This window comes from Streptomyces sp. NPDC047453, from assembly GCF_040643155.1.
Classification (GTDB): Bacteria; Actinomycetota; Actinomycetes; order Streptomycetales; family Streptomycetaceae; genus Streptomyces.
In genome coordinates this window covers 1-54116 of record NZ_JBEYTS010000040.1, presented here as the reverse complement: position 1 = coordinate 54116, position 54116 = coordinate 1, and the positions used below count along the sequence as shown (strand labels likewise).

General features: G+C 71.3%; 61 protein-coding genes and 2 pseudogenes (1 of these 63 running past the window's edge). 34 read left to right on the top strand and 29 right to left on the bottom strand.

The window, feature by feature from the left end; translation table 11 throughout:
• From pstC to pstB, 3 genes are all read left to right on the top strand, one after another.
• Window positions 1-467, top strand: partial view of a phosphate ABC transporter permease subunit PstC gene (gene pstC / locus ABZ818_RS28365; protein ID WP_361420432.1) — the end only. Its footprint begins 541 nt before the window's first position; the window shows 467 of its 1008 coding nt (coding positions 542-1008); the start codon falls outside the window, past its left edge; the stop codon is at window positions 465-467.
• Window positions 464-1516, top strand: a complete 1053-nt coding sequence (gene pstA, locus ABZ818_RS28360; RefSeq protein WP_361420429.1) for a phosphate ABC transporter permease PstA — start codon at window positions 464-466, stop codon at window positions 1514-1516. Before pstC ends, pstA begins: the two co-directional genes overlap by 4 nt.
• 65 nt (window positions 1517-1581) lie before the next feature.
• A complete protein-coding gene (gene pstB / locus ABZ818_RS28355) occupies window positions 1582-2358 on the top strand; it encodes a phosphate ABC transporter ATP-binding protein PstB (protein WP_225074491.1) in 777 nt (258 codons plus the stop codon).
• 130 nt (window positions 2359-2488) lie between these two features.
• On the opposite strand, the gene ABZ818_RS28350 is transcribed toward pstB, so the two are convergent.
• From ABZ818_RS28350 to ABZ818_RS28340, 3 genes are read right to left on the bottom strand one after another with little or no spacing between them, the layout of a single operon-like run.
• Window positions 2489-2689 (bottom strand): DUF5988 family protein, encoded by a 201-nt coding sequence (locus tag ABZ818_RS28350; RefSeq protein WP_361420425.1) that lies wholly within the window; start codon window positions 2687-2689, stop codon window positions 2489-2491.
• A 31-nt stretch (window positions 2690-2720) separates the two neighbouring features.
• Window positions 2721-3719: an inorganic phosphate transporter gene (locus tag ABZ818_RS28345; protein ID WP_361420422.1), complete on the bottom strand. Its 999-nt coding sequence runs from the start codon at window positions 3717-3719 to the stop codon at window positions 2721-2723.
• 7 nt (window positions 3720-3726) lie between these two features.
• Complete coding sequence (locus tag ABZ818_RS28340; RefSeq protein ID WP_361420419.1) at window positions 3727-4347, bottom strand: DUF47 family protein; 621 nt, start codon at window positions 4345-4347, stop codon at window positions 3727-3729.
• Between the two features lie 215 nt (window positions 4348-4562).
• On the opposite strand from ABZ818_RS28340, the gene ABZ818_RS28335 reads away from it, so the two are divergent.
• Window positions 4563-4916, top strand: a complete 354-nt coding sequence (locus tag ABZ818_RS28335) for a metal-sensitive transcriptional regulator (protein ID WP_361420416.1) — start codon at window positions 4563-4565, stop codon at window positions 4914-4916.
• Window positions 4917-4988: 72 nt separating this feature from the next.
• Here ABZ818_RS28335 and ABZ818_RS28330 read toward each other — a convergent pair whose 3' ends face one another.
• Both ABZ818_RS28330 and ABZ818_RS28325 read right to left on the bottom strand, forming a co-directional pair.
• A complete protein-coding gene (locus ABZ818_RS28330) occupies window positions 4989-5204 on the bottom strand; it encodes a hypothetical protein (RefSeq protein ID WP_361420413.1) in 216 nt (71 codons plus the stop codon).
• Between the two features lie 119 nt (window positions 5205-5323).
• Window positions 5324-6067, bottom strand: a complete 744-nt coding sequence (locus ABZ818_RS28325) for a hypothetical protein (RefSeq protein WP_361420410.1) — start codon at window positions 6065-6067, stop codon at window positions 5324-5326.
• Between the two features lie 281 nt (window positions 6068-6348).
• Here ABZ818_RS28325 and ABZ818_RS28320 point away from each other — a divergent pair, with 281 nt between their 5' ends.
• The gene (locus tag ABZ818_RS28320; RefSeq protein ID WP_361420477.1) at window positions 6349-6540 is read left to right on the top strand and encodes a hypothetical protein; all 192 of its coding nucleotides are present in this window, start codon (window positions 6349-6351) and stop codon (window positions 6538-6540) included.
• A gap of 14 nt (window positions 6541-6554) precedes the next feature.
• Here the strand turns inward: ABZ818_RS28320 and ABZ818_RS28315 are convergent, their stop codons facing one another.
• From ABZ818_RS28315 to ABZ818_RS28270, 10 genes are all read right to left on the bottom strand, one after another.
• Complete coding sequence (locus ABZ818_RS28315; protein WP_361420407.1) at window positions 6555-6983, bottom strand: NUDIX hydrolase; 429 nt, start codon at window positions 6981-6983, stop codon at window positions 6555-6557.
• Window positions 6984-7001: 18 nt separating this feature from the next.
• Window positions 7002-8078 carry a CHAD domain-containing protein gene (locus ABZ818_RS28310; protein ID WP_361420404.1) on the bottom strand — a complete coding sequence of 359 codons (1077 nt, stop codon included), beginning with the start codon at window positions 8076-8078 and terminating at the stop codon, window positions 7002-7004.
• Window positions 8059-10347 carry an RNA degradosome polyphosphate kinase gene (locus ABZ818_RS28305; protein WP_361420401.1) on the bottom strand — a complete coding sequence of 763 codons (2289 nt, stop codon included), beginning with the start codon at window positions 10345-10347 and terminating at the stop codon, window positions 8059-8061. Before ABZ818_RS28305 ends, ABZ818_RS28310 begins: the two co-directional genes overlap by 20 nt.
• Before the next feature lie 865 nt (window positions 10348-11212).
• Window positions 11213-12133 carry a mycothiol synthase gene (gene mshD, locus ABZ818_RS28300; RefSeq protein ID WP_361420398.1) on the bottom strand — a complete coding sequence of 307 codons (921 nt, stop codon included), beginning with the start codon at window positions 12131-12133 and terminating at the stop codon, window positions 11213-11215.
• A gap of 56 nt (window positions 12134-12189) precedes the next feature.
• Window positions 12190-13647, bottom strand: coding sequence for a HAMP domain-containing sensor histidine kinase (locus ABZ818_RS28295; RefSeq protein WP_361420395.1), 1458 nt, complete (start codon window positions 13645-13647; stop codon window positions 12190-12192).
• Window positions 13644-14375: a response regulator transcription factor gene (locus ABZ818_RS28290; RefSeq protein ID WP_361420392.1), complete on the bottom strand. Its 732-nt coding sequence runs from the start codon at window positions 14373-14375 to the stop codon at window positions 13644-13646. Before ABZ818_RS28290 ends, ABZ818_RS28295 begins: the two co-directional genes overlap by 4 nt.
• Before the next feature lie 116 nt (window positions 14376-14491).
• Window positions 14492-14710 (bottom strand): hypothetical protein, encoded by a 219-nt coding sequence (locus tag ABZ818_RS28285; protein WP_361420389.1) that lies wholly within the window; start codon window positions 14708-14710, stop codon window positions 14492-14494.
• Window positions 14711-14768: 58 nt separating this feature from the next.
• Window positions 14769-15899 carry a trypsin-like peptidase domain-containing protein gene (locus ABZ818_RS28280; RefSeq protein ID WP_361420386.1) on the bottom strand — a complete coding sequence of 377 codons (1131 nt, stop codon included), beginning with the start codon at window positions 15897-15899 and terminating at the stop codon, window positions 14769-14771.
• 135 nt (window positions 15900-16034) lie between these two features.
• Entirely contained in the window at window positions 16035-17057 is a 1023-nt protein-coding gene (locus ABZ818_RS28275; RefSeq protein ID WP_361420383.1) for a LacI family DNA-binding transcriptional regulator, read from the bottom strand.
• A gap of 87 nt (window positions 17058-17144) precedes the next feature.
• On the bottom strand, window positions 17145-17921 hold the full coding sequence (locus tag ABZ818_RS28270) for a response regulator transcription factor (protein WP_361420380.1): 777 nt from the start codon (window positions 17919-17921) through the stop codon (window positions 17145-17147).
• A gap of 240 nt (window positions 17922-18161) precedes the next feature.
• Here ABZ818_RS28270 and ABZ818_RS28265 point away from each other — a divergent pair, with 240 nt between their 5' ends.
• The 8 genes from ABZ818_RS28265 to ABZ818_RS28230 all read left to right on the top strand — a co-directional run bounded on the left by ABZ818_RS28265 (window position 18162) and on the right by ABZ818_RS28230 (window position 23561).
• Window positions 18162-19052 carry an alpha/beta fold hydrolase gene (locus ABZ818_RS28265; RefSeq protein WP_361420377.1) on the top strand — a complete coding sequence of 297 codons (891 nt, stop codon included), beginning with the start codon at window positions 18162-18164 and terminating at the stop codon, window positions 19050-19052.
• A gap of 37 nt (window positions 19053-19089) precedes the next feature.
• The gene (locus ABZ818_RS28260) at window positions 19090-19344 is read left to right on the top strand and encodes a MoaD/ThiS family protein (RefSeq protein WP_361420374.1); all 255 of its coding nucleotides are present in this window, start codon (window positions 19090-19092) and stop codon (window positions 19342-19344) included.
• Window positions 19345-19347: 3 nt separating this feature from the next.
• Window positions 19348-20688, top strand: a complete 1341-nt coding sequence (locus tag ABZ818_RS28255) for a hypothetical protein (protein ID WP_361420371.1) — start codon at window positions 19348-19350, stop codon at window positions 20686-20688.
• Between the two features lie 122 nt (window positions 20689-20810).
• Window positions 20811-21554: a DUF2993 domain-containing protein gene (locus tag ABZ818_RS28250; RefSeq protein WP_361420368.1), complete on the top strand. Its 744-nt coding sequence runs from the start codon at window positions 20811-20813 to the stop codon at window positions 21552-21554.
• 205 nt (window positions 21555-21759) lie between these two features.
• Window positions 21760-21840: a putative leader peptide gene (locus ABZ818_RS28245; RefSeq protein ID WP_355139345.1), complete on the top strand. Its 81-nt coding sequence runs from the start codon at window positions 21760-21762 to the stop codon at window positions 21838-21840.
• 137 nt (window positions 21841-21977) lie between these two features.
• A complete protein-coding gene (locus tag ABZ818_RS28240; protein WP_361420365.1) occupies window positions 21978-22823 on the top strand; it encodes a sulfurtransferase in 846 nt (281 codons plus the stop codon).
• Window positions 22824-22872: 49 nt separating this feature from the next.
• Window positions 22873-23160, top strand: a complete 288-nt coding sequence (locus tag ABZ818_RS28235) for a DUF1416 domain-containing protein (RefSeq protein WP_100569102.1) — start codon at window positions 22873-22875, stop codon at window positions 23158-23160.
• A 143-nt stretch (window positions 23161-23303) separates the two neighbouring features.
• On the top strand, window positions 23304-23561 hold the full coding sequence (locus ABZ818_RS28230; protein ID WP_361420361.1) for a DUF3099 domain-containing protein: 258 nt from the start codon (window positions 23304-23306) through the stop codon (window positions 23559-23561).
• A 26-nt stretch (window positions 23562-23587) separates the two neighbouring features.
• On the opposite strand, the gene ABZ818_RS28225 is transcribed toward ABZ818_RS28230, so the two are convergent.
• A complete protein-coding gene (locus ABZ818_RS28225) occupies window positions 23588-23950 on the bottom strand; it encodes a DsrE family protein (RefSeq protein WP_361420358.1) in 363 nt (120 codons plus the stop codon).
• 275 nt (window positions 23951-24225) lie between these two features.
• Here ABZ818_RS28225 and ABZ818_RS28220 point away from each other — a divergent pair, with 275 nt between their 5' ends.
• The 3 genes from ABZ818_RS28220 to ABZ818_RS28210 are packed head-to-tail and all read left to right on the top strand — an operon-like array spanning window position 24226 to window position 26280.
• Window positions 24226-24801 (top strand): FABP family protein, encoded by a 576-nt coding sequence (locus ABZ818_RS28220; RefSeq protein ID WP_361420355.1) that lies wholly within the window; start codon window positions 24226-24228, stop codon window positions 24799-24801.
• 32 nt (window positions 24802-24833) lie between these two features.
• Entirely contained in the window at window positions 24834-25304 is a 471-nt protein-coding gene (locus ABZ818_RS28215; RefSeq protein ID WP_361420352.1) for a Fur family transcriptional regulator, read from the top strand.
• 10 nt (window positions 25305-25314) lie between these two features.
• On the top strand, window positions 25315-26280 hold the full coding sequence (locus ABZ818_RS28210; protein WP_361420349.1) for a folate-binding protein: 966 nt from the start codon (window positions 25315-25317) through the stop codon (window positions 26278-26280).
• Window positions 26281-26306: 26 nt separating this feature from the next.
• Here ABZ818_RS28210 and dtd read toward each other — a convergent pair whose 3' ends face one another.
• The gene (gene dtd / locus ABZ818_RS28205; RefSeq protein WP_361420346.1) at window positions 26307-26732 is read right to left on the bottom strand and encodes a D-aminoacyl-tRNA deacylase; all 426 of its coding nucleotides are present in this window, start codon (window positions 26730-26732) and stop codon (window positions 26307-26309) included.
• Window positions 26733-26904: 172 nt separating this feature from the next.
• Between dtd and ABZ818_RS28200 the strand changes: the two genes are divergently transcribed.
• The 4 genes from ABZ818_RS28200 (at window position 26905) to ABZ818_RS28185 (ending at window position 31394) form a co-directional block, all read left to right on the top strand.
• Window positions 26905-27573, top strand: a complete 669-nt coding sequence (locus ABZ818_RS28200) for an AmfC protein (protein ID WP_361420343.1) — start codon at window positions 26905-26907, stop codon at window positions 27571-27573.
• Window positions 27574-27701: 128 nt separating this feature from the next.
• A complete protein-coding gene (locus ABZ818_RS28195) occupies window positions 27702-28712 on the top strand; it encodes an asparaginase (protein ID WP_361420340.1) in 1011 nt (336 codons plus the stop codon).
• A 108-nt stretch (window positions 28713-28820) separates the two neighbouring features.
• On the top strand, window positions 28821-30080 hold the full coding sequence (locus tag ABZ818_RS28190) for a GNAT family N-acetyltransferase (protein WP_361420337.1): 1260 nt from the start codon (window positions 28821-28823) through the stop codon (window positions 30078-30080).
• A 405-nt stretch (window positions 30081-30485) separates the two neighbouring features.
• Window positions 30486-31394 carry a winged helix-turn-helix domain-containing protein gene (locus ABZ818_RS28185; protein ID WP_361420334.1) on the top strand — a complete coding sequence of 303 codons (909 nt, stop codon included), beginning with the start codon at window positions 30486-30488 and terminating at the stop codon, window positions 31392-31394.
• 42 nt (window positions 31395-31436) lie between these two features.
• On the opposite strand, the gene ABZ818_RS28180 is transcribed toward ABZ818_RS28185, so the two are convergent.
• Window positions 31437-31625 carry a hypothetical protein gene (locus ABZ818_RS28180; RefSeq protein WP_361420331.1) on the bottom strand — a complete coding sequence of 63 codons (189 nt, stop codon included), beginning with the start codon at window positions 31623-31625 and terminating at the stop codon, window positions 31437-31439.
• Between the two features lie 182 nt (window positions 31626-31807).
• Between ABZ818_RS28180 and ABZ818_RS28175 the strand changes: the two genes are divergently transcribed.
• Together ABZ818_RS28175 and ABZ818_RS28170 are read left to right on the top strand one after the other, a co-directional pair.
• Window positions 31808-32686, top strand: coding sequence for a GntR family transcriptional regulator (locus tag ABZ818_RS28175; RefSeq protein ID WP_361420328.1), 879 nt, complete (start codon window positions 31808-31810; stop codon window positions 32684-32686).
• 29 nt (window positions 32687-32715) lie between these two features.
• Window positions 32716-33435, top strand: coding sequence for an HAD family hydrolase (locus tag ABZ818_RS28170; RefSeq protein ID WP_361420325.1), 720 nt, complete (start codon window positions 32716-32718; stop codon window positions 33433-33435).
• Between the two features lie 13 nt (window positions 33436-33448).
• Here ABZ818_RS28170 and ABZ818_RS28165 read toward each other — a convergent pair whose 3' ends face one another.
• A complete protein-coding gene (locus tag ABZ818_RS28165) occupies window positions 33449-33631 on the bottom strand; it encodes a hypothetical protein (protein WP_361420322.1) in 183 nt (60 codons plus the stop codon).
• 177 nt (window positions 33632-33808) lie between these two features.
• On the opposite strand from ABZ818_RS28165, the gene ABZ818_RS28160 reads away from it, so the two are divergent.
• Window positions 33809-34681: a winged helix-turn-helix domain-containing protein gene (locus tag ABZ818_RS28160; RefSeq protein ID WP_361420319.1), complete on the top strand. Its 873-nt coding sequence runs from the start codon at window positions 33809-33811 to the stop codon at window positions 34679-34681.
• 402 nt (window positions 34682-35083) lie between these two features.
• Window positions 35084-37126 carry an aminoglycoside phosphotransferase family protein gene (locus ABZ818_RS28155; protein WP_361420474.1) on the top strand — a complete coding sequence of 681 codons (2043 nt, stop codon included), beginning with the start codon at window positions 35084-35086 and terminating at the stop codon, window positions 37124-37126.
• 84 nt (window positions 37127-37210) lie between these two features.
• Here the strand turns inward: ABZ818_RS28155 and ABZ818_RS28150 are convergent.
• A pseudogene (locus tag ABZ818_RS28150) lies at window positions 37211-37763 on the bottom strand (histidine phosphatase family protein); the annotation flags it as partial.
• Window positions 37764-37881: 118 nt separating this feature from the next.
• Here ABZ818_RS28150 and ABZ818_RS28145 point away from each other — a divergent pair.
• From ABZ818_RS28145 to ABZ818_RS28135, 3 genes are all read left to right on the top strand, one after another.
• Entirely contained in the window at window positions 37882-38460 is a 579-nt protein-coding gene (locus ABZ818_RS28145) for a helix-turn-helix transcriptional regulator (protein ID WP_361420316.1), read from the top strand.
• A gap of 104 nt (window positions 38461-38564) precedes the next feature.
• Window positions 38565-39248 (top strand): hypothetical protein, encoded by a 684-nt coding sequence (locus tag ABZ818_RS28140; protein ID WP_361420314.1) that lies wholly within the window; start codon window positions 38565-38567, stop codon window positions 39246-39248.
• A 168-nt stretch (window positions 39249-39416) separates the two neighbouring features.
• A complete protein-coding gene (locus ABZ818_RS28135) occupies window positions 39417-39761 on the top strand; it encodes a DUF2516 family protein (RefSeq protein ID WP_361420471.1) in 345 nt (114 codons plus the stop codon).
• Between the two features lie 28 nt (window positions 39762-39789).
• Here the strand turns inward: ABZ818_RS28135 and ABZ818_RS28130 are convergent, their stop codons facing one another.
• The 3 genes from ABZ818_RS28130 to ABZ818_RS28120 form a co-directional block, all read right to left on the bottom strand.
• Complete coding sequence (locus tag ABZ818_RS28130) at window positions 39790-41118, bottom strand: fused response regulator/phosphatase (protein ID WP_361420311.1); 1329 nt, start codon at window positions 41116-41118, stop codon at window positions 39790-39792.
• A 280-nt stretch (window positions 41119-41398) separates the two neighbouring features.
• Window positions 41399-42499 carry an NlpC/P60 family protein gene (locus tag ABZ818_RS28125; protein ID WP_361420308.1) on the bottom strand — a complete coding sequence of 367 codons (1101 nt, stop codon included), beginning with the start codon at window positions 42497-42499 and terminating at the stop codon, window positions 41399-41401.
• Between the two features lie 212 nt (window positions 42500-42711).
• On the bottom strand, window positions 42712-43449 hold the full coding sequence (locus ABZ818_RS28120) for a class I SAM-dependent methyltransferase (RefSeq protein ID WP_361420468.1): 738 nt from the start codon (window positions 43447-43449) through the stop codon (window positions 42712-42714).
• A 469-nt stretch (window positions 43450-43918) separates the two neighbouring features.
• On the opposite strand from ABZ818_RS28120, the gene mshA reads away from it, so the two are divergent.
• Both mshA and ABZ818_RS28110 read left to right on the top strand, forming a co-directional pair.
• Window positions 43919-45256 (top strand): D-inositol-3-phosphate glycosyltransferase, encoded by a 1338-nt coding sequence (gene mshA, locus ABZ818_RS28115; protein ID WP_361420305.1) that lies wholly within the window; start codon window positions 43919-43921, stop codon window positions 45254-45256.
• The gene (locus ABZ818_RS28110) at window positions 45249-45776 is read left to right on the top strand and encodes a YbjN domain-containing protein (RefSeq protein ID WP_361420302.1); all 528 of its coding nucleotides are present in this window, start codon (window positions 45249-45251) and stop codon (window positions 45774-45776) included. The genes mshA and ABZ818_RS28110 overlap by 8 nt, the downstream gene beginning before the upstream one ends.
• A gap of 30 nt (window positions 45777-45806) precedes the next feature.
• Here ABZ818_RS28110 and ABZ818_RS28105 read toward each other — a convergent pair whose 3' ends face one another.
• Window positions 45807-46622, bottom strand: a complete 816-nt coding sequence (locus ABZ818_RS28105) for an AraC family transcriptional regulator (RefSeq protein ID WP_361420299.1) — start codon at window positions 46620-46622, stop codon at window positions 45807-45809.
• A 49-nt stretch (window positions 46623-46671) separates the two neighbouring features.
• On the opposite strand from ABZ818_RS28105, the gene ABZ818_RS28100 reads away from it, so the two are divergent.
• Entirely contained in the window at window positions 46672-47100 is a 429-nt protein-coding gene (locus ABZ818_RS28100) for a DUF2000 domain-containing protein (RefSeq protein WP_361420296.1), read from the top strand.
• A 22-nt stretch (window positions 47101-47122) separates the two neighbouring features.
• Here the strand turns inward: ABZ818_RS28100 and ABZ818_RS28095 are convergent, their stop codons facing one another.
• Window positions 47123-48388 (bottom strand): MFS transporter, encoded by a 1266-nt coding sequence (locus tag ABZ818_RS28095; protein ID WP_361420293.1) that lies wholly within the window; start codon window positions 48386-48388, stop codon window positions 47123-47125.
• Window positions 48389-48575: 187 nt separating this feature from the next.
• On the opposite strand from ABZ818_RS28095, the gene ABZ818_RS28090 reads away from it, so the two are divergent.
• Complete coding sequence (locus tag ABZ818_RS28090) at window positions 48576-49337, top strand: phosphoglyceromutase (RefSeq protein ID WP_361420290.1); 762 nt, start codon at window positions 48576-48578, stop codon at window positions 49335-49337.
• A 9-nt stretch (window positions 49338-49346) separates the two neighbouring features.
• Here ABZ818_RS28090 and ABZ818_RS28085 read toward each other — a convergent pair.
• Both ABZ818_RS28085 and ABZ818_RS28080 read right to left on the bottom strand, forming a co-directional pair.
• Window positions 49347-49550: pseudogene (locus ABZ818_RS28085) on the bottom strand (integrase); the annotation flags it as partial.
• Between the two features lie 207 nt (window positions 49551-49757).
• Window positions 49758-49964 (bottom strand): hypothetical protein, encoded by a 207-nt coding sequence (locus tag ABZ818_RS28080; protein ID WP_361420287.1) that lies wholly within the window; start codon window positions 49962-49964, stop codon window positions 49758-49760.
• Window positions 49965-50323: 359 nt separating this feature from the next.
• Here ABZ818_RS28080 and ABZ818_RS28075 point away from each other — a divergent pair, with 359 nt between their 5' ends.
• Window positions 50324-50467, top strand: a complete 144-nt coding sequence (locus ABZ818_RS28075; RefSeq protein ID WP_361420284.1) for a hypothetical protein — start codon at window positions 50324-50326, stop codon at window positions 50465-50467.
• 177 nt (window positions 50468-50644) lie between these two features.
• On the opposite strand, the gene snpA is transcribed toward ABZ818_RS28075, so the two are convergent.
• The gene (gene snpA / locus ABZ818_RS28070; protein WP_361420281.1) at window positions 50645-51409 is read right to left on the bottom strand and encodes a snapalysin; all 765 of its coding nucleotides are present in this window, start codon (window positions 51407-51409) and stop codon (window positions 50645-50647) included.
• Between the two features lie 706 nt (window positions 51410-52115).
• Between snpA and ABZ818_RS28065 the strand changes: the two genes are divergently transcribed.
• Window positions 52116-52703: a hypothetical protein gene (locus ABZ818_RS28065; protein ID WP_361420278.1), complete on the top strand. Its 588-nt coding sequence runs from the start codon at window positions 52116-52118 to the stop codon at window positions 52701-52703.
• Between the two features lie 41 nt (window positions 52704-52744).
• A complete protein-coding gene (locus tag ABZ818_RS28060) occupies window positions 52745-53266 on the top strand; it encodes a signal peptidase I (RefSeq protein WP_361420275.1) in 522 nt (173 codons plus the stop codon).
• Between the two features lie 542 nt (window positions 53267-53808).
• On the opposite strand, the gene ABZ818_RS28055 is transcribed toward ABZ818_RS28060, so the two are convergent.
• Window positions 53809-54116: DNA-directed RNA polymerase subunit alpha C-terminal domain-containing protein (locus tag ABZ818_RS28055; protein WP_358909748.1), on the bottom strand; the 308-nt coding region annotated here is incomplete at its 5' end.

The window sequence follows — 54116 nt, the reverse complement described above, 5'->3', positions numbered from 1 at the left end:
GCGCCCCCCGCTCGCTGCTCACCGTCGGCATCCTGCTGGCGATCATGATCCTGCCGATCATCACCAACGTCAGCCGCGAGGTGTTCCGCCAGGTCCCGCGGATGCACGAGGAGGCGGCTCTGGCCCTCGGCGCCACGCGCTGGGAGGTCATCCGCATGTCGGTGCTGCCCTTCGGGCGGTCCGGCGTGATCTCCGCCTCGATGCTGGGTCTGGGCCGCGCGCTCGGCGAGACGATGGCCGTCGCCACCGTGCTGTCGCCGACCTTCACCATCCGGGCCAGCCTGCTCGACCCGGGCGGCGGCACCTTCGCCCAGAACATCGCCAGCAAGTTCAGCGAGGCGACGGAGTACGGCCGTGACGCGCTGATCGCCTCCGGCCTGGTCCTGTTCGTCATCACTCTGCTGGTCAACGGCGCGGCCCGTCTGATCATCGCCCGCCGCAAGGACTACTCGGGGGCCAACGCATGAGCCACGCAGCCATCGCCGACAAGCGCTCCAGCAGTCTGCGCGGCGCCAGCCTGCCCAAGTGGTCCCCGTGGGCCATCGCCCTCGGCTCCCTGGTCGCCGCGGTCGCCATCGGCCTGGCCGGCGGCCTCCACAGCCGCGTCCAGTGGGGTCTGATCGCCGCGGTCCTCTTCGTCCTCGGCACTTACGGCGTGGCCGCCCGCGTCGAGGGCCGCCGCCAGGCCAAGGACCGCGTCGCCACCAGCCTCGTCTGGGTCGCCTTCCTGCTCGCCCTGGTGCCGCTGGTCTCCCTGGTCTGGACGACCGTCCAGCGCGGTGTGAAGGTCCTGGACGGCTACTTCCTGACCCACTCGATGGGCCTGGTCGCCGACACCGAGCCGGGCGGCGGCATCTACCACGCCATCATCGGCAGCCTGGAGCAGGTCGGCCTCGCCACCCTGATCGGCGCGCCGGTCGGCGTGCTCACCGCGATCTACCTGGTGGAGTACGGGCGCGGCAGCCTCGCCCGGGCCGTGACCTTCTTCGTCGACGTCATGACCGGTATCCCGTCGATCGTCGCGGGCCTGTTCATCCTCAGCCTGATGCTGATCTTCAAGATGCAGCCGTTCGGGTTCGCCGGTTCGCTGGCCCTGGCCATCCTGATGATGCCCGTCGTGGTCCGCTCCACGGAGGAGATGCTCAAGCTCGTTCCGAACGAGCTGCGTGAGGCGTCCCTCGCCCTGGGCGTGCCGAAGTGGCGCACCATCCTGCGGGTGGTCCTGCCGACCTCCATCGGCGGCATCACGACCGGCATCGTGCTGGCCATCGCCCGTATCGCCGGTGAGACCGCCCCCGTGCTGCTGCTGGTCTTCGGCAACCCCTTCATCAACACGAACCCCTTCGAGGGGGCGCAGTCCTCGCTGCCGCTGTACATCTACCAGCAGTACACGAACAGCGCGGGCTCCGGCGCGGCGTACGACCGTGCGTGGGCGGCCTCGCTCACCCTCATCGCCTTCGTGATGATCCTCAACCTCGCGGCCCGCGGCATCGCCCGCTGGAAGGCCCCCCGTTAACGATCTGCGGCTGCTGCCGCGCGGGGCCTGTCAGCGACCCCCGGACTTTTGGAAGTGAAGTAGTCATGGCCAAGCGAATCGATGTGAGCGGGCTCACCGCCTACTACGGCGCCCACAAGGCGATCGAGGACATCTCGATGACGATCGAGCCGCGCTCGGTGACGGCGTTCATCGGCCCCTCCGGCTGCGGCAAGTCGACGTTCCTGCGCACCCTCAACCGCATGCACGAGGTCACCCCGGGCGGCCGGGTCGAGGGCAAGGTGCTCCTGGACGAGGAAGACCTCTACGGCGCCGGGGTCGACCCGGTGGCCGTGCGCCGCGAGGTGGGCATGGTCTTCCAGCGCCCGAACCCGTTCCCCACCATGTCGATCTTCGACAACGTGGCGGCGGGACTGCGGCTGAACGGCAACTACCGCAAGAGCGAGCTGAGCGACATCGTCGAGAAGTCGCTCAAGGGCGCCAACCTCTGGAACGAGGTCAAGGACCGTCTGAACAAGCCCGGCTCGGGCCTCTCCGGCGGTCAGCAGCAGCGTCTGTGCATCGCCCGCGCCATCGCGGTCGAGCCGAAGGTGCTGCTCATGGACGAGCCCTGCTCCGCCCTCGACCCGATCTCCACGCTCGCCATCGAGGACCTGATCGGCGAGTTGAAGGAACGCTTCACGATCGTCATCGTGACGCACAACATGCAGCAGGCGGCGCGCGTCTCGGACCGTACGGCGTTCTTCAACCTGGCGGCCGTGGGCAAGCCGGGCCGGCTGATCGAGATCGACGAGACCGAGCGGATCTTCTCCAACCCGTCCGTGCAGGCGACCGAGGACTACATCTCCGGCCGCTTCGGCTAGACCGCCGGTCCTCTCCCAGATCCCTCGCGGTGCTGCATGGCGGTGCCACCGCGAGGTCGCAGAAGGGCCCGCCCCTGGCTCCCGGGGGCGGGCCCGCGCGTTTCACCGGCCGGGGTGCGCGCCCGGCCGCTCACTCGGCGACTTCGGTGCGCTCCCACCACTGGTAGACGGTGACCTGTCCTTCCTTGCTGTCCTCGTGGCGCGAGGTGACCTTGTAGTGCTCGTATCCCCCGAGGTGCGGGATCTTCAGTTCCTGTCCGGGAGGGACCACCGGCACCACGGTGCCCGCGAGGTCCTCCGGCCCGCCTTCGAGGAGTGCCTTGCTCGTCATGGTTCCAGTGTGACCACACCGGGCCCGGCTGCTACAGGAACGCCAGCCTGATCAGCCAGAAGGCGCAGGCCGCCACGATCGCCGCGGCCGGCATGGTGATGAACCAGCCCAGGACGATGTTCTTCGCCACGCCCCAGCGGACGGCGTTGACCCGCTTCGTCGCGCCCACACCCATGATCGCCGAGGTGATCACATGGGTGGTGGAGATCGGCGCCTTGAACAGGAACGCGGTGGCGAACATGATCGACGCGCCGGTGGTCTCGGCGGCGAAACCCTGCGGCGGGTCCAGTTCGATGATCTTGCGGCCCAGGGTGCGCATGATGCGCCAGCCGCCCGCGTAGGTGCCCAGGGACAGCATGAGCGCGGAGACCAGCTTCACCCATACCGGGATCGGGTCTCCGTAGTTCTCCACATCGGCGATGACCAGGGCCATCACTACGACACCCATGGTCTTCTGGGCGTCCTGGAGGCCGTGTCCGAGCGCCATGCCGGCCGCCGACACGGTCTGCGCTATGCGGAAGCCGCGCTTGGCCTTGTGCGGGTTGGTCCGGCGGAAGATCCACATGATCGCCGTCATGACCAGGTAGCCGACGATCAGGCCGACCACCGGGGACAGGAACATGGGGGTGACGATCTTGTCCAGCACGCCGGACCAGTACACGGTCGTACCGCCCGCCAGGGCCGCGCCCACCATGCCGCCGAACAGCGCGTGCGAGGAGGACGAGGGAAGGCCGAAGTACCAGGTGACCAGGTTCCAGACGATGGCCCCGAGGAGGGCGGAGAAGAGGATGCCCATCCCCTTGCCGCCGGTGGGCGTCTGGATCAGGCCCTCGCTGACGGTCTTGGCGACCCCGCTGCCGAGGAAGGCGCCGGCGAGGTTCATCACCGCGGCCATCGCCAGCGCGGCGCGCGGGGTGAGCGCCCGGGTCGACACGGAGGTCGCGATGGCGTTGGCGGAGTCGTGGAAGCCGTTGGTGTAGGCGAAGCCGAGAGCGACCAGGATGGTCAGGATCAGAGCGAAGGTGTCCATGGACGCCTCAGGACTCCTTGACCGCGATGGTCTCCACCGTGTTCGCCACGTGCTCGAAGGCGTCCGCGGCTTCCTCCAGCACGTCCACGATCTGCTTGAGCTTCAGCACCTCGATCGCGTCGTACTTTCCGTTGAACAGGTGGGCGAGCAGCTTGCGGTGGATCTGGTCCGCCTGGTTCTCCAGGCGGTTCACCTCGATCCAGTACTCGGTGAGGTTGTCCATGGTCCGCAGATGCGGCATGGCCTCGGCCGTCAGTTCCGCCGCCCTGGACAGAACCTCGATCTGCTGCTCGACGCCCTTGGGCAGTTCCTCGACGTTGTAGAGGACGACCAGGTCGACGGCCTCCTCCATGAAGTCCATGATGTCGTCGAGGGACGACGCGAGGGAGTAGATGTCCTCGCGGTCGAAGGGCGTGATGAACGAGGAGTTCAGCTGGTGGAAGATCGCATGCGTGGCGTCGTCACCTGCGTGTTCCGCGGCCCGCATACGCTCTGCGATCTCGGCCCGGGCGGAAGCGTCCGCCCCGAGCAGTTCCATCAGGAGTTTCGAGCCCGTGACGATGTTGTCCGCGGACGCGGCGAACATGTCGTAGAAGCTCGTCTCCCTGGGGGTCAGACGAAAGCGCACGTGGGGTCCTCGGGGTGCTTCGGTTCGGGTCAGGGTGATGTTAAGCGCATCATCCGGCCACGGCTAAGGGGCCGTCCCCCAGTGTCGCCCATGAGCCCTCGTGCTCGGCACGGGGGCATGCCAAGGCTGCCGCTGCCCGGCAGGATTCGTTACCATATACCCGCCAGGGGTATGTCTCCTCGGTGTGTGCCGAGAATTCCGAGAGCGAGGACGCGATGACGACCACCGAGGCCGGAGCGACGGCGCCCTCCGAGAACGTGAGCGGAATCACCGAGCACGAGCCCGTCACGCACGGTTACCACAAGCAGAAGGACGAGCACCTCAAGCGGCTCCGCCGGATCGAGGGCCAGATCCGCGGGCTGCAGCGGATGGTCGAGGAGGACGTCTACTGCATCGACATACTCACCCAGGTGTCCGCCTCCACGAAGGCCCTCCAGTCCTTCGCCCTGCAACTGCTGGAGGAGCACCTGCGGCACTGCGTCGCCGACGCGGCCCTCAAGGGCGGGTCGGAGATCGACGCGAAGGTGGAGGAGGCCACGAAGGCGATCGGTCGGCTGCTGCGCACCTGAGGCTCACCGGTCCGGCGGGCTGCGGGGGTGCGAGGCTCACCGGTCCGGGCCGGCTGCCGGGGTACGTGAGGCTCACCGGCCGGGGGGCTGCCGCCAGGCCCCCGGCGTTCTCCGGCACGTGCCGGCCTCGGGCTCCTCGGTCACCCGCAGCACCTCGTCGATGCTCTCCAGGCTGAGCCGCTCCTCGGCGGCCGAGGCCGCGATGATCAGCTCGCCGCACAGCTCTATCTCGGCGAGGGCCACGTGGTCCTGAACTGCCCTACCGCTGAGCGGAGCCACGCGCGTCACCTCTTCTCTGCCGTCTGCCGCTGCCGACTTCCTAGGGTAGGGAGCGGCCTACGCGCGGCGCATGGCACCAAAGGGCTAGTTCGCCGGTCATTTCTCGGCCCATTCGGGTCCGTCCCGGCTCACTGCTCGGCGATCCGCCCGGTGTAGATGTCCTGCGGCCGCGGCAGCGCCACGGTCACCGGCGTCCCGAAGGCGTACAGCAGCGTGGTGGAGAAGACGGCGACGGTGCGTCCCAGCTGCCCGTTGACGAAGGCGAAGCTCTGCCGGAGCTTGCGGATGCGGCCGTGGTCGTCGAGGTAGACGTCGAACGGGACCGCGCTCGTGGCGAACCCTTTCGCCGCCGCATTCAGCGCCGCCTCGTCGGCCGCCGTGGCGCTCTTCGCCGCCAGGGCGAGATCGGCGGTGCCCCGGTAGTGGCGGACCGGGACCCCCGCGACCTCGGTCCTCTCCACGAATGTTGCCGTGCGCGTGCCGCGCAGCACCTCGGCGGCGGCGAACGGGTCGGTGGCGCCGCCGGTGACCAGGTTGCCGTCGACGAGCGTGGCCGTGTCCACCCGCACCCACTTGTCGGCCGGCACGCCCGCTCCCCGGTTCTTCATGAACAGGGCGCCCGGTGCGAGGAGCTCGGTGATCGGCACGTGCTCGGCGGCCCCCGACGGGTCCTGCGGCAGCACCAGCGTCAGCCGCCCGCGCTGCCCGCGGAAGTCGTAGCCGCCCTCGCCGCGGATCGTCACACGGGTCCCGCCGGTGGCCATCTCCATCGACGTACGGGTCTGCGCGCTGCCCGCCTCCAGCAGCACGTCCGGCGCCTGGCGCAGGGTCTGCACCGGATCGGTCGCGGCGCGCGCGTCGTCGGCGGCCACGCCGCCGCCGGAGCATCCTGTGGCGCACGCGGCGGCCAGGACGGCCGCCGCGAGTACCGCGCCGCCCGTTCCTGCCCGCGCGCCCGGCCTCACCCGAGCACGAGCACGAGGGACACCCAGCCGCCGCCGCACCGCCATCGCCCTGCCTACCCCCAGCTGCTACGTCCGTCACGGGCCCCTGTCGTCCGGTCAACGACGAGTGGGTGGCCCCCGTCACGCACGCACCCGATCCACAGGACCCCGTAACGCCCCGTTCACCTGGCGTGGGTACGTTTGTCAGCGTGGTGCAGCATGAGGGCCTGAGCCCCGTCCAGGAGGACCGCAGGAGCCGGGACGCCGTGGGACACCGTGCGACGACCGTCGAACAAGGCCGTTTCTGCCTGGCCCGCTGCACCTGCGGCTGGCGTGGGCCGGCCCGCCGGGCCCGCAGCCTGGCCCGCACGGACGCGCTGGGACACGAGGGCGGCGCCTGACCGCACCGGCGTGCTCAGCCGGGCCGCAGGGCCGCCGGCAGTTCGTCCGCCAGGTCGCGGTCGCGGAACTGGGTCAGCCGGTTCCGGGCTTCGGCCGGGGACAGCCACAGGACGCGGTCCACCTCCTTGTTGGGGGTGAAGCGTCCCGCGACGGCCTCGGCGGCCCAGTAGCGGACCTGTTTGGGCCGGCCACCCGCCATGTAGGTCACGGTGCTCAGCTCGACGCCGGGAACGGCGACGTAGCCCGTCTCCTCCGCCACCTCGCGCACGGCGCCCGCCAGCGGGTCCTCACCGCGCTTGAGCTTGCCCTTGGGGTGGGACCAGTCGTCGTACTTCGGCCGGTGAACCAGGCACAGCTGGAGCGTGCCGTCCAGCGGCGAGCGGCGCCACAGCACGCAGCCGGCCGCCAGGACGGGCGTGTCGTTCAGGCCGAGGTCGGTCACCGCTGCTCACCCGTCCTGTCAGCCGGCGCCGACGGCCTGCTTCAGCCACGACTGCTGGAAGGCGAACCTGGCCGCCTCCACCTCGTGCCGCTGGTCCGCGTGCAGCACGCCGAGCGCGTACGCCGTCGCCGGGGCGATGCGCGGGGTGCGGGCCGCCGAGGCCGCGGCGGCCGCCGCCTCCGAGGCGTCGCGGTGCCGGTCGAGGGCCTGGCCGGCCGCCAGCAGCCGCGCGATCACGGGCGAGTCGGCCCCGTCGAGGACCTCGCGGGCGTACCGGTGCAGGCGCAGCAGCAGGCGGACCTGGTGCCAGGGGGCGTCCTGCGGGTGCGGGGACGGGTCCGGGGACAGGCCGTGGACCAGGGCCTCCGCGTTGTACGGGCTGCCGGCGGTGACGAGCGGGAGGGCGGCGACGGCGTCCGTCAGGCGCTCCCGGGCGGCGGCGGCCAGGGGAGTCAGGTCCGCGGTGGCGGCGGCCGGGGTGAGGGGGACGTCGCTGGCGAGTACGGCCACCTTGTCCGCGACGGCGTGGAAGCGCGCGGAGCCCAGCGCCTGGAGGGCGGTCGAGTGTGCCCTGGTCCGGGCCAGGGTGAGCTGGCGCTCCAGCAGGGCGCCCGCTTTCGCCGCGCCCACGGTGAGGTTGCCGCGGTCCACGGCGCGGCCGCCCGGGACCTCCTCGGTGGGCTGGGCCGGGAGGACCGCTGTTCCGGAGAGCCGGTGCAGGGCCAGCAGCAGCCGTTCCAGGCAGGCCTGGCAGGCGTGTTCCCGGGCCAGGGTGCCGGACAGCCAGGCCAGTTCCGGGCACAGCTCCGCCGACCAGGCCTCCTCGAGCAGGGGGCGGAAGGTGTGCACGCTGCCGCTGATGCGGCGGGCCGAGCGGCGCAGGGCGCGCGCGGCGTCGACGGACTCCTCCGTGCCGTGCCCCGAGCCGCCGGTCTCGCGGTGCAGGCGCAGTGCGCGGAGGAACTCCGTGGCCTGGGCCCGCAGATAGCACGCGAGAGCATCGGCGGTGGGGGCACCGCCCTGCTCCAGCGCGGTCGGCAACTCGGGGGAACCCCCGGCCGTGGAGTCCGTCGGGTCAAGGTGTTGCTGTGCCACGCCGGCGCCTCCGGGCGTCTATGAGCATCTCCTGGACGTTGCGCAGGGGCTGGCCGTCCGAGTCGGTCGCGTGCCGGGTCCACTCGCCGTCCGCGCCGAGGTGCCAGGACGAGGTGGTGTCGGACATGCCGGTCTCCAGCAGCCGGTTGAGGGCCGCCCGGTGGGCCGGGTCGGTGACCCGGACCAGGGCCTCGATACGGCGGTCGAGATTGCGGTGCATCATGTCGGCGCTGCCGATCCACACCTCGGGCTCGCCGCCGTTGCCGAAGACGAAGACCCGGGAGTGTTCGAGGAAGCGGCCGAGGATCGAGCGCACGCGGATGTTCTCCGACAGGCCGGGCACGCCGGGGCGCAGGGCGCAGATGCCGCGCACCCACACGTCGACCGGTACGCCGGCCTGGGAGGCACGGTAGAGCGCGTCGACGACCGCCTCGTCGACCATCGAGTTCACCTTGATGCGGATGGCGGCGGGGCGTCCGGAGCGGTGGTGCTGGGTCTCCTTGTTGATCCGGGAGATCAGCCCGTCGCGCAGGGACTTGGGGGCCACCAGGAGCCGGCGGTAGGTCTCTCGGCGGGAGTAGCCGGAGAGGCGGTTGAACAGGTCGGAGAGGTCCGCGCCGACCTGCGGGTCGGCGGTGAGCAGGCCGAGGTCCTCGTAGAGGCGGGCCGTCTTCGGGTGGTAGTTGCCGGTGCCGACGTGGCTGTAGCGCCGCAGGGTGTCGTCGCCTTCTTGGCGCACCACCAGGGACAGCTTGCAGTGGGTCTTCAGGCCGACCAGTCCGTAGACGACGTGGCAGCCGGCCTCCTCCAGCTTGCGCGCCCACTTGATGTTGGCCTGCTCGTCGAAGCGGGCCTTGATCTCGACCAGGACGAGGACCTGCTTGCCCGACTCGGCGGCGTCGATGAGCGCGTCGACTATGGGGGAGTCGCCCGAGGTCCGGTACAGGGTCTGCTTGATCGCAAGGACGTCCGGGTCGGCGGCGGCCTGCTCCAGGAAGGCCTGGACCGAGGTCGAGAAGGAGTCGTAGGGGTGGTGCAGGAGCACGTCCCGGCTGCGCAGCGCCGCGAAGATGTCGGGGGCCGAGGCGGACTCCACCTCCGCCAGTTCCCGGTTGATTCCGGCCACGAACTTGGGGTATTTCAGCTCGGGCCGGTCGAGGCCGTGGATGCGGAAGAGGCCGGTGAGGTCCAGGGGGCCGGGCAGCGGGTACACCTCGGCCTCGCTGATCTTCAGCTCGCGCACCAGCAGGTCGAGCACCTCGCGGTCGATGGACTCCTCGACCTCCAGGCGCACCGGCGGCCCGAAGCGGCGCCGCATGAGTTCCTTCTCCAGGGCCTGGAGCAGGTTCTCGGCGTCGTCCTCCTCGACCTCCAGGTCCTCGTTGCGGGTGAGCCGGAAGGCGTGGTGCTCCAGGATCTCCATGCCCGGGAACAGCTCCTCCAGGTGGGCCGCGATGACGTCCTCGAGAGGGACGTAGCGGCCCGGGGAGCTCTCCAGGAAGCGGGACAGCAGCGGCGGCACCTTGACGCGGGCGAAGTGGCGGTGGCCGGTTACCGGGTTGCGTACGACGACGGCCAGGTTCAGGGACAGGCCGGAGATGTACGGGAAGGGGTGCGCGGGGTCGACCGCCAACGGGGTCAGCACGGGGAAGATGCGGTGCCGGAACAGCGTGAACAGGCGGGCCTGCTCCTTCTCCGTGAGCTCGCTCCAGCGGACCAGGTGGATGCCCTCCTCCGCGAGTGCGGGGGCGACGTCCTCGTGGTAGCAGGCGGCGTGCCGGGCCATGAGCTCGCGCGAGCGGGCCCAGATCATCTCCAGCACCTCGCGCGGCTGCAGCCCGGAGGCGGACTGGGTGGCGACGCCGGTGGCGATACGGCGTTTCAGGCCGGCGACCCGGACCATGAAGAACTCGTCCAGGTTGCTGGCGAAGATCGCGAGGAAGTTCGCGCGCTCCAGCAGGGGTGTGTTGGGGTCCTCGGCGAGTTCGAGGACGCGCTCGTTGAAGGCGAGCCAGCTGCGCTCCCGGTCAAGGAAACGGCCCTGCGGCAGCTGCTCCCCCTCTGCCGGTGCCTCCACGTACCCGTCGAGGTCGGCGTCGATGTCCGGTTCCAGGTCGGAGACCGTGGCCGCCACGGTGTGCGGGCGGTGCGCGGCGATGGAGCCCACGGAGGGCTGCGGGTTCTGCGCGGTGGCGGGGCCCGCGGGGCCTCCCACGAGGGTGGTGGGAGCCTGTGAGGTCTGCGCTGCCTGGGTGTCTGGCTGGCTCATGACCCTATTCTTCCGCGCGTGCGGCGGGACAGGCGCGTCGAAAGGCACGCGCGGGAGCGCGACGGCGGTCCCCACACGGGGAGGCTCGGGCTCAGGCGCGGCGGGCTTCACCGCCCGAGCGTCGCAAGACCGTCTGAACCAACGGTTACGGACACATGACGTGCGGGACACTGTGGAGCGGCCCACCGGGAACAATGTAAGCCGGGGGACGCCGGAAACCGGCTCGGGGACGGCGGGTAACTGCGCGCAGGCGCACGGGTGGTGCGCCGGGCGCGCGGTTCCTCGGCGACGGGTGCACGGGTGTGCGTGGCGCGCCATGGGGGAGGTGGGTGGCCGGCCGATGGGAAGCGGGTGGCGGGTCACGGGCCGGGAGGACGGATACGGCGGGTGGCCCGTCGGCGGATGGCCCGTCGGCGGATGGCTGGGTGGCGGGCGCGCGGGTGGTGGTCGGTCCGCGGGTGGTTCGGGCCCGTGGCCGGCGGTGGCGTCCACGCGGGACCTGGGCTCACGGTCGGCGGGCGGCGGGGCCGCCTCGGCGGCGGGACGACGGGCGTGGTGCGCAGTGGGCCCGCAGGTGGTGGTGGCCCCGCCGGCCGGTGGATGCGGGCGCGTCAGCGGTCGGCGGTCGGTCCGTGAACGGTGGGTGGCAGCGTGTGCCGGGCCGCACGCAGATCGGGAGGACTCACCCGGCGGGTGCGGGGGCGCGCGGGTGGTGGTCGGCCGGTCCGTGGGTGGCGGCGCGCGGTTGCTCCGCGGCGGGTGCGGGGGCGGCGGGCCGCCCCCGGGCCGGAGGACGGACATGGTGGGCGGCGGGCCCGTGGGTGGCGGGCCGGCCATGGGGCGGGAGCCGCGGGGCCCGGGGCGGTCAGGTCTCCGTGCGGTACATGAGGTCGGTCTCGTATGTGGTGAAGCCGAGGCGTTCGTAGACGGAGACCGCCGCCTTGTTGTCGGCGTCGACGTACAGCATCGCCGTCGGGAGGCCCTGCGCGGCCAGGTGGCGCAGGCCGATCAGAGTGAGGGCCTTGCCGAGACCGCCGCCCTGGGCGCCGGGGCGGACGCCGAGGACGTACACCTCGCCGAGGTGTTCCTCCCGGTGCACCTTGGTCCAGTGGAAGCCGACCAGCCGGCCCTCGCGCTCGGCGAGGAAGAACCCCTGAGGGTCGAACCACGGCTGGGCCTCGCGGTCGTCGAGGTCGCGCTGGGTGAGGGAGCCCTGCTCGGGGTGGTGGGCGAACGCCTCCGCGTTCACGGCGAGCCATGCGGCGTCGTCCCGACCGGGCACGAAGGTCCGTACCGTCACGCCCTCCGGCAGCGCCGGCTCGGGCAGGTCGAGGTCCGTCAACGGCCGCCGCATCTGCCGCAGTTCGCGGAACAGGGTGAGCCCGAGGACCTGTGCCAGATGCCGCGCGGCGGACTGCCCCCCGTGCGCCCACACCCGCAGTCGCTTGCCGGACGTGGCCAGCAGCGCGGCCCCGAGCGCCCGCCCGTGCCCGTACCCGCGGTGCTCCGGATGGACGACCAGCTCGGCGGCGGGCGCCTCCACCGGATCGGTGTCCTCCAGTTGCGCGTAGCCGACGAGTTCGCCGTCGACGGCCAGCAGCAGATGGGACACCCCCTGGCGGGCCCCGCCCCGCAACTGGAGCCGGCCCTGCTCGGACACCGCCTGCCGTCCGTCGGCGCGGGCGGCCGCCTCCAGCAGTCCGAGCACGGCTTCGGCCTGGTCCGGGGTGAGCTCGGCGAGGGTCTCCAGGGAGCGGGCGGTCGGTGCGGTGTCGTCGCTGGTCATGGATATGAGGGTACGGGGTTCCCCCGCGGGGCGGCCGGGCCTTCCCGCACCGGGCCTCAGCCGACGCCAGGCGTCTCCGGCGGCGGAACGGGCGCCCCCGGCAGCCGTACCGTCGCCACCGTGCCGCCGGCCTCGGCCCGTGTCAGGGTGACCTCGCCGCCCGCCCGTTGGACGGTGCGGGCGACGATGGACAGGCCGAGTCCCGAGCCGGGCAGGGCACGGGCGCTCGGGGAGCGCCAGAAGCGGTCGAAGACGTGGGGGAGTTCGTCGGCGGGGATGCCGGGTCCGTGGTCGCGGACGGTGAGGACGCCCTGGTCCAGGACGACGTCGATCGTGCCGTCCTTGGGGCTGAACTTCACCGCGTTGTCGAGGATGTTGACGATCGCCCGCTCCAGCGCGGACGGCTCCGCCCGTACGTACCAGGGGTCCAGGGCCGCCTTTATGGTCAGTTCCGGGCCGCGCAGCCGGGCGCGGCGCAGCGCCGCCTCCACGGTGTCCTGGAAGGCGATCACCTGGACGCGTTCGCCCCGCTGCCCGTCCGAGCGCGACAGCTCCTGCAAGTCGCCGATCAGCGAGGCCAGTTCGGTCATCTGCGCCTTGACCGAGGCGAGCAGTGCCTTGCGGTCGGCCTCGGGGAGCGGGCGGCCCGTCTCCTCGCTGCGGGTGAGGAGTTCGATGTTCGTACGCAGTGAGGTCAGCGGGGTGCGCAGTTCGTGGCCGGCGTCCGCGATCAGCTGCTGCTGAAGGTCCCGGGAGCTGGCCAGGGCCGAGGTCATGGAGTTGAAGGAGTGGGACAGGCGGGCGATCTCGTCCTCGCTGTCGTCCTCCACGGGGATGCGGATCGTGAGGTCCTCGGTGCGCGCCACGTGCTCCACCGCCTCCGTGAGCTTGTCCACGGGGCGCAGCCCGGCGCGGGCGACGGCGAGGCCGGCGGCTCCGGCGCCGAAGACTCCCACGCCGGAGACGAAGAGGAGCAGCAGGGCCAGGTCGCTGAGGGTGTTCTCGGTGTCCTTCAAGGAGAGGCCGAGCATGAAGGCGATGCCCGGGTACGCCTCGGAGTTGGGGCCAGGGCCCGTGGGGACGGCGACGGTCATCACGCGGATGTTGTTGCCCTGGGTGTCGGTGGTGGTGTGGAAGGTGCGCTCGCGCACATCGGGGGTGGCGGCCACCCCTTTGTCCAGGGCCGTGACCTTGATGACGCCCGGGGACCGGGTGTCCACGCAGAACTTGCCCTGGGCCGTCACCAACTGCACGTAGAGGTACGAGCGCTGCATGTCGCCCGGCGAGTCGTCCGTCGTCTGCGTGCAGTTGGCGGCCATCGCCGAAGCCGTGGTGGCGGTCACCCTGCCGTAGCTCGCGAGCCGGCTGTCGACCTCGTCGTACAGCTTCCCCTGGACGATGAACCAGCAGGTGAGGGAGACCGCCGCCACCGCGAACGCCACCGCCGCCGCCACCAGCAGCGCCAGCCGGGAGCGGATCGGCAGCGCACGGAAACGGCGCAGCGCCCTCTTCACTCCGCGCCACCCTGCCGCAGTACGTAACCCACCCCGCGCACCGTGTGCACGAGGCGGGGCTCGCCGTCGGCCTCGGTCTTGCGTCGCAGGTACATGACGTAGACGTCGAGGGAGTTCGAGGAGGGTTCGAAGTCGAAGCCCCAGACCGCCTTGAGGATCTGCTCCCGGGTGAGCACCTGGCGCGGATGGGCCATGAACATCTCCAGCAGGGTGAACTCCGTCCGGGTCAGCTCCACCTGCCGGCTGCCGCGCGTGACCTCGCGGGTGGCGAGGTCCATGCGCAGGTCGGCGAAGGTGAGGGCCTCGTCCTCCTGGGCCGCGCCCGCCACGGCCGCGTAGGTGCTGCGGCGCAGCAGTGCCCGGATGCGGGCGAACAGCTCGTCCAGCTCGAAGGGCTTGACCAGGTAGTCGTCCGCCCCGGCGTCCAGGCCGGTGACCCGGTCGCCGACCGTGTCGCGGGCGGTCAGCATCAGGATGGGGGTGGTGTCGCCGGTGCCCCGGATGCGGCGGGCGGCGGTCAGGCCGTCCATCCGCGGCATCTGGATGTCGAGGACGACCAGGTCCGGCTGGTACGAGGCCGCCTTGCCCAGCGCGTCCGCGCCGTCCACGGCGACCTCGGTCTCGTACCCCTCGAAGGCGAGGCTGCGCTGGAGTGCTTCGCGTACCGCCGGCTCGTCGTCGACGATCAGGATGCGCTGGGGATCACGGTCGCCATCGGCGGGACTCATCGGTCGTCGTTCCTCGGGTCGCTGGGGCCGCGCGGACCGGTCGGTCCTGGGCTGAACGCTCTCAGCCTCGCATGTTCGTTGCGGCGGGGTGCGGCGCGCGGGTGGCGCGCCGCAGCTCAGGCCGCGATCGCGGCGATCCGGCGCAGCGGCACCTTGTGCCGGTGCGGGCGCTCGGCGGAGGTGCGCAGGCCCATCAGCTGGGGGACGACGGCGGCCTCGGGCACGCGGTTCGCCGGGCTGTGCGGTTCCTTCGCGGCGGTGCGGGCCAGGGTGAGGCCGGCGGGGGCGGTCAGGTCGATGGTGGCCGTCGTCTCGTGCACAACGTGCTGGATCATGTCGTACTCCTTGTCGAACGGTGCCGGACGCTGTCCGGGCGCCTGCCGGTGCCGCGCCTCAGCGCTGGGAGCCGGAGCGCAAGGTGGCCAGGTCGGACTTGACGATGTTGATCGGGATGGCGAAGCCGAGGCCGACGCTGCCGGCGCTGGACGAGTCCGACGCCTGCGTGGCCGAGTACATCGCCGAGTTGATGCCGACGACGTTGCCGCTCGCGTCGATCAGTGCGCCGCCGGAGTTGCCGGGGTTGAGGGACGCGTCGGTCTGTATTGCCTGGTAGGTGGTGGTGGAGGAGCCGGTGTCGCCGTTGAACTGGCGGCCGCCGAACTGGAAGGGCCAGCCGCCGCCGGCCTGCCCCTGGTTCTCGTTGGTGGAGACCGTCACGTCGCGGTGCAGGGCGGAGACGATGCCGCTGGTGACGGTGCCGGTCAGGCCCTCCGGGGAGCCGATCGCGACGACCTGGTCGCCGACCGCCAGTCCGTCGGAGTTGCCGAGGGCCGCCGTCCTGAGGCCGGAGGCGTTGCGCAGCTTGATCAGGGCGAGGTCCTTGGAGCTGTCGGTGCCCACGACCTGCGCGGTGTAGGAGGTGCCGTCGCTGGTGCGCACCTTGATCGAGGAGGCGCCTGCGACGACGTGGTTGTTGGTGACGACCTCGCCGTTGCTGCTGACGATCACGCCGGAGCCGGTGGAGGTGCCGTTGTCGAGGGTGGCGTTGATCTCGACGACGCTAGGGGTGACCGCCTTGGCGATCGCGGCGATGCTGCCGCGCTGGCTGGAGGCCACCACATTGGTGGTGGTGGTGCTGCTGGAGGCGACCGTGTCCGTGCCGGTCAGCTCCTGGAAGGCGAACGCGGTGCCGCCGCCCACCGCGGCCGAGGCGATCGCCACCGCAGCGAGCAGGGCGAGCGGTCCCCTGGCGCGCTTGCGCGACCCGGAGGCGTGCGTGGGTCCCGCCGGGACGGCCGGGAAGACGGCGGTGCCGCCGTCGTCCGCGCCGCCCTGACCGCCGTGGGCGCCCGGCCCGGCCGCGAACGGCTGTGCGGGGACGTACGGCGGCGGGGGCGGCCACTCCGGATTCACCGGGGCGGAGACCCGCCGCTGGTCCGCCGACTGCACGGAGTCGGCAGCCGGGGCCTGCCCGTCACCCTGGGGGTGTTCGTACTCGCCGGTGCGGCGGATGCTCTCGCTCATGACATTGAGAGTGTCCCGGGATCATGAGAGCTTCCTGAGTCCCCGCTGAGAAGCCCGACAGAACCTCGTATGCCCGATATAAGCAAGCCCCTCGGAGGGGTCTCCCGCGGCGGGGGGAGTCAAGGAGTGAGGGGGCTAGACGCAGCCGCAGGACGTGCGGACCACGAGGCGCGACGGGAAGAGCTTCAGCCGCTCCCGGCGCGAGCCGGCGACCCGCAGCCCGTCGTCCAGCACCAGGTCCACGGCCGCCCGGGCCATCGCCGACCGGTCCGAGGCGACCGTCGTCAGCGGCGGGTCCGTCAGCGCCGCCTCCTTGATGTCGTCGAAACCGGCCACGGCCAGCTCGCCGGGGACGTCGATGCGCAGTTCGCGCGCGGCCCGCAGCAGGCCGATCGCCTGGTCGTCGGTGGAGCAGAAGATCGCCGGCGGGCGGTTCGGGCCCGAGAGGATCTCCAGGCCGATCCGGTAGGCGTCGTAGCGGTTGTACGGCGCCTCGAACAGGCGTCCCTCCGTCGGGATGCCGGCCTCCGCCATGGCGCGCCGCCAGCCCTCGACGTGGTCGGACACGGGGTCGCCCACGGCGGGCGTCTCGGCGGTGCCGCCCACACAGGCCACGTAGTCGTAGCCGTGCTCCAGCAGGTGCCGTACGGCGAGCTGGGCGCCGCCGAGGTCGTCGGTGACCACGGCCACGTCGTCGATGGCCTCGGGCCGCTCGTGCAGCAGTACCACCCGGGCGTCCCAGGCATCGATCTCGGCGGCGGCGAGGTCGTTCAGCGCGTGGCTGACCAGGATCAGACCGGAGACGCGCATGCCGAGGAACGCCCGCAGATAGTGGACCTCGCGCTCGGCGACGTAGTCGGAGTTGCCGACGAGGACCATCTTCCCGCGCTCGGCGGCGGCCCACTCCACCGCGTGCGCCATCTCCCCGAAGAAGGGCTGGCGGGCGTCCGGGACGATCAGGCCTATGAGGTCGGTGCGCCGCGAGGCCATGGCCTGGGCGACCCGGTCGGGCCGGTACCCCAGCTCCTTGATCGCGGCGAGGACTCGCTCGCGGGTGGCCGGGGCGACCGGCCGGGGTCCGTTGTTGATCACATAGCTGACGACGGCAGTCGATGTCCCCGCCAGCCGCGCCACGTCATCCCGAGTCACCTTGGCCACGGCGCGGAGTCTACGCGGATGGACCCGCTCCCGGGCAGGGCGTACCGGAGCGTGGACGGGTATGCGACACGCCCGTGGGGGCGCGCCTCACCTCTCCGCGCGGGCCCGCCTCGCCGCGGTGTCCTGATTCTCCGCATTTGGCCGGGCGGTCCCGGCCTTCTTCTCGTCCGCGGCGTCCCCGGCACGGTCGGTCTTCTCGGGAGTAACGAATCGGTAACCGACATTGCGGACCGTCCCGATCAGCGATTCGTGCTCGGGGCCGAACTTGGCCCGCAGCCGCCGTACGTGGACGTCGACGGTCCGGGTGCCGCCGAAGTAGTCGTAGCCCCAGACCTCCTGGAGCAGCTGGGCGCGGGTGAACACGCGGCCCGGGTGCTGCGCGAGGTACTTCAGCAGCTCGAACTCCTTGAAGGTGAGGTCCAGCATCCGGCCCTTGAGCCGGGCGCTGTAGGTCGCCTCGTCCACGGACAGGTCGCCGCTGCGGATCTCCATGGGGGAGTCGTCGTTGGCGATCTGCCGGCGGCCCATGGCCAGCCGGAGGCGGGCCTCCACCTCGGCGGGACCCGCGGTGTCCAGGAGCACGTCGTCGATGCCCCAGTCGGCGGTGACGGCAGCGAGGCCGCCCTCGGTCACCACGAGGATCAGCGGGCAGCCGAGACCGGTGGAGCGCAGCAGCCGGCACAGGCCGCGCACCTGCGGCAGGTCGCGCCGCCCGTCGACCAGGACGACGTCGGCGCTCGGGGTGTCCACGAGTGCGGGCCCCTCCGCCGGGGCCACCCGCACGTTGTGCAGCAGCAGGCCGAGGGCGGGGAGCACCTCGGCCGATGGTTGGAGGGCGTTGGTCAGCAGCAGCAGGGAACTCATCGCGCGCCTCCCGCAAGCTCTCGGCCGCGCTCGAGCAGGGGGAACCCCCATGCCCGGGCTGTCGTATGTGCGTGCACCGTTCGCTCGTCCATGGCGTCTGGTTCCTCCTCGGTCCCTGCCCACTGCGCGATCAACGGGCCGTACACCTGCGGTTTCCCGCGCCGTATACAACGCTTCCGAAAGCACGAAAGGACCCGGGGGCTGCGCTGCCCGAGTCCTCTTCGCAGCAGAATAGCCGATATGAGGTCGGGATCGGCAGGTCGAGTGGCGCGTTCGACGGACGTTCCGGAGGGCGGGACACCACCCGGCGCGGGCGCCGGGGGCGTGGTCAGGACGTTCCTGCGCACGGCGGACGGGGTGGCGCTCGACGCCGCGTACGAGCCGGGCGCGGTCGCGCGGGACGGCTCCGGCGGCGGTCACGGCGACCTCGTGTTCGTGATCGCACACGGCTTCACCGGCGACCTGGACCGGCCGCACGTGCGCCGGGTGGCGCGGGTCCTGGCCCGCTACGGCGCCGTGGTCACCTTCTCCTTCCGCGGCCACGGGGCCTCCGGCGGGCGCTCGACCGTCGGCGACCGCGAGGTACTGGACCTGGCGGCGGCGGTGGCCTGGGCGCGCGGGTTCGGGCACGCGCGCGTGGCGACCGTCGGCTTCTCCATGGGCGGCTCGGTGGTGCTGCGGCACGCGGCCCTGCACGGTGGTCCCATGGACGCCGCACCGGGCGAGGGGCGCGCGGACACGCGTACGGACGCCGTGGTCTCCGTCAGCGCGCCCGCGCGCTGGTACTACCGGGGCACGGCCCCCATGCGCCGGTTGCACTGGCTGGTCACACGCCCCGAGGGCCGGCTGCTCGGCCGCTACGGGCTGCGCACCCGGATCCACCACCGCGACTGGGACCCCGTCCCGCTGCCGCCGTTCCGGGCGGCCTCGCGCATCGCACCCGTCCCCCTGCTGATCGTGCACGGCGACCGGGACGGCTACTTCCCCCTCGACCACCCCCGGATGCTGGCCGCGGCCGCCGGTGACCACGGGGAACTGTGGCTCGAGCCCGGCATGGGCCACGCCGAGAACGCCGCCGCCGACGAACTCCTGCACCGCATCGCGCGCTGGACCCTCGCACAGGCGGGCTAGCCTGACCCTGTTCATAGACGAGTGATCGAGGGACGGGATGGCAAAGGTCACGGTGCGCTACTGGGCGGCGGCGAAGGCCGCGGCCGGGGTCGCCGAGGAGCCGTACGAGGCGGAGACGCTCGCCGAGGCGCTCGACGCGGTGCGCGGGCGGCACCCCGGTGAGCTGGACCGCGTTCTGCGGCGGTGCTCTTTCCTCATCGACGGTGACCCGGTGGGGACGCGCGCACATGAGACGGTACGGCTGATTGAGGGCGGCACGGTCGAGGTGCTCCCCCCGTTCGCAGGAGGGTGAGCGATGACCGACCAGCCGTATGAGGGGTCTCCCGGGTCTCCGTACGACAACCCCTACAGCGGGTACGACCCGTACGCGGGGCAGTACCCCCAGCAGCCCGCCGCGCAGCAGCCGTACCCGCAGGTCCAGCCGCAGCAGCCCGCCGTGCAGCAGCCGTATCCGCCCGTCGACCAGCAGGCCTACCCGCCGGCCCAGCCGCAGGCGTGGCCCGCGCAGCAGCAGGCGTACGGGGACCCGCAGGCCGCCGGCCAATACACGCAGCAGTGGCAGGGGCAGACCTGGGACACCCAGACGCACGCCCGGCCGCCGGCCGCCGCCGCGGAGACGGGGTACCTGCCTCCGGTGGGGCACCAGGGACCGGTGGCGGCTCACGGGGTCCAGGGTGGCGAGGGGCACGGCGCGCAGGCGCCTTCCTACGCGCCGCAGCCGCAGCCGCAGGCTCCGGCCTCGGCCGCCGCAGCGGAGACGGCCTACCTGCCCCCGGTGGGGCATAACGCACCGCAGCCGCAGGCCGCCGCAGCGACGCCTGCCGATCCCGAGGGGGACGGGCCCGCCTACGGTCCCGCGACCGTCGCCGGAAACACCCGGGTCACCGACGCGCAGCGGGCCCGCGCCGAGGGACGCTCGCCGATCATCGAGCCCGGGATGCAGCCGGCCGCGCTCACGGCGCTGCTGGGGCTGCTGCTGGCCGGCACGGCGGAGCTCGGCGTCTACGGGCTGCTCGTGCCGCTGGTCGTGCTCCAGGGCGTGACGGCCGCGGGCTGGTTCCGGCTGAACGGCATGTGGCCCGCCCGGCAGGGCATCGCCCTCGGCTTCGCGGGCGCGCTCGCCGCGGACGTGGCGGTGCTCGCCGCGGGCCGCGAGCACGCGCCCGCGGCGATCCTGGGCACGCTCGGGGTGTGGGTGCTGCTCTCCCTCGTCCTCCAGCTGCGCTCCCACGCCGACCCGGACGAGCGGATGTACGGCCTGATGGCGAGCGTCGCCGCGGCGGCGCTGGCGATCGTGGCCACCGGCTACCTCGCCGCCCCGCCGGACGCGGTCGCGGTCGGCGCGGCGGCGGTCGCGGTGGCCGTCCTGGCGCGGGCGCTGCCGCTGCCCGCGGCGGCCTCGGTGGTTGTTGCGCTGCTCGCGGCGGCGGGCGCGGGCAGCGCGGTCGGAAGCATGACGGACCTGGGCGCCAAGGGCGCGCTGCTCGGCGCGGGCGCCGCGGTGTGCGCGCTGATCGGGCACCGCGCGGCCAGCTACGACTACCCCTCGCGTTTCGTGCACTTCACGGCCGGCGTCGCCCTGCCACTGTCGGCCGCGGCACCGGTGGTGTGGATGCTGGGACGGGCGCTGGGATGACCGCGCCCCGGACCGGGCCCGCTGTCACAGCTGCTCGACAAACCCCTGGCCCGGTCCCCGGGGAGGTTTACGCTCGCGCGTGACGGCCATCCGGTCGTGGAGGACCGCAGAGGGGGAACCGGTTGCGAGCGCTGAGAGTACTCCTGATCGTCGTCGTGGTCCTGGGCGTCCTGTTCGGGGTGGTCGACCGCGTCGCGGTGCACCTCGCGGAGGGCCAGGCCGCCGACCGGCTGAAGGCGACCGAGAACCTGGCGAGCACCCCCGACGTGTCGATCAAGGGCTTTCCCTTCCTGACCCAGCTGGCGAGCGGCGAGCTGGACGACGTCGAGGTCGGCATCAAGGGCTACGAGGCGACCACCGGCAACGGCGACCAGAAGATCCGTATCGACGACATCACGGCGGACATGAAGGGCGTGCGGTTCTCCGGCGACTACAGCTCCGCCACCGCCGCCACCGCCACCGGCACCGCGACGATCGCCTACGACCAGCTGCTCAAGGCCGCGAAGTCCGAGTCCGCCCAGGTCGCCCCCGGCGTCACCGCCCATGTGGTCGGCCTCTCCGACGGCGGCGACGGCAAGATCAAGGTCGACGTCGAGGTCCAGGCCGCGATACTCGGCATCAAGCAGCGCAAGACGCTCTCCCTGCTCAGCTCGGCCACCGTGCGGGGCGACAAGGTGGAGGTGCGCGCCGACGCCCTGCCCATGGTCGGTGGCGTGCGGCTCCCCGAGGGCCGGGTCAGGTCGGTCACGGACTTCCAGCAGGCGATCGACCGGCTCCCCGCCGGGGTCGGGCTGGACTCGGTCAGGGCGGCCGCGGACGGCGTCGAGATCACCCTGAAGGGTTCGGACGTCAAGCTGGCCGGGTAGACGTGCGGTGAACAAAAGGTTGTCCGACTGGCGAGACACCCTCGTCCGCACCGCAGATGCCTGCGCGACCGAGAACGGACACGAGCGCCCGAAGGTCGTACGGCGACGGTTCGGGCGCTCTTTCATTCCCACATCCCGGACGATCATGTCTCAGTATCCGACATGCCGGTGACACGCCCGCCTGTCCCTCCCTACGATCGACCCCATGCAGCGACAGGCGGATCTCACGAAGCGGCGGGCAGTGGACCTGTGCCGTGTTGCCGCCATGCTCTGTCGCACTTCCTGAGCGGGAGCTCTCTCCCGTATCCCCGCCCCGCGACGACCCGGGGCCCACCCGCGCGCCGTACGCCGGCATCGAACGCGTACCCGCGCGCCCCCTCGCACTCGCACACCCCGCCGTACCTGCCCCGGAGGAGATTGAGCATGAGCCGCAGCGACGTCCTGGTCGACGCCGACTGGGTCCAGGAACACCTGGACGACCCGAGCATCGCCATCGTCGAGGTGGACGAGGACACGTCCGCGTACGACAAGAACCACATCAAGAACGCCGTCCGGATCGACTGGACCCAGGACCTCCAGGACCCGGTGCGCCGTGACTTCATCGACCAGGCCGGCTTCGAGAAGCTCCTGTCGGAGAAGGGCATCGCCAACGACCACACGGTGATCCTCTACGGCGGCAACAACAACTGGTTCGCCTCGTACGCCTACTGGTACTTCAAGCTGTACGGCCACGAGAACGTCAAGCTCCTCGACGGCGGCCGCAAGAAGTGGGAGCTGGACGCCCGCGAGCTGGTCGACGGCACCGACGTGCCGGAGCGTCCGAAGACCGCGTACCAGGCCAAGCCGCAGGACACCTCCATCCGCGCCTTCCGCGACGAGGTCGTGGAAGCGATCGGCAAGCTGAACATCGTCGACGTCCGCTCCCCCGACGAGTTCTCCGGCAAGCTGCTCGCCCCGGCCCACCTGCCGCAGGAGCAGTCGCAGCGCCCCGGCCACGTGCCGACCTCCCGGAACATCCCGTGGTCGAAGAACGCCAACGACGACGGCACCTTCAAGTCGGACGACGAGCTCAAGGCCCTCTACGAGGACGAGCGAGTCGACCTGTCGAAGGACACCATCGCCCTGTGCCGCATCGGTGAGCGCTCCGCGCTGACCTGGTTCGTGCTGCACGAGCTGCTCGGCGTGCAGAACGTCAAGAACTACGACGGCTCCTGGACCGAGTACGGCTCCCTGGTGGGCGTGCCGATCGAGCTCGGCGCCGGCAAGTAAGCAAGACGGTTCAGACCGTTTCGACCTCATCGAACCTCTGGAGAAGCACATGTGTGGAGCGAAGGCCGGCGGCCCGGACGCCTCGACGATCAAGCCCGGTGAGACGACGATCCAGGGTCAGGTGACCCGCGACGGCGAGCCGGTGACGGGCTACGTCCGTCTGCTGGACTCGACCGGCGAGTTCACCGCGGAGGTCCCCACCTCCGCCACGGGCCAGTTCCGGTTCTACGCGGCCGAGGGCACCTGGACCGTCCGCGCCCTCGTCCCCGGCGCCAGCGCCGACCGCACGGTCGTCGCCCAGCAGGGCGGCCTCGCGGAGGTCGCGATCGCGGTCTGAGCGGTCGAGCGGCCGGGGCTGCCGGAGCAGGCTGAGCACGGTACGGCCGAAGGGCCGCACCCCACGGGTTGGACACCCGGGGTGCGGCCCTTCCGGCGTTCCCGTCCCGGCACGTCAGGCCCCCGCGGACCTACCCTGGAAGCATGTACGCACGACGTCGGCATGTGTACTTCGCCATGATGGGGATCTGCATCGGACTGTTCGTCCTGGCGTGGGGTGTCGTGCGCATCTGGTCGGTTCCCGCGGCCGTCGGCATGTGCCTGGTCGCCATGGTGATCCCGCCGTTCGCCGCGATGGTCGCCAACCGGCGCGGGCCCGAGGACCGCTGGTGGGACGACCCGTCCGGCGACCCCAAGTCCGACGAGTGGTGGGACGAGCTGGACGGAAAGAAGCGTCGGTAGCTCCCGGGGGGCGCCCCTCGGTCCGTTCAGTAGACGAGCGCCTGCGTCCCGTCCTCCAGGGCCTCCTGGACGAAGACCTGCGCGCCCGCGATCCGTACGCCCTCGATGACGTCCTTCTCCGTGATGTTCCGGCGGGCCGCGCACTGGGTGCACAGGGTGAGCCGGCCGGCCGCGAGGATCGACTCGATCAGGTCGGGCAGCGCAGCGGCGTGCGGCAGCTCGAACTCGGCGGCCCGGCCCGGCAGCGCGAACCAGGAGGACTCCCCGGTCAGCCACAGGGAGACGTCCACCCCGCTGGCCGCGGCCACCGCCGCCACCGTGAACGCCTGAGAACACCGCTCGGGAGCGTCCGCCCCCGCGGTCACCTTGATCACCAGCTTCTTCGCCATGCCCGAATCGTAATCAAGTCGCCTGCGGACGCGGAGCGGACCGCTCGCCCGAGGCCGGGGGCGCACCTCGCCAAGAGGGCCGGCTCCGGGCCGACTAAGCTGGGGGCCGGCCCTGCGTATGTACCGCACCTGCTCAACCGAGGAGCACCCCGTGGAGATCTTCTTCGAAACCCTGCTGGTCCTGGTCTGCGTCGGCGTTCTCGCCTTCGCCTACCTGACCGTGAAGAAGCTGTACCAGGGCCAGCGCTGACGACGACATCCAGGAACAGTTGCTCATGATCGAGATTCCGTCCGACCTCCACAAGGACCTGGTTCCCCTCGCCTTCCTGCTCGGCGACTGGGCCGGAGCCGGCGTGCACGACTTCCCGGGCGCCGAGAAGTGCAACTTCGGCCAGGAGGTCAGCTTCACCCACGACGGCCGGGACTTCCTCGAGTACCACTCCCGTACCTGGGTGCTGGACAACGACGGCAACAAGGTGAAGCCGCTGGAGACCGAGTCCGGCTTCTGGCGGATCGACGCCGACCGCAAGGTCGAGGTCACGATGACCCGCGACGACGGCGTCATCGAGATCTGGTACGGCGAGCTGGCCCACAAGAAGCCGCAGATCGAGCTGGCCACCGACGCGGTCGCCCGCACCGCCGCCTCCCGCCCCTACACCGGCGGCAAGCGGCTGTACGGCTACGTCAAGAGCGACCTGATGTGGGTCGGCGAGAAGCAGACCCCCGAGGTCGAGCTGCGCCCCTACATGTCCGCCCACCTGAAGAAGGTCGTCACCCCCGAGCAGGTCGAGCGCTGGGCCAAGGCCCTCCCGGACGACCTCCCGGACGACGGCATCGCCTTCTTCAAGTGAGCCCAGCCGGGTCGCAGCCCTAGACTTGAGTTGTGGTGAGCACCGACTGGAAGAGTGATCTGCGACAGCGTGGCTACCGGCTGACCCCGCAGCGGCAACTCGTGCTCGAAGCCGTCGACAGCCTGGAGCACGCGACACCCGACGCCATCCTCGGCGAGGTGCGGAAGACCGCGTCGGGGGTGAACATCTCCACGGTGTACCGGACCCTGGAGCTCCTGGAGGAGCTCGGGCTGGTCAGCCACGCCCATCTGGGGCACGGTGCGCCGACGTACCACCTGGCGGACCGGCACCACCACATCCACCTGGTCTGCCGGGACTGCACCAATGTCATCGAGGCGGACCTGTCGGTGGCGGCCGAGTTCACCGCGAAGCTGCGGCAGCAGTTCGGCTTCGACACGGACATGAAGCACTTCGCGATCTTCGGGCGGTGTGCGGACTGCGCGCGCAAGGCCGCGACGGCTTCGGGTGCCTCGGCCGGCAGGAGTCCAAGTACCGAGTCGTAGGCTTGTGTTCATGAAGAGCCCCCTGCTGTCCCTGCCCGGCGCCGTCCAGGCCGAGGGCGTGGACGAAGGCGTCGCCGCCCACTACGGCGACCTGTTCCGCGAGCAGCGCGCCCTCGCGGACGGTGCCGGATTCGTCGACCTCTCGCACCGCGGTGTCGTCACCGTCTCCGGCGAGGACCGGTTGAGCTGGCTGCACCTGCTGCTCACCCAGCACGTCAGCGAGCTGCCGGCCGGCCAGGCCACCGAGGCGCTGATCCTGTCCGCGCACGGCCACATCGAGCACGCGCTCTACCTGGTCGACGACGGCGAGACGGTCTGGGCCCATGTGGAGCCCGGCACCCAGGAGGCGCTGATCGCCTACCTGGAGTCGATGAAGTTCTTCTACCGGGTCGAGGTCGCCGACCGGACCGCCGACTTCGCCGTCGTGCACCTGCCGGCCGGTTCGATCGCCGACGCGCCCGAAGGTGCCGTCGTGCGGGAGACCGCCTACGGCCGCGACCTCTTCCTGCCCCGCGAGGACCTGGAGTCCTACGCGGGCCAGGCCGGCCCGCCGGCCGGGATCCTCGCCCACGAGGCCCTGCGCGTCGAGCAGCACCGGCCCCGGCTCGGCTTCGAGACCGACCACCGCACCATCCCGCACGAGCTGGGCTGGATCGGCACGGCGGTTCACCTCCAGAAGGGCTGCTACCGCGGTCAGGAGACCGTGGCCCGGGTGCAGAACCTGGGCAAGCCGCCGCGCCGCCTGGTCTTCCTGCACCTCGACGGCAGCGAGGTCCACCTGCCGGCGCACGGCACCGGGATCCACCTCGCCGACGAGGGCCCGGACGGCCGCAAGATCGGCTTCATCACCACGTCCGTACGGCACTACGAGCTCGGACCGGTCGCGCTCGCCCTGGTCAAGCGGAACGTGCCGGTGGACGCGCGGCTGATGGCGGGCGAGACGGCGGCGGCGCAGGAAGTGGTCGTGGAGCCGTAGCCTCCGCGAGGCTCACAGCTCCCGGCTCACACCTCCACCAGGACGGTGAACGGGCCGTCGTTCGTCAGCGACACCCGCATCGACGCGCCGAACCGGCCCGTCGCGACCGTCGCGCCCAGGGAGCGCAGCTGCGCGACCACCTCGTCCACCAGGGGCTCGGCGACCTCGCCGGGCGCGGCCGCGTTCCAGGTGGGGCGGCGGCCCTTGCGGGCGTCGCCGTACAGCGTGAACTGGCTGATGACCAGCAGCGGGGCGCCGGTGTCGCTGCACGACCTCTCGTCGTGCAGCATGCGGATCGACCAGAGCTTGCGGGCCAGCTGCGCCGCCTTCTCCTTGGTGTCCTCGTGGGTGACTCCGACGAGGACGCACAGCCCCTCGCCCTCGATGGCCCCCACCGTCTCGCCGTCCACCACGACGCTCGCGCCGTCCACCCTCTGCACCACTGCACGCATGCCGACCATGATGCCTCTCGGCCGTCCGGGTGCCGCGAGGGGTCCATATCGTGCTTCTTTCCGCTCCTTAACGCTCCATCCGGGGCTGATCGGGGGCACTCGGTCACATACTGGCCACTCAGGGTGGCACGATGCTGTCGTACGCGCCGGTCGAGGGGACGGTTGAGGCGCCATGAGCACATCGAGTACCGAGCGGCAGCCCGTGGCGGCCTCGCCCATCCTCGCGGATGTCACCGAGGCCCACCGGCCGCCCATGCAGCGCACCGACAGCCCCGGGCCGGCCGCTGTGGACCCCGAGCCCAGCTCGTCGAACACGGGGTACGCCCGGCATCCCGACCTGACCGTGCTGAGCCTGCCGGAACTGCGCGCCCTGCGCCGGCAGGCGCAGCGGGACGAGGCCGACCTGAGCTACGTGCGGCGGCTGCTTCAGGGGCGGATCGACATCCTGCGCGCGGAGCTGGCCCGACGCGGGCCGGAGTCCGTCCTGGGCGCCGGGCAGGTGCCCGCGCCCGAGCAGGGGTCAGTCGTCGAGCGCCTCGCGGAGATCCTCAAGGACGCGCCCGCCCGGCAGCGCTCCTCCGCCCGGCATGTGACGCTCGGCACACCGCACGGCGAGGAGTACCGGAAGCTGGCCGCCCAGATGCTCGCCGAGGTCGAACTGTCGGACCTCGGGGCGCGTACGGACCGGGAGTTGGGCGCGGCGATGGGGCGGCTCGTGCGGTACGAGCAGCAGGTGTCCGGGCGGCGGCAGCAGTTGCAGCGCACGGCCGACGGATGCGGCACGGAGATCGCCCGCAGGTACCGTGAAGGGGAAGCGCAAGTCGACGACCTGCTCATCTGACGCGACGGCCGCGGAGACGCCGGGGTCGGCGTGGGGAGCGGGTTTCTCTTGTTCTCGCCCCCTTGTTCTCGCCCCCGTTCTGCCTGTTTCCGCTTGTTTTCCGCCTGTCGCCCGGAAGGCCACCGCCGATGTCCGCGTCCACAGCCCCCTCCGCCGTGCCGTCCTCCGCCCCTGCGTCCGCGTCCGGCGCTTCGGACGCGGTGCCGCCCGTACTCGCCGAGGTGGTCCGCTCGGGGTTCGTGGAGGGGCGGCACCGGGGCAGCCTGGTGGTGCTGGCCGCGGACGGTTCGGTGGAGCGCGCGCTGGGGGACGTGAGCGCGCCGGTCTTCCCACGCTCGTCCAACAAGCCGATGCAGGCCGCGGGGGTGCTGCGCGCCGGGCTCGACCTGGCCGGTGAGCGCCTGGCGCTCGCGGCGGCCAGCCACTCCGGGGAGGTCTTCCACCGCGACCTGGTCCACAAGATGCTCGGCGAGCACGGGCTGACCCCGGCCCAGTTGCAGTGCCCGCCGGACCTGCCGCTGGACCCGGAGGAGAAGGAGACCTACCTGGCCGCCGGGTCGGTGCGCGACCGGGTGGTGATGAACTGCTCCGGCAAGCACACCGCGATGCTGGCGGCGTGCGCGCTGCGCGACTGGCCGCTGGAGTCGTATCTCGACCCCGAGCACCCGCTCCAGCGGATCGTCCACACCGTTGTGGAGGAGGCGGCGGGCGAGCCGGTGGCGGCGGTCGGCACGGACGGCTGCGGCGCGCCGCTGGCGGCGATCAGCCTGGCGGGCCTGGCCCGCGCCTACCGCGCCTTCGTCCTCGCCGCACCCGGCACCCCCGAGCGCCGTGTCGCGGACGCCATGCGCGCCCATCCCGAGTACGTCGCCGGCACCCGCCGCCCCGACACCTGGCTGATGCGCGAGGTCCCCGGTGCCCTGTCCAAGATGGGCGCGGAGGCCGTCCAGGCCGTCGCCCTCCCGGACGGCCGCGCCCTGGCCTTCAAGATCGACGACGGCGGCACGAGGACCCTCGGCCCGGTGCTGGCCCGCGCCCTGACCCTGATGGGCCTGGACGCCCCGGTGCTCGAACGCATCGGGCACGCCCCGCTGCTGGGCGGCGGCCGGCAGGTGGGGGAGATCCGGGCGGCCTTCTGACCCCGGCGAAGCAGCCCTTGCGGGACGGCACGGAGTCGGGACGAGGCCGGGGCGGCGGGGCGAGGAAAACATCGCGACACCCCGCCCCCGGCCCCCTACTGTCACCCCATGACTGCCGCCAGCCCCGATATCGACGTACGCCCCATCACCGACGCCGAGATCCCCGACTGGGTCCGCGCCCTGAACACCGGCTTCCTGCGTCCCCCCGGCGTCTCCGACGCCGAGATCGCCGACCGGCGCTCGTACATCGAGCCGTCCCGCACCCTCGGCGCCTTCGACGCGGGCCGGTGCGTGGCGACGTTCCGGTCCTTCCCGCAGGAGCTCACGGCCGTGGGCGGTGCAACCGTTCCCGCCGACGCCATATCCAATGTGACCGTCACCGCCACCCACCGCCGCCGCGGCCTGCTGACCCGGATGATGGCCCAGGACCTGGCGGCCGCGAAGGAGCGCGGTGACGTCGTGGCGACCCTGCTCGCCGCCGAGTACCCGATCTACGGCCGCTACGGCTTCGGGCCGGCCACCTGGATGACCGAGTGGACGATCGACGTGCCCCGGGCCGGACTCGACACGCGCCGGGCGGGTCCGGAGGACGGCGGCCGGGTCGATCTCGTGGACGTCGACGACGTGCGCAAGCTCGGCCCGGAGCTGCACGAGCGGCTGCGCCGCGTCCAGCCCGGCGCGATCGACCGCTCCGAGCGCTGGTGGCAGGTCACCACCGGCGCTCTGCGCCCGGACGGCCGCCCCTGGACCGAGCCCTTCCATGCCGTCTACCGCGCGGCGGACGGCACGGTCGAGGGGCTGGCGGTGTACCACTGCGACGAGACCTGGTCGGACGCCAAGCAGCCGCTGAACACGGCCACGGTGAAGAATCTGATCGCGGTGACCCCGGCCGCCGAGCGCGCGCTGTGGCTCCACCTGTGCTCGATCGACTGGATCATGAAGGTCAGGAGCGGCTGGCGGGCCCCTGACGACCTGCTCCCGCACTTCCTGCCGGACCCGCGCGCCGCCACCGCCACCACGCACGCGGACTGGCTGTGGGTGCGGATCCTCGACGTCGTACGGGCCCTGGAGGCGCGGGCGTACGAGGGCACGGGAACGCTGGTGCTGGAGGTCCTGGACCGGGCCGGAATGGCCGGCGGGCGCTGGCGGCTGGAGGCGTCGCCCGCCGGAGGGATCTGCACGCCGACGGCGGAGAGCGCCGATCTGACGCTGGACGTGGCTCAGTTGGCGGCCCTGTGGCTCGGCGACGAGTCGGCGGTGCGGCTCGCCGCGCTGGGTCGGGTCCGGGAAGAACGAGCGGGCGCCGCCCGAGGGGCGGACGCCCTGCTGCGTACGTCCAGGCGGCCTTGGTGCCCGGACATGTTCTGAGCGCTCCTTCCTGCCGGTGGCGGGTGACAGGTATGACGCATCCGTAGCCTGCTGTTCGGTTGTGGCTGTACGAGACGGTCTTCAGTTGTGGCTGTGCGGTTTGTTCGGTTGTGGCTGTGCCGACCGTGCCGGCTGTGCGCCGGCTGTTCAGTTGTGGCTGTGCCGTGCGGTGCCGGACTGCGGCTGCCGCTCCCCGTTGGCGTGCCGACCGACCGAGCTCCCGGCTCCCCTCCGGAAGGGAGCACGGTCGTACGTCCTCCAACCGTCACCCTGGTGGCCAACACTTGGAAAGTTTGGCCATGTCGCTCAAGTTGGCTACCAACTCCACTGCTGTTATCTCCGCTTGGAAGCGGCTCATAACCACCTTGCAGCGAACTGCCGGAAGATGGCGGGAAGTTGTACTGTTTGGCCGTGGACCCGGAACACGCCTCCGCCAATGGGCGGAAGAGGTCACAGCGGCCACAGAGGTCACACCGCGAGGTGGCCGACGAACTGCGGCACCGGATCAAGACCGGAGTGCTGCGGCCGGGCCAGCGCATGCCCACCCAGGCCAGGCTGGCCGACGAGTTCGGTGTCGAGCGCGGAGCCGTGCGCCAGGCCCTGCGCATCCTCCAGTCGGAGCACCTGCTCACCAACGTGTCCAAGGGGAGCCCGGCGACCGTCGCAGCCGGCCCGGTGGGGGCCCTGACCGGCCCCGCCGCCCCGCCGCTGCCCACCACGGCCGCCCTCGCGCCCCGTATCGCGGCCGCCTTCGGCGCCCCTCACGTCGAGATCGACGCCCTGTGCCTGACCGCGATCTCGCTCACCCTGGCGATCGGCGAGCCGCTGCGGCAGATCCACGCCGGGCGACTGAAACCGGCCAAGATCGACGTCCGTGTGCTGCTGCCCAGCCGGGACATCGACCTCGCCTTCCCTGCGCCGGTGGACGCCTCCGACGCCGGCCGGCTGCGCCGCCGGTGGCTGGCCCAGCGCAACGCCCAGGGCCAGGTGCTCAAGCACAACCTGCTGGCCCTGCGCGCCACCCACGGCATCGACGTGCGCGTGAGCTTCCGCGCCCTGCCCTTCACCCCGCCGGTCAAGCTGTACCTGCTCAACGACAGGGAGGCGCTGTTCGCGTACTACACGCTGCGGCGGCGTGAGCAGGAGATCGACCACGAACACCTGGAGTTGTACGACGCGGAGGGCACCCGGTCCATCCTCTTCGCCTTCGAGCAGGGCGCCGACCCGCGTGACACGACCTTCGTCGAGCAGTCCCATGTGTGGTTCAACGCACTGTGGGAGACGATCAGTTCGGAGCTGCTGCTCACGAGCTGACGCCTCCCACGGGGAGTGGCCCGGACGCTGGGGATCCGTGTGTCACAGGGCGGGCCCCGCGAGCAGCACCGCCAGCACCACGGCCCCCACGGAGCTGAGGGTCGGGTTCCTGGCCTTGATGCCGACGGTGAGCAGCAGCAGGCCGATGATGCCCATCGCGCCGTACTTCCACTGCACGAGTTCCTCGAAGCCGACGACGAAGATGGCTGACACAAGAGCGAGAGCAGGCATGGCGATTCCCCCTTCGGACGGTTGCGGTGCCGGGACGGGCGTGGGGGGTGTCGGGGAGAGGGTGAAAACTTCCACCAACTCCATCAAGTTGGTCACCAACTCTGCTTTAGTTGTCCCCACTTGGCAGCTATCTATAAACAAGTTTCAAACAACTGCCTTTAGATAGAGCAAAGTTGTACCGTTTGGTTGTGACCCAGGAGAGCGTGACCGTGAACGGCAGCAGGAGAAGCTCGCCCCAGGAGATCGCCGAGGCCCTGCGGGAACGGATCCGCACCGGCGAGCTCCGGCCGGGCGACCGCCTGCCCACCCAGGCCGAACTCGCCGAGGAGTTCGGAGTGGAGCGCGGCGCCGTGCGCCAGGCCCTGCGAGTGCTCCAGGGGGACGGCCTGCTCAGCAACGTGACCAAGGGCAGTCCGCCGCGCGTCGCCGTGCCCGTCGCCGGCCGCGTGGAGCCGCAGCCGACGATGGTCGGCCTCGCGCCCCGGCTCGTGGAGGCCTTCTCCGCCCGGCAGGTCAGGATCGATGCGGCCTGCCTCACGGCCGAGACCCTGATGGTCGCCGTCGGCGAGCCCCTGCGCCTCATCCACGAGGGCCGGCTGCGCCCCGAGTCGATCGACGTGCGCATCCTGCTGCCGTCCCGCAACATCGACCTGGCCTTCCCGATCTCGGTGGACCGGCCGAGCGAGGACGACCCGGTCCACCAGCGCTGGCTGGCCCAGCGCAACGCCCAGGGCCACGTCCTGAGCCACAACCTCAAGGCCCTGCGCGCCACCCACGGCATCGACGTCCGCGTCACCTTCCGCGCGCTGCCCTTCACGCCGCCGGTCAAGCTCTACCTGCTCAACGGCGCCGAGGCGCTGATCGCGTACTACATGGTCACCCGCCGCGAGGAGCGAGCGGACGACGGGACGCTGGACATGTACGACGTCCTCGGCACGGAGTCCCTGCTGTTCTCCTTCGAGAAGGCGACCGGGCAGCGCGACGCCGCGTTCGTGACGGAATCGCAGAAGTGGTTCGACGCCCTCTGGGAAACCATTACTTCGGATCTGACACTCTCCTAGTGACTTCTGATGCGACGCAGACCGAAGCGGTGACAGCTGAGACCGGAAATGAGACCGAGGAACTGCGAAACCTGATCGCGGATGCCCGTGTCGTGCTCTGGGACTTCGACGGGCCGATCTGCCGGCTGTTCGCCGGACACTCGGCGGAGGGGGTGGCGAATGAACTGGTGCGGTGGCTGGAGGGCCAGGGCGAGCACGGCCTGCTGACCGACTCCGAACGGCAGTCGCTGGACCCGCACGTAGTCCTGCGCGCCGTGGACCGCCGGCGCCCCGGCAGCGACCTCGTCACGGAGTTGGAGGAGCGGCTGACCGAGGAGGAACTGCGAGCCGTTGCCTCCGCGCTGCCCACTCCGTACGCCGACCCGCTGATCCGCACCTGGAAGGCCCTGGGCTCGCGCCTGGCCATCACCACGAACAACTCGCCCCTCGTGGTGCACGAGTACCTCGACGGCCGCGACCTCGGCGGCTGTTTCGCCCCCCACGTGTACGGACGCACCCGGGACCTGAAACCTCTCAAGCCCGACCCCCACTGCCTGAACCGCGCCCTCACCGCCACGGGCGCCTCGCCCGCGCAGGCCCTGATGATCGGCGACACCCCCACGGACCACGAGGCCTCCCTGCGGGCCGGCGTACCCTTCCTCGGCTACGCCCGCAACGGTCGCAAGGAGAAACTGCTCAGGGAGGCGGGCGCCACGGTGGTCGTGGACTCCCTGGAGCCGGTACTGCGGATCCTGCGGGATCGGGCCTGAGCGCCCCGCCGGTTCAGGCCTGAGTCATCAGCAAGGTGAAGGCGACGGCCGCACCGACCGCGAGCCGGGTGTCGCGGGCCCGTATGCCCACGGTGATCGCGACCAGTAGGGCCAGTCCCAGCACGCCAAGCCGGGCCCGCGCCTCGTTCGTCAGGAGGAACTCCCCCAGGATCCGGAGCATTTGCAGCAGGACCACGTTCCCCACCAACCCTTCCAGTTTCAGTGAGGCGGCCAACCAGCAGGCCAATTGGGCTGGTTGTCTTGGAATGGATGTCCCCTGTCCTGCTGATCGCTTAACGCGGCAGGCCGGATTGACTGCCGGCAAGGCCGAAAGGCCGGTTTGTTGGCGGGCTGCCGGCGGTACCGTCAGGTTGTGGGCGAGGAACGCGTGATCGACGGCGGGGGCAGGGAGTTCCGCCGGGTGTCCGACGAGTTGCGGGCTCGGATGGCGGGCGGCACGTACCCCGTGCGCTCCTTCCTGCCCTCCCAGCGCGATCTCGCGGAGGAGTTCGGCGTCTCCAGGGACACCGTCCAGCGAGTGCTGCGGGAACTGAGCAACGAGGGCTGGACGGAGTCCCGGCAGGGCAGCGGCACCCGCGTCATCAAGAACCAGCGCATACTGTCCTCGGCGGCCAAGGCCACCCGGTCGCCCCGTGGCGTCACACTGGGTCCGCTCATCAGCGAGGCGTTCGAACAGCCCGAAGTGCGGCTGGACGTCTACACGCTGACGTCCGAGTCGCTGGACGCGCACATCCGGCTCCAGGCGGAACGCATCAGGGGCGGCTTCATTCGGCCCCGGAGCATCGTTCTGCGCATGCTCCTGCCGGCCACGTCGCTGCCGCTGCCCTACCCGCGGGCCATGGACGACGAGAACGCCCCCCGCCTGCGCGACCGCCTGCTCGCCATCACGGAGCGGCACACGGACTCGCTGCGCAGTGTGCTGCGCGACCTGCGGACGGAACAACTGGTGCCCGCGGTCGACGTACAGATCCGGCATGCACCGTTGACCCCGGCCTTCAAGCTTTACGTCCTCAACGGCACGGAGGTCCTCTTCGGGCCGTACGAGGTGATCGAACGCCCCGTGGTGCTCGAGACCGGCGACGAGATCAGGGCGCTCGACGTCCTGGGGCTCGGGTCGACCCTCACCCACCACGTGCGCGACGCGAACGCCGATTCGCCGGGGTCGGTCTTCGTGACCTCGATGCAGTCGTGGTTCGAGTCCGTGTGGGTGCTGCTGTCGGAATGACGCGGGCGGCACAGCCGCCGCATGGCTGTGCTGTAGCATGCGCGCACCGCATGAGCAACAGCTCCGCTTCGCATGTATGGCACGCAAGAGGTGGGGTGCAAGGCGACCTCGAAGGTGCGACGCAGGCCGGAGACCACAGGCAGGGGCACACCACCCGTTGTGCCGACGTCGGGTGCGCTCCGATCGTGTCCTTTGTGGGGCGTGGCGTACCTTTTTTCACACCATCATTTCCTTCTGAGTGCTTGAGCAACTGGAGCGGCCGTGGGCGCACCTCCTCCGCGTCCCTTTCTCGGGGAACACGGCCTCCGCGACGTCAGGGCGTTCGTGCGGCTCGCGGCCACGCTGGGCCGGGCGAGCAGTGGCCATCACAACCAGAACCACGTGCTGCCGCTGACGGAACGCATGGCGCGGCTGCTGGGCAGGGAGGCCGGCGCGTCGGTGACCGTGCGCATCCGCCGGGCCCAGGTGCTGCCCGTGGTGATCAGGACCTGGAAGAACGAGGCCGACATCCTCGACACCGTCAGAGGCGTGCTGCCCAACGTTCCGGAGTGCCTGGTCAAGCAGGACTCCTTCGCGATCCACAGCTACGTCGAGGGTGTTCCGCTGTCCAGCGTCTGCGGCAACGGCAAGCCGGTCGACACGCTGCTGGTCAAGGCGCTGGCGGAACTGCTCGCCCGGATGACCCAGGTCCGCAGGGAGGTACTGCCTCCGCTGCCGCCCGAGTGGCCACGCAACGACAAGGACAGCCAGGCGTTCCTGCAGACGCTGGCGCGGCTCGCGGACCGGCAGATCAGGCAGGCCAATTGGCAGGACTTCGGTGGGCTGTTCGCGGCCCTCGGCATCCCCGAAGACGCTCTGATCCAACTGGCCGAGCGCGTGCCCGCCATGGCCAGGCGGCCGTACAGCCTGCTCCACGCGGACCTGCACCGCGACAACCTGATCATGTCGTACGACGGTGATCCGGCCCTCATCTGCGTCGACTGGGAGCTGGCGACCTACGGCGACCCGCTGCACGACCTCGCGACGCACCTGGTCCGCATGCAGTATCCGGGTCACCAGTGGCACGAGGTGATCGACGCCTGGGCCGAGGCCATGAACCGGATCCGTCCCGCCTCCGTCAACGGCCTGGGCAAGGACCTGCGGCACTACGTCGCCTTCGAGCGGGCGCAGTCCGTCTACCCGGACGTGATGCGGGCGGCGAGAGCCCTGGAGGACGCGCCCGACCAGAAGAGCCTGGACGAGGCGACGGCGTCCGTCCAGCGGGCGCTGGAGGCCGCCGCCGAACCGCTCGGACTCAGGAACGTTCCGGACACCGCGCAGATCGAACGCATCCTCTTCCGCTGGCGGGCCTCCCGGACGGCGGGGCGGACCGGCGGTGCCAGGCAGGCCGCGGAGACGGTCTCCTGGTCGTGGGACCCGCGCCTTCCGGAGCGGCCCGACTTCCCCGACTCCGCGATCCGCCACGCCCTGCTTGCCGAGGGGACGGCCCCGGCACGGTGGGTGCTCAAGGGCACCACCCACCTCAACTCGGTGGTCCGCGTGCCCGAGTTGGATGTTCCAGTGGTGGTACGCCGCAAGGTGGCGAACGTCTGCCGCCGCGAGCCCAGCTTCCTCAGCGAGCATGCCGTACTGCGGGCCATCGAGCAGTCCGGCGTCCCGGTGGCGGCGCCGAAGGTCCTCGCCCTGGGCCGCAGTCACCGGGGGGAGCCCTGTGCCATCCACACGTACGTCGGCCCCGAGGACCCCGACCGCCGGCCCAGCCATCCGGAGCATGGCCTGCGACCGTACGAGGCGGACGCGCTCGTCGACCAACTGTGCGCGCTGACCGGTGTGGACTACCGGGAACTCGACCCGGTCGCGGGCAAGGAGGCCTTTTTCACCTGGCTGTGCGACCAGCTGGTGATCCTGGTGGACAAGCTGCCCAAGGAGTCGCGGCAGCTGGCCCGGTTCCTCGGCCTGCCCGGCGCTTCCCGGCTCAGGCAGATCCTCTCCCGGTTCTGGGTGGTCAGCCCCCGCTGTCCGTCGCTCCTGCACGGCGACCTGAACCCGTGGAACCTCGTACGCCGCGAGGACCGCCTCGCTCTCACCGTCATCGACTGGGAGATGGCCCTGATCGGCGACCCGCTGTACGACCTGGTCCGGCACATGCACCTCACGCCGACCCGCCCGGAGATCCGCGAACGCATGTTCAGGCGCTGGGAACGTCGCCTGCCCGCCGAGTACACGGCCGGCTGGCGCCAGGACTGGCGCGTGTACCAGCGGCTGGAGACCGTCCGCTCCGCCTACGTGGACCTGGACCGCCTGGTGACCGGAGCGAGCCTGGACGCCCCCAACGTCCGCCGAGCCGTCGACTCCTACGCGATGACCCTCGCGGAGGCCACGGGCTTCCTCGGCCTGACCGTCCGCGCCACGGCGAACCCGTACCTTGCCCGGGCTCTGGCCTGAGGAGGCCATGACGGGGCCGGGAATCCGGTCTGCCGGCGGCCGCCATGCGGCGGCTCGCGAACGGCCCCCTTGGTCAGATGTGGAGTCGGGCGGGAAGCCGGCCCAGCGCAGTTCAACGGGCAGGTGCCGCATGTCGTTGTGGACGAGCACGGAGGACGGCCTGCCGGGTGCATAGCGGACGACCGACCGTCAGTGCCGCGTTGCCGTGGTCGAGGCCCATCCAGCGCAACTCGGGCGCGTCGAGGGCGGCTCGGACCAGCCAGCCGATGAGGAAGTTGTGCGTGACGACGAGCTCATGGCGGGGGCGATCGCCGTCGGCCGGCCCCGTGAATTCCGCGAGTGCTTCCCGGGCCGGCGCCGGACCGCGGTCGCGCTCCTCCTGCGGGACCCGGGCGAGGAAGCCCAGCATGGCGTCAGCCGCGTCCGGCGGCAGTTCCTCCTTCGCAGGGAGGTGGGGGACGTAGTCGCCGGCCGGCTCCGACGGATGCGGCGGGACGTCGCCGAGCTGTGCGCTGATCAGCTGGGTCGTCTGCCGCGCCCGGGGCAGCGGCCCGTGGTGGATCGCCGACAGCGGGGTGCTCCGGAGCCGTTCACCGAGCAGGGAGGCTTGGCGCCGGCCGCGCTCCGTCAGGGCCGACGTCAGGCCCTTCGCACATGGTTCCGTCGCACCCGGCGACCTCGTTCCCGACCGCCGGGACACACTCTTGCAAGCGGGTTGCTTGCAATTGTTAGCAGGGGTGGTGCAAGGTGGAGGCATGGCAACGCTCAACGTCGGCAATCTCGGTGAGTACCTGCGCGAGCAGCGGCGCAACGCGCAGTTGTCGTTGCGGCAGCTCGCCGACGCCGCCGGCGTGTCCAATCCGTACCTGAGCCAGATCGAGCGCGGGCTGCGCAAGCCGAGCGCGGAGGTGCTCCAGCAGGTCGCCAAGGCGCTGCGGATCTCGGCCGAGACGCTGTACGTGCGGGCCGGGATCCTCGACGCCGAGCGGGACCGGGACGACGTGGAGACGCGCGCCGTCATCCTGTCCGACCCGTCGCTGAACGAGCGGCAGAAGCAGGTGCTGCTCCAGATCTACGAGTCCTTCCGCAAGGAGAACGGGTTCGGGACCGCCGAGACGGACGGTTCCGGTGAGCGGGCGGCCCAGGACGGCGGCACCGGCGGCACTACAGCCCACGGCACCCGCGCGGCGGACGACGGCACCGGCGCCGACGGCGGCTCCATACCCTTCCGCCCCGCCGCCGAGGCGGACGGTGGCCGGCCCGCCCCCGACGGGCGGCGCCGTACCCGTACGTCCGGCGGCAGTGACGCCGATCCGCTGGAGGTGGCCGAGTGATCCCAGCGATCCCACGGTCACGGCCCGTACGGGCCGGGCGCCCGGCCCGACCACCGCGGAAACCCAAAACCCTCAGCCACATGCGATCCGGGAGAAGTATCACCATGGCCATCACCGACGACCTGCGCAAGACCCTCAGCGACCCCACGCCGCTCTACTTCGCCGCGGGCACCGCGGACCTGGCCCTCCAGCAGGCCAAGAAGGTGCCCGCCCTGGTGGACCAGCTGCGCGCCGAGGCCCCGGCCCGTATCGACGCGGTGCGCCACACCGACCCGAAGGCCGTCCAGGAGCGGGCCACCGCCCGTGCCAAGGAGGCCGGTGTCCGCGTCAAGGAGACGCAGGAGAACCTCCAGACCAAGGTCACCGACTTCCTGCACTACCTCGACACCGACCTGAAGAAGCTCGGCACCAACCTCGACGCCGATCTGAAGAAGTTCGGCGAGAGCGCCCAGGACCTCGCCCTGCGCGGCGTCGGCGTCGCCGCCGAGTACGCCGTCAAGGCCCGTGAGACCTACGAGAAGGTCGCCGAGCACGGCGAGCAGGCCGTGAAGACCTGGCGCGGCCAGGCCGCCGAGGGCATCGAGGACATCGCCGGGGGTGTCGAGGAGCTCGCCGTCGCCGTCGAGCCCCAGCCCGAGCCGAAGGCGGAGCCGGTCGTGGTCAAGGAGGAGGAGTCCGCCGAGACCGGGGCCACGCCGATCACGGCCAAGAAGAACCAGGCGAAGAAGGGTCCGGCCGAGCGCAAGACCCCGCCCACGGCGAAGAAGACCACCCCGCCCGCCAAGTAGGCGGCGATCCTGCCCGTCAAGCAGGCGGTGCCGGGCAGGCGGCGACACACCCGATCGCCTCACCCGTATGGGCGACGGGCACCCGGGCCGGGCACCCTTGGGGTGTCCGGCCCGTTCTACGGGTACGGTGGCCGCGTAGGAATCGGGAGAGAACGGGCGGTGGGCTACATGCTGATGCTGGGCTTCCAGGGGCTCCTGGGGATTTTGAAGATCGTCCTGATGGCCCTGGCCGCGTTCGGGCTGTTCGACGCCGCGTTCCGGCGCGAGGACGCCTTCCGCGCGGCCGACAAGCAGAACAAGATGTTCTGGCTGATCATCCTGGGTATCGCGCTCGCCGTGAGCTACCTGTTCTCGATCTTCTCGTTCCTGCCGATCATCGGCGTCATCGCGAGCATCGTCTACATCGTCGACGTACGGCCCGCGCTCAAGCAGGTCTCCGGCGGGAACGGGTGGGGGCGCCGCCGCGGCAGCAGCAGCGACGGCCCGTACGGGCCCTACAACGGCGGTCGCTGAACCGCCGGCCGGCCCCGGCTCCGGTTGCCTACGGCTCCCGGTCCAGCAGAACCACCGCCACGTCGTCGGTGAGCTCGCCGCCGTTGAGTCCGCGCACCTCGTTCACCGTCGCCCGCAGCAGCCCCTCCCCGCGCAGACCCTGGTCGAGCTGGCGGCGGACCACCTCGACCATGCCGTCCTGGCCCAGCCGCTCCCCTTCATCCCCGACCCGGCCCTCGATCAGGCCGTCGGTGTAGAGCATCAGGCTCCACTCGGCGCCCAGCTCCACCTGCATCCGGGGCCAGCGGGCACCGGGCAGCAGACCGAGGGCGGGGCCGTTGTTCTCGTACGGCAGCAGCCGGGCGGGCTTGCCGGGCGTGATCATCAGCGGTGACGGGTGACCGGCCAGGCACAGTCCCGCGCGGCGCCCGTCGGGCGCTATGTCCACCGTGCACAGGGTCGCGAAGATCTCGTCGTCGGAGCGCTCGTGCTCCAGCACCTGCTGGAGCGTGCCCAGCAGCTCGTCCCCGCACAGTCCCGCCAGGGTCAGTGCCCGCCAGGCGATACGCAGCTCCACGCCCAGCGCCGCTTCGTCGGGGCCGTGCCCGGAGACGTCGCCGATCATGGCGTGCACGGTGCCGTCGGGGGTGCGGACGGCGTCGTAGAAGTCGCCGCCGAGCAGCGCGCGCGAGCGGCCGGGGCGGTAGCGGGAGGCGAAGCGCAGCGTGGACCCGTCCAGCAGGGGGGTCGGCAGCAGGCCCCGCTCCAGACGCCGATTCTCCTGCGCGCGCAGCCTGCCCTCGGCGAGCCTGCGCTCGGCCGTGTCGGAGCGCTTGCGCTCCACCGCGTACCGGATCGCACGGCTCAGCAGCCGCCCGTCCAGCTCGTCGCGGAACAGGTAGTCCTGGGCGCCGACCCGCACCGCCTGGGCGGCGCGCTCGGCGTCACCGGAGGAGGTGAGCGCGAGGACGGCGTGCCGGGGCGCGAGTTCGAGTACGTGCCTGAGCACGGCCAGCTCGTCGTCGTCGCCCGCGGACCGGCCGGGTGCGGGCAGGGCGAGGTCCAGCAGGATGCAGTGGACGTCGTCGGTGAGCAGCCGCTCGGCCTCGGTCAGGTTGCGGGCCCTGCGCACGCGGATCGGCTTGCCGGACGCGTCGAGCAGTTCGGGCACCATCGGCGAGCCGACCGGGTCGTCCTCGATCAGCAGCAGCGTGAGCTGGGTGCCGTTGGCCTGGGTGCTGGCGCGGTTGTCCTTCTCGACCGTTGCTTCCTTACGCGGGGTCTGCGCTGCGGAGGTGCCGTCGCCGTGGGACGCGGTCTGCGTCTGGTCGCACTCCGCGGCCGGGACTGTCCTCTGCCGCGGTACGGGCACGGGCATTGTCCTGGGTTCCTTCCCTCCCCCCGAGGGCATGGCGGGTACGAGGGACCTCGCGCCGCCGACGGGGACATTAGCGGTAGTCGGCGCCGCGGGGGAATGGTGTGAGGCGCGTCGCTCCGGCTTTCGCCGCTGTCATATGCCGCGATCCCTACCGGAGTTGGACACGACGCCGCCGGGGGCGGAATGACGAAGGTCACGTCTCCCGCGGGTTTGGCGGCGGCCGGGGGTGCGATCGGTCACGTGTCCGGGGTCACCGGGGGCCGGCCCGGGGCCCGGAGTCTCAGTCCGTGTCGGGCCGTACGACGCCCAGGATCGGCATCGTGCCCGCCCCGGCGAGCGTCACCGTGCGTCCCGGCCGCGGGGCGTGGACGATCGTGCCGTCGCCGACGTACATCCCGACATGGCTGGCGTCGCCGAAGTAGACGATCAGGTCGCCGGGCCGCATGTCCTTGATATCCACACGCTTCAGCTGCTTCCACTGCTGTTGCGAGGTGCGCGGGACGGGATGCCCGGCCGCCGACCAGGCCTGGGAGGTGAGCCCCGAGCAGTCGTACGTCCGGGGGCCCTCGGCGCCCCACTCGTACGGCTTGCCGAGCTGGGCCGTGGCGAACTCGACCGCCTTTTTGCCCGCCGCGGACGCCTTGCCGTTGAGTTCGTCGAGGATTCCGGTGCCCAGCCAGGCCGACTGCGCCTGATCGGCGGCCTGCCGCTCCAGTTCGGCGAGGCGCTCGCGCTGCCGCTTCTCCAGCGTGGCCTCGAGCTGTTCGGCCTCCTTGATCCGCTGCTTGATCCGCTTCTTCGCCGCGGCCTTGGCCTTGCGGCCCGCCTCCAGCTTCCGCCAGCGGTTGGCGGCGTCGTCCGCGTACAGCTTCAAGTCCTGCTGAGCTCGGGCCGTTTCCTCGATCAGGCCCTTGGTCGCCCGCTGGCCCTGGAGCACCCGGCCGGCGCCGTCGAAGAAGATCTGCGGGTCGCTGCTCAGCATCAGCTGGACCTCGGGCGGCAGACCGCCCGTGCGGTACTGGGCGCGGGCCGCGGCGCCGGCGCGCTCCTTCAGGCCGTCCAGTTTCCGCTGCTCGTCCGCGATCTTCCGGGTCAGATCAGTGATCTCGGCGGACTGCTTCTCCGCCTGCTCCCTGGCCAGGTTGTAGGCGTCGGTGGCGACGGCCGCGTCGTGGTACAGCTTGTCCAGCTTGGCGCGGACGGCCTGGAGGTCCTTGTCCGGCGCGAGCGTGGCGGAGGGGGAGGGCGAGGGAGCGGGGGAGGCGGACGGGGCCGGGTCCGGCAGTGCGCGCGCGAACGCGGTGCCCGGCGCTCCCAGCAGCGTGACCGCGCAGACCACGGTCACGGCCGCCGCGAGCACGGTGTGCCTGCGCCGTCCCATATTCGGCCCCCCAGCTTATTAACCGTCAGTAACATGCGGACGCTCGGGTGATCGTGCCACGACTCGGCGCAAAGCGACAGAGGTGTGGCGATCTCCCGGCGATCTCCCCGTCTGTGTGACGAACGATCCGCAAAGATCGTTCCCCGCAGGTCACGGCGGATGCGCGCGCCGCCGCCGGCCGGTCGCGCGGGCCGCCGTGCGGCGGCCCGCAGTCAGTTGCGCGGCGCCAACGCCTGCCAGTCGATGGTCACTTCGCCCTGGCGCCAGCGCGACGGGCCGTCCGTCACCGGCCAGTCGGCCGTCAGGTCGCGCACCGTGCGGATCCAACGCTGGCGCGCGCCGTAGGAGGCGTACGGCGCGGCGCTCGCCCAGGCGCGGTCGAAGTCGCGCAGGAAGGCGTGCACCGGCTCACCGCGGACGTTGCGGTGGATGAGCGCCTTCGGGAGGCGTTCGGCCAGGTCGGACGGGTGGTCCAGGGAGCCGAGGCGGGTGGCGAAGGTCACCGTGCGGGGGCCCTCCGGGCCGAGCGCGACCCACACGTGCCGGCGGCCGATCTCGTCGCAGGTGCCCTCGACCAGCAGGCCTCCGCGCGAGTGCCCGTCCGCCGGGGCGAGTCGCGTGCGCAGCCGCTCCCAGACGGCGGCGACCTCTTCCTCGTCGTACTGCCGCAGCACGTTGGCCGCGCGGATGAGGTGCGGGCGCTGCGGGACGGGGACCTCGAAGCCGCCGTGCCGGAAGACGAGCCCGTCGCGCTCGTACGGTTTCGCGGCCGCGACCCTGGCCGGTTCGATCTCGACGCCCACCACGCGCGCGCGTGGGGCTGCGGTACGCAGTCGGTGGAGCAGTTCGACCGCCGTCCAGGGTGCGGCGCCGTAGCCGAGGTCGACGGCCACCGGATCGGCGGCCCGGCGCAACTCGGCGCCGTGCACGGCCGCGATCCAGCGGTCCATGCGGCGGAGCCGGTTGGGGTTGGTCGTCCCGCGCGTCACCGTTCCCACGATGGGGGTCCCGCCGCTCGAGCGAAGCCGAGAGTGGGGGAGGGTCGCTGCGCGGGATGTCATGCATACGAGGGTATGGCGCCCGCCGACCCCCACCGCACGGACGTACCACGCACCCCGTAGGAACCCCGCGGGTCGTGCCCGGGCGGCCTTTCCGGCAGGTTGTGCACGCGTGCGTCACGCTCTGGATCTGCGGTACCCGCGGTGCGTTCGCGGCGCTGATTGCGCGTAGGTGTTCACGCCGTGCTCGGGCGCTCGGCGCGCATGCGTTACGCGTCTCGGGGTCGAACGGTTGAGCGAGGGCCGGTAATGATTGGGCAAAGGAACCGGTAGCGGAAATGGAGTCAGGTGCTCCGGCGTTGGGTCTTGGAGGGCGCTCGGCGCCCCCGTACGGCATGCCCGCAACGAGGAGGAACGCCACGTGAGCCAGTACGTCAGCAGGCTCGGGCGTCGTTCCCCGACGGCACCCGCGCGGCTGCGGCTGCACCGCCGGCCCCGGCGCGTCGCCATGCTCTCCGTGCACACCTCACCGCTCCACCAGCCCGGCACGGGCGACGCCGGCGGCATGAACGTCTACATCGTGGAGCTCGCCCAGCGTCTGGCCGCCCAGGGCGTCGAGGTCGAGGTCTTCACCCGGGCCACCGCGGGAGACCTGCCGCCCGCCGTCGAACTCGCCCCGGGCGTCCTCGTCCGGCACGTCGACGCCGGCCCCTACGAGGGCCTGGCCAAGGAGGACCTGCCCGCCCAGCTGTGCGCCTTCACACACGGCGTGATGCAGGCCTGGGCCGGGCACCGCCCCGGCTACTACGACCTCGTCCACTCCCATTACTGGCTCTCCGGCCACGTCGGCTGGCTCGCCGCCCAGCGCTGGGGCGTCCCCCTGGTGCACGCCATGCACACCATGGCCAAGGTCAAGAACGCCAGCCTCGCCGAGGGCGACACCCCCGAGCCCGCCGCCCGCGTCATCGGAGAGACCCAGATCGTCGCCGCCGCCGACCGGCTGATCGCCAACACCGACGAGGAGGCCGGCGAACTCGTACGGCACTACAGCGCCGACCCCGCCAAGGTCGCCGTCGTACACCCCGGCGTGAACCTCACCCGCTTCCGCCCGGGCGACGGCCGCGCCGCCGCCCGCGCCCGCCTCGGCCTGCCGCAGGACGCCCTGATCCCGCTGTTCGCCGGCCGTATACAGCCGCTCAAGGCCCCCGACGTGCTGCTGAGGGCCGTGGGCGTCCTCCTCGACCGACGGCCCGAGCTGCGCTCCCGCATCGTCGTACCCGTCGTCGGCGGCCCGAGCGGCAGCGGCCTCGCCAAGCCGGAGGGCCTGCAGAAGCTGGCCGCCCGGCTCGGCATCGCCGACGTCGTACGGTTCTGCCCGCCGGTCGGGCAGGACCGGCTCGCCGACTGGTTCCGGGCCGCGTCCGTCCTGGTCATGCCCTCCTACAGCGAGTCCTTCGGCCTGGTCGCGATAGAGGCGCAGGCGACCGGCACCCCGGTCCTCGCCGCCTCGGTCGGCGGGCTGCCGGTGGCCGTGCGGGAGGGCGAGACCGGATTCCTGGTCCAGGGCCACGACCCGGCCGACTACGCGCACCTGCTGCACCGCTTCGCGGAGAACCCGCACCTCGTCGACCGGATGGGCGCCGCCGCCGCCCGGCACGCGCGGTCCTTCGGCTGGGACGCGTCGGCGGCCGCCACGGCCGACGTGTACACGGCCGCGTTGCAGGCCCACCGGCGTCGCGTACGCTCGCCCCATGGGTAGCGCCACGGGTGCCACGGGTGAGGCGGAGCAGCAGCGCGCGACGCGGGTCGTCGAGGACGTCCTCAAGGGCGCCGAACTGGAGTGGGAGAGCCCGCGGTCCGGCAGCTACGTCGTGAAGCTACCCGGCACCCGCAAGCTGTCGACCACCCTGTCGATGATCGTCGGCCGGCACTCGCTCTCCCTGAACGCCTTCGTCATCCGCCACCCCGACGAGAACGAGCCCGCCGTCCACCGCTGGATGCTGGAGCGCAACCTCAAGCTGTACGGCGTGAGTTACGCCGTCGACCAGCTCGGTGACGTCTACCTCACCGGCCGGCTGCCGCTGGCCGCCGTGACCGCCGACGAGGTCGACCGGCTGCTCGGCCAGGTCCTGGAGGCGGCCGACGGCAGCTTCAACACCCTGCTGGAACTCGGCTTCGCCTCGGCGATCCGCCGCGAGTACGCCTGGCGCGTCTCGCGCGGCGAATCGACCCGCAACCTCGAGGCGTTCGCGCACCTGACGCAGCGTCCGGCCGACTGACCCCGCCCTCGCCGCGGTCGTGGGATCACGTCACTTCCCGTGCTTGCCGTGCGAGGTCCCGCGGCCGTACCGCCCCGGAGTCACCCCCACGAGTTTCCTGAAGTGCCGGGTGAGATGGGCCTGGTCGTAGAAGCCGGTCTCGGCGGCCACCTCGGCCGGTTTCTGCCCCGCCAGCAGCAGCCTGCGGGCGCGGTCGACACGGCGCGACATCAGGTACTGGTGCGGAGCGATGCCGTACGCGCCGCTGAACGCCCGTACCAGGTGGGTGGGATGGGCCTGCACGAGAGCCGAGGCCTCGTCGAGCGTGACGCCCTGCGGCACCCGCTCGTCGAGCAGTTCGCGCAGCCGGCGGGCGAGGGCGGGGTCGCGGCGCGGGGCCCCGACGGCGAGCCGCGGCCGCAGATGGGCGCGCAGCCGCTCGCCGATGAGCGCCAGCCGGCTCTCCGCCTCCAGCTCGTCACCGGGCAGGGCGAGCGCGGTGTGCACCTGCCCGACCCGCCGGCGCAGCACCGGATCGCGCAGGTCCGGCCCGTCCACGGCCGCCCCGATGAACTCGTCGCCGAGGTGGGTGGCGTCCAGGTACAGCACCCGCTTGCGGAAGCCGCCCGGGTCGACGGGCGAGCCGTTGTGCGGGACGTGCGGCGGCAGCAGGGACACGGTGTCGTGCGGGGTGCCGTGCTCGTTCCGGTCCAGGTCGTACCGTACGGCGCCGTCGTCCACGATCAGCAGCGTCCACGCCTCGTGCACGTGCATGGGATAGGCGTACTCGGTGAAGTGCGCGTGGAACACCTCCACGACGCCCGGGACACGCGGGCGCCAGGCGGAGACGTTCCGCTGCGGGGCCATGCAAAGAACGTACAAGACGGCGCGGTACGGCGTTCGGGAGTCTCGTCCCATGAACGACGAGCAGCCCATCCGCTTCGACACCAAGATCGCCGTCCTGCTGCGCGAGGACCTGGAGCCCTGGCAGTGCCTGAACGTCACCGCGTTCCTGGTCAGCGGCCTCGGCACGACGGTCCCGGAGGTCATCGGGGAACCGTACGAGGACGCCGACGAGGTGCCGTACCTGCCGATGTTCCGCCAGCCGGTGCTGGTCTTCCAGGGCACCAAGGAGACGCTGACCGCGGCGCACGGGCGGGCCCTGTCCCGGTCCCTGCCGCGCGCCGTCTTCACCTCCGACCTGTTCACCACGGGCAACGACCGCGACAACCGGGCCGTGGTCCGGGCCGTGCCGACCGGGGAGCTGGACCTCGTGGGGCTCGCGGTCCACGGCCCGCGCAACGCGGTGGACAAGGTGCTGAAGGGCGCGCGGATGCACCCGTAGGCACCTGGCACGGCTGCCTGCCTCACGCGGTGCCGACCTCGGTACGAGGCTCGGTGCGGGACTCCACGGTGGTCGGCTCGGTCTTCGGCAGGCGGCGCATCAGGGCCCAGTAGCCGAGGGCGGCGGCCGTGCCGACGGCCGCGCACATGCCCCACAGCCACTCGGCGCCGAGCCGGTCGATGACGGCACCGGACATCAGGGGCGCGACCAGCGCGGCCACCGACCAGGACAGGGTGTAGACGCCCTGGTAGCGCCCGCGCCCGTGCACCGGGGAGAGCCGGACGACCAGCCCGGTCTGGGTGGGCGCGTTGATCATCTCGCCGAGGGTCCACACGCACACCGTGAGCGCGAACACGCCGACCGATCCGGCGAACGCCGTGAGCCCGAAGCCGTACCCGGCGAGCAGGGAGGAGACGATCAGCAGCCGCCCGGGGTCCCGGTGCTCGATGAAACGGGTGACCGGGATCTGCAGGGCGACGATCAGGACCCCGTTGACGGCGATGGCCATGCCGTAGTCGGCGGGCGTGAACCCGGCCCGGCCCATGGCGACCGGCAGCCCGACCGCCCCCTGCTGGAAGACGACGGCGATCAGGAAGGACGCCCCGACGACGCCCATGAACCGCCCGTCCCGCAGGACGGTCCACAGCCGGACGGCGTCGCCGCCGCCCTCGTGGCCCACGTGCGCGTCCGGGTCCGGCCGGGACTCGGGCACCTTCAGGAAGACGACGATCGCGCAGGCCATCGTCATCGCGGCCTCGATCAGGAAGCCGGCGAGATAGCTGTACTCGGCGATGAAGCCGGCTGCCATGGAGGAGACGGCGAAGCCGAGGTTGATCGCCCAGTAGTTGAGGGAGAAGGCGCGGACCCGGTCCTCGGGCCGCACGATGTCGGCCATCATCGCCTGCACGGCGGGCCGGGAGGCGTTGCTGGTCATACCGACCAGGAAGGCGACGGCGGCGATGGCGATGGGATCCTGGACGAACCCGAGCGCCGCGACGGACACGGCGGTGGAGGCCTGGGCGACGAGCAGGGTCGGCCGCCGGCCGAGCCGGTCGGCCATCACGCCCCCGGCGAGCGAGGAGACGACCCCGCCGAGCCCGTGCAGCGCGGCGACCAGACCGGCGTACGAGGCGGAGTAGCCGCGGCCGAGGGTCAGGTACAGCGCCATGAACGTGGCGACGAAGGCGCCCAGCCGGTTGACGAGGGTGCTGGTCCACAGCCACCAGAACTCACGGGGGAGCCCGGAGACGGTCTCGCGGGCGGCGCGTCTGAGACTGGCGACGGACATGGACGACCCCCCGGGGATGTAAGCGGCTTAAGTAGCGAGCACAACTTACGAGCAGGGGGTCGCGCGGGACCACTGAATTAGCAGAAGCCGTCAACTGTCGGCCACCGTCGTGGGGTGGCCGTCCGCCCGCCGTCCGCCTGCTGGGCGCCGGGGCAGGGGGCCGAATGCGTGGATTACGCTCTGAGGCATGGCCGACGCACCGTACAAGCTGATCCTGCTCCGCCACGGCGAGAGCGAGTGGAACGCGAAGAACCTGTTCACCGGCTGGGTGGACGTCAACCTCAACGAGAAGGGCGAGAAGGAGGCCGTCCGCGGCGGTGAGCTGCTGAAGGACGCCGGCCTGCTGCCCGACGTGGTCCACACCTCCGTCCAGAAGCGCGCGATCCGCACGGCCCAGCTCGCGCTGGAGGCCGCCGACCGCCACTGGATCCCGGTCCACCGCTCCTGGCGCCTGAACGAGCGCCACTACGGTGCTCTCCAGGGCAAGGACAAGGCCCAGACCCTTCAGGAGTTCGGCGAGGAGCAGTTCATGCTGTGGCGCCGCTCCTACGACACCCCGCCGCCGCCGCTGGACCGCGACGCCGAGTACTCCCAGTTCTCCGACCCGCGCTACGCGGCCCTCCCGCCGGAGCTGCGGCCGCAGACGGAGTGCCTGAAGGACGTCGTCGTCCGTATGCTCCCGTACTGGTTCGACTCGGTCGTCCCCGACCTCCTGTCCGGCCGCACGGTCCTGGTCGCCGCCCACGGCAACAGCCTGCGCGCCCTGGTCAAGCACCTCGACCAGATCTCGGACGCCGACATCGCGGGCCTCAACATCCCCACCGGCATCCCCCTCTCCTACGAACTCGACGCCGACTTCCGCCCCGTCACCCCGGGCGGCAAGTACCTCGACCCGGACGCGGCGGCAGCCGCCATCGAGGCGGTCAAGAACCAGGGCAAGAAGAAGTAGCTTTCGTGATCATGTCCCTGAGCTGCGCAGATGGCGCGACTCAGGGGCATTTTCACGGCTTGGGCCCTCTCTGGGCCCGCAGGCCCCCGGGCCCTGCGGCCGGAGCGCTCGCCCGAGAGCCTTCCGGGCCCGCTCCCGGCTGCTCGGCATGAGGTGCGCGTACACCTTCAGCGTCAGCCCCGGATCGGAGTGCCCGAGGTACTCCGCGAGGGCCGGCCTACGGCCGCGCAAGCCTTGGCAGCTCGCTGCGCTCGGCGCGACGGCATTCGGAGCTCCCGCCCGCCGCGTGCTTCCGGGCCGACTCGGACCCGGTCACAGCACTAGCGTGCCCGACGGGTCGGCGCAGTCCCTGCGACTCTCCCGGGCTGCGCTCGCGCGGGAGCGCCCCGCGGCGCGTGGCTGCGGGGCGCCTTGTGGGGTTTAGTCGACCGGCTGCCCGTCGTACTTACCGCCCTTGCAGGGGTTGCCCGGCAAGTCGATCCGGGGCGTTCCGCCGCCCTCCTCGCACTGAGAAGGGGTGACGGAGGATGGGGCACCCTGTGCGGTGGCGGCGGCGGCGCCTGTGAGGCCGAGTCCGGCGAGGGCTGCCGTGGCGCTGACGGCGGCGAGGATTCGTCGAATGCGCATTTGGTTCCCCTTTCACGGATTACCTCGGTTGGGGCACTAGTCAGCTTGATCCTCACCCATGTGGGTGGCACGTCATGTTGCGCCGTTCGGGTGACAGTGCTGGCGGGCGCGGGGTCGGTGACCTGCGGAAACGCGCCCTTGGTAGCGGACGCTGCGGACGCTGCACATTCTGTTTAGTTCTTGCTCCTCCCTCGGCAGCCGTCGCCCGCTCCGCCGGCGCCCGCCTGCCTTGTCGCTTGTCGCCTGCAGGACAAGGACGCTTCCGTGCCTGTCGTGGGAACGAAAACCGCGTCTGACCTGCGAGCCGACAAGACAAGACAAGCGACAAGCGCGCCCTACTGCGCCAGGAACCGTGCACGGTGACGATCACCCACGCCAGCACGCGTATCACCTGGTCCATCCGCCCGGTGCTCTTCCTGCCGCTCGAACACCGTCAGGGCATCGAACTCCCAGCTTGTGCACACGACTTCAAGCCCCATGCCACGGTGTCGAATCCCAGTTGATGGTTGACGGGTTGGCGTCGGGTGATCTTTGACATCCGCGATAGACGGTTCGATCGGCACCGCCTGCGTACCGGCCGGATGGGACGCGGCCATCCTGCAAGAGTGCTCAGACGACCGGCTTGAGCATGTGGCTGAAGCCATCCTCGACAGCGATCCGCTTCCCGCTCGGGAACGCAATCAACTCCAGGGCCTGCTGTGGAGCCGATGCCATGGACCGTGGCTCGGCGCCACAGTCCGTACCGGCGGTGCGGTGCTCAGGTGGTCAGCGGGCCTGGTCATCGTGCCCGGGTCCTGCGCGAGTCCGGTGGCCCACAGCTGGTCGACACGCGAGCGCTCGGTGACGTTCGGGTAGCGGTTGGTGCAGGACGGGCCGGCGTAGCCGCCCGACATCAGCTCACTGCACGGTCCGCTGTAGTTGTCCGGCAGGCCCAGCACGTGCCCGGTCTCGTGGGTGACGACGCGGACCGAGTCGTACTGCTGGTTCTGGGCGTAGTCGAGGAAGACGTAGCCATTTCCGTGGCCGTTGGTGGAGGCGTAGGACCCGCGCGGGTCGTTGCCCTCGTAGTAGGAGAAGTCGGCGCCGCGCGACGCCTCCTGGAGCTTGACGTTGGACTCGGAGCTGTTCCAGATCGAGGCCGCGCTCGATATCTGCGAACGGAAGCTCGGTGCCCGGGAGGCGTCGTAGTAGACAGTCACCGCCCGCGCGTTCGGCTGGGCGACGCGCTTCTCGGCGACGGACTTGAGCACGGCCTCGAAGAACGCCTTGTGGTTCGCGGCCTCCTCAACCGACCCGGCGTACCGTGCCACGGAGGTACCGGCGGCAGCGGACGGGGTGGCGGCCGTCCGGGCACTCGCCGGCACCGCCGCGCCCAGCGTGCTGGAGGCCAGACCCAGGCCGAGAGCGAGGGCGAGGAGTCTCGCGGACGTTCGGGACGACTTCATGTGGGGGGCTCCTACTCACTCGGTGACGCCGAGCGCCCGGTGCGCGGTCGACCTGCGTGAACACCGGTTCTGAACTGCGGCGACGTCCTGTGGGTCGTCATTCTTAGAACGGCTCGACAGGGAGCGCAAAGGGCCCCGCCACTACGTCGCCTCGTAGGTCCCGGGGACCTCGCCAGGGCAGTGCACGGGTCTCCGGTCCGCACATGACGGCAGGAGGGGAAGCTGCCGCGGCGTCAGAAGCCTTACAGCGCGGGGCAACGGGCGTGCAGGTCGGCCGGGCGGAATCCCGGGATGCGCGGCGGGATCCACATCCGGGTAAAGATGGACAAATCCTCAAATGCCTGCCGCGTCACGTCTACTAAGCGTGCCGGTTGATTGATGGAACGCTGTGACCGACGTCATAGAACATGAGCTTCCGTTTCTTTCGCACCCCACCGGCCCCGGGGCCCTCGGGGAGTCACTCTCGGCGCTGGGCGGCATCCCTCGCCGCTGAGCCTCCGCCGCTCAGCCCTGATCGGGATGGAAGCCGGGCCCGCCGTGCAGTCCGGCGAGCGGCGCGGAGGGGAGGCGCAGGTCGGCGAGGGCGCCCGCTCGGGACAGGCTCGAGCCTCCATCGGGCCCGGATGGCTACACGGAGCGGCGCCGCCGCAGATGAGACAGAATGCATCAATATGTGCAGGACTGTCGGAATAGAACGGAGTGGCCGATGGGGCGTCCCTGGCTGCACGTGCTGGCACAGGTGGCCCCCGTTCCGCTCGGGTTGCTGCTCAGCGGTGCTCTGGTCTGGAGTGCCACCAACGCTGACTGGAGTGGGACCAGCAGCAACAGCGGCAACACGTGGGAGTCTGGCTCGCTGGGGCTGGCCAACGACAGCAAGGTGCCCATGTTCCGCATCGACAACATGCGACCCGGCGACACAGGCTCCAACTGCATCAGGATCAAGTCGAACGCTGACTTCCCCACCGCGCTCAAGCTGTACAGCAACTCACCGAACTGGCCGAGCAACTTCCAATCCTTCATCAACCTCAAAATTGAGGTAGGCAGCGGCGGCACCTTCGGCGACTGCAACGGCTTCACTCCGCACAAGACTGCGTTCGACGGCACCCTGGACCAGTTCGTCGCCCTGTACACCGACTTCCGCACCGGCGTGGGCCCCTGGACCCTGCCCGGCAAGCCTCCCAACTCGCTGAGCTTCCGCTTCGCGTGGAAGTTCAGCCGGAGCGCACCCAACAGCTCGCAAAGCGTGACCACTAACGAGGTGACCTTCACCTGGGAAGCGCGGGAGCACAAGTGACTCTCCCAAGTGACCTGGCCGCCGGCGCGCCCCGTCAACCCATGGCCGAGGGTGCCCCGCACCCGATCCGCGTGGTCACCTCGGTCACCTCACGTACCGTGCTCGGCTCGCTGGTTGGGCTGCTGTTATGGGCGCAATTGCCCGTGGTGGCGCTGGGCTGGACAGCGGGCGTGGTGCAGTCCGGCTCCATGCGTCCCGCCCTCATGCCGGGCGACGTCGTCCTCTACCAGCCACCGCCGCGCAACCGCACGCCGGCGGTGGGTCAAATCGTGCTGGCCCAGGACCCCATCCGACCTGGCCATCTGCTCACCCATCGGGTCTACCAGGTACTTCCCAACAACGACCTGATCACCAAAGGTGACGCCAATTCCACACCGGACTCCACCCCGATCCGGCCCACGGCGCTCCAAGGCGTAGCACGGTTGCGCGTGCCCTGGGTCGGGTTGGCGGTCCAGCTCTGGCGCGCCAGGCAGCCCGTGTCCGAGGCGATCCTGCTGCTTGGACTTGCCACTCTGCTTGGGCTTGCCGCTCTGCCACTGCACAGCCGCAGCCAACACAAGTAGCCCCGGTGGCTTGCTGAACAGAACTGGCGCCGTCGTCGAGCCGACGGTAGCGGAGCGGGTTCGCCGGCGGATCGCCGGACGGCCGCTGAAGCACGCGCCTGAGGGCTTGGAAACCCATGCCGCGCTGTGGCTGAGGTCGGCGGCAATCGTCTTATTTCACCCAAATGCCGCCAGTGCGGGTCGTCTGTAGCTGCACGATTACGTTGAGCAAGGGGATGGTTCTCGAGGCAGAGGAGGCCCAACGCCTCACGCACGGCATTCACTCAAGCCCGGCACGCTGGCACTGGTCCTGCTGACAACCTCCAATGGGAACTCCACCCCAAAGCCGCTTCACCGACCGCGCTCGAGTCGGCGCGAAATGGGTTGTCGCAGAGTCAATGCATTGCCGCGACTTCGCGCGTCAGGCCCCCTGCCCGCGGGTTCTCCGCGGGCAGGGGGGCTGTTGCTGCGCTGGGGCTGTTCTGTGCCCCGGGGTGCAGCGCGTCAGGCGGCGTTCTCGGCCGCACCCGGGGGGACGGAAGGCAAGAGTCCCGGCGCAGCGTTCAGTACTGCTCGGTCTCCACGAAGCCCGTGTTCCCGTTGTCGTCCGCGTCGAAGGCGGCAGCGGTCGGGTCGAATCCGGGCGGGCTGTCCTTCAGGGCCAGGCCCAGGCCGGCCAGCTTCGCCTTGACCTCGTCGATGGACTTCGCACCGAAGTTGCGGATGTCCAGCAGGTCGGCCTCGGAGCGCGCCAGGAGCTCACCCACCGAGTGGACGCCCTCGCGCTTGAGGCAGTTGTAGGAGCGGACCGTGAGCTCCAGCTCCTCGATCGGCAGCGCCAGGTCGGCGGCCAGGGCGGCGTCCGTCGGGG

Coding starts and splice junctions, on each gene's coding strand:
- ABZ818_RS28345 (WP_361420422.1), bottom strand. CDS start 3,719: ATGGACACCTTCGCTCTGATCCTGACCATCCTGGTCGCTCTCGGCTTC.
- ABZ818_RS28270 (WP_361420380.1), bottom strand. CDS start 17,921: ATGAGTTCCCTGCTGCTGCTGACCAACGCCCTCCAACCATCGGCCGAG.
- dtd (WP_361420346.1), bottom strand. CDS start 26,732: ATGCGTGCAGTGGTGCAGAGGGTGGACGGCGCGAGCGTCGTGGTGGAC.
- pstB (WP_225074491.1), top strand. CDS start 1,582: ATGGCCAAGCGAATCGATGTGAGCGGGCTCACCGCCTACTACGGCGCC.
- ABZ818_RS28195 (WP_361420340.1), top strand. CDS start 27,702: ATGTCCGCGTCCACAGCCCCCTCCGCCGTGCCGTCCTCCGCCCCTGCG.
- ABZ818_RS28230 (WP_361420361.1), top strand. CDS start 23,304: ATGTACGCACGACGTCGGCATGTGTACTTCGCCATGATGGGGATCTGC.
- ABZ818_RS28225 (WP_361420358.1), bottom strand. CDS start 23,950: ATGGCGAAGAAGCTGGTGATCAAGGTGACCGCGGGGGCGGACGCTCCC.
- ABZ818_RS28095 (WP_361420293.1), bottom strand. CDS start 48,388: ATGTCCGTCGCCAGTCTCAGACGCGCCGCCCGCGAGACCGTCTCCGGG.
- ABZ818_RS28090 (WP_361420290.1), top strand. CDS start 48,576: ATGGCCGACGCACCGTACAAGCTGATCCTGCTCCGCCACGGCGAGAGC.
- ABZ818_RS28200 (WP_361420343.1), top strand. CDS start 26,905: ATGAGCACATCGAGTACCGAGCGGCAGCCCGTGGCGGCCTCGCCCATC.
- ABZ818_RS28305 (WP_361420401.1), bottom strand. CDS start 10,347: ATGAGCCAGCCAGACACCCAGGCAGCGCAGACCTCACAGGCTCCCACC.
- ABZ818_RS28235 (WP_100569102.1), top strand. CDS start 22,873: ATGTGTGGAGCGAAGGCCGGCGGCCCGGACGCCTCGACGATCAAGCCC.
- ABZ818_RS28060 (WP_361420275.1), top strand. CDS start 52,745: ATGGCCGAGGGTGCCCCGCACCCGATCCGCGTGGTCACCTCGGTCACC.
- ABZ818_RS28180 (WP_361420331.1), bottom strand. CDS start 31,625: ATGCCTGCTCTCGCTCTTGTGTCAGCCATCTTCGTCGTCGGCTTCGAG.
- mshD (WP_361420398.1), bottom strand. CDS start 12,133: ATGACCAGCGACGACACCGCACCGACCGCCCGCTCCCTGGAGACCCTC.
- ABZ818_RS28105 (WP_361420299.1), bottom strand. CDS start 46,622: ATGGCCCCGCAGCGGAACGTCTCCGCCTGGCGCCCGCGTGTCCCGGGC.
- ABZ818_RS28260 (WP_361420374.1), top strand. CDS start 19,090: ATGGCAAAGGTCACGGTGCGCTACTGGGCGGCGGCGAAGGCCGCGGCC.
- ABZ818_RS28335 (WP_361420416.1), top strand. CDS start 4,563: ATGACGACCACCGAGGCCGGAGCGACGGCGCCCTCCGAGAACGTGAGC.
- ABZ818_RS28285 (WP_361420389.1), bottom strand. CDS start 14,710: ATGATCCAGCACGTTGTGCACGAGACGACGGCCACCATCGACCTGACC.
- ABZ818_RS28065 (WP_361420278.1), top strand. CDS start 52,116: ATGGGGCGTCCCTGGCTGCACGTGCTGGCACAGGTGGCCCCCGTTCCG.
- snpA (WP_361420281.1), bottom strand. CDS start 51,409: ATGAAGTCGTCCCGAACGTCCGCGAGACTCCTCGCCCTCGCTCTCGGC.
- ABZ818_RS28350 (WP_361420425.1), bottom strand. CDS start 2,689: ATGACGAGCAAGGCACTCCTCGAAGGCGGGCCGGAGGACCTCGCGGGC.
- pstA (WP_361420429.1), top strand. CDS start 464: ATGAGCCACGCAGCCATCGCCGACAAGCGCTCCAGCAGTCTGCGCGGC.
- ABZ818_RS28100 (WP_361420296.1), top strand. CDS start 46,672: ATGAACGACGAGCAGCCCATCCGCTTCGACACCAAGATCGCCGTCCTG.
- ABZ818_RS28125 (WP_361420308.1), bottom strand. CDS start 42,499: ATGGGACGGCGCAGGCACACCGTGCTCGCGGCGGCCGTGACCGTGGTC.
- ABZ818_RS28245 (WP_355139345.1), top strand. CDS start 21,760: ATGCAGCGACAGGCGGATCTCACGAAGCGGCGGGCAGTGGACCTGTGC.
- ABZ818_RS28080 (WP_361420287.1), bottom strand. CDS start 49,964: ATGCGCATTCGACGAATCCTCGCCGCCGTCAGCGCCACGGCAGCCCTC.
- ABZ818_RS28120 (WP_361420468.1), bottom strand. CDS start 43,449: ATGGACCGCTGGATCGCGGCCGTGCACGGCGCCGAGTTGCGCCGGGCC.
- ABZ818_RS28265 (WP_361420377.1), top strand. CDS start 18,162: ATGAGGTCGGGATCGGCAGGTCGAGTGGCGCGTTCGACGGACGTTCCG.
- ABZ818_RS28210 (WP_361420349.1), top strand. CDS start 25,315: ATGAAGAGCCCCCTGCTGTCCCTGCCCGGCGCCGTCCAGGCCGAGGGC.
- ABZ818_RS28220 (WP_361420355.1), top strand. CDS start 24,226: ATGATCGAGATTCCGTCCGACCTCCACAAGGACCTGGTTCCCCTCGCC.
- ABZ818_RS28255 (WP_361420371.1), top strand. CDS start 19,348: ATGACCGACCAGCCGTATGAGGGGTCTCCCGGGTCTCCGTACGACAAC.
- ABZ818_RS28135 (WP_361420471.1), top strand. CDS start 39,417: ATGCTGATGCTGGGCTTCCAGGGGCTCCTGGGGATTTTGAAGATCGTC.
- ABZ818_RS28240 (WP_361420365.1), top strand. CDS start 21,978: ATGAGCCGCAGCGACGTCCTGGTCGACGCCGACTGGGTCCAGGAACAC.
- ABZ818_RS28190 (WP_361420337.1), top strand. CDS start 28,821: ATGACTGCCGCCAGCCCCGATATCGACGTACGCCCCATCACCGACGCC.
- ABZ818_RS28155 (WP_361420474.1), top strand. CDS start 35,084: ATGGCGCGGCTGCTGGGCAGGGAGGCCGGCGCGTCGGTGACCGTGCGC.
- ABZ818_RS28290 (WP_361420392.1), bottom strand. CDS start 14,375: ATGAGTCCCGCCGATGGCGACCGTGATCCCCAGCGCATCCTGATCGTC.
- ABZ818_RS28110 (WP_361420302.1), top strand. CDS start 45,249: ATGGGTAGCGCCACGGGTGCCACGGGTGAGGCGGAGCAGCAGCGCGCG.
- ABZ818_RS28130 (WP_361420311.1), bottom strand. CDS start 41,118: ATGCCCGTGCCCGTACCGCGGCAGAGGACAGTCCCGGCCGCGGAGTGC.
- ABZ818_RS28145 (WP_361420316.1), top strand. CDS start 37,882: ATGGCAACGCTCAACGTCGGCAATCTCGGTGAGTACCTGCGCGAGCAG.
- ABZ818_RS28140 (WP_361420314.1), top strand. CDS start 38,565: ATGGCCATCACCGACGACCTGCGCAAGACCCTCAGCGACCCCACGCCG.
- ABZ818_RS28280 (WP_361420386.1), bottom strand. CDS start 15,899: ATGAGCGAGAGCATCCGCCGCACCGGCGAGTACGAACACCCCCAGGGT.